The organism is Achromobacter sp. 1L-A-4-B-C2, assembly GCF_057291955.1.
The window spans coordinates 960,608-1,017,019 of the sequence record NZ_JBXAWP010000002.1 but is presented as its reverse complement, the minus strand read 5'-3'; the positions used below and the strand labels follow the sequence as shown (position 1 = coordinate 1,017,019).

Genomic DNA, 56,412 nt, shown 5'->3' with positions numbered 1-56,412 from the left:
CTTGTCCAGCACCACCGGTTTGAAGGTAATGGCATTGCCTCGGAACCAATCGGCCAGGTTCAGCTCGGTTGTCGTGCCGGGCAGAACGCAGATCGTCGCGCCATCCAGCGCTTTCGCGCTCTTGATGCCGATCGCGGTCTTGGCCATCAGCCCCTGGCTGTCGTAGTAATTGACCCCGGCGCCAATTAGCCCCAACGACGTGTCTCGCGTCATGGTCTGCGTCGTGTTGCGGGTCAGCACATCAACCTCGCCCGACTGCAACGCGGTAAAGCGGGCTTGTGTGGTCAACGGAACGATCTTGGATTTTCCTGGGTCGGCAAACATTGCCGCTGCAATCGCGCGGCAGGTGTCCACATCGATGCCTTGCCACACGCCGCGGCTGTCGGTGTAGGCGAAGCCGGGCAGATCCGTCGTGACGCCACATTGGACAAAGCCGCGCTTCTTGATGTTCTCGAACGTGGCGCCGGCGTGGGCGGCTTGCGTGCACAGCGCGGCAAGGCTCAAGGCGCTAAGGATCGGCAGGATTCTCAAGGCAGGGCTCCCGGAGGGGGTAGGCGAGACGTCTGATCGGCGCTCCGCAGGACGCTTATAATGTGTCGTTCATGACTCAAAGTGTCCATGAGGGTATACGCTAGCGGTTCCTCCGCTGCCGAATCCGGGGCTATTCCCGGGCGCGGGAACAGCCGCTTTGCTCCTATGAAAAGCGATAGCGGCCGCGCGTCCCGGTAATTGTCGGGCGCATTCTGGTACGGAAGAATTCGCGCAAACTGGCCCAGTTCAAACGCCTACGCGTCAGGCGTTGACGTCCACTACGACGCGCCCCTGCACCTTGCCTGCCATCAGGTCGTGCGCGGTGGCGACGGCTTCGCGCAGGGGGATGTCGCGGCTGATGCGGTCGATGATGTCGGCGGGCAAGTCCGTGGCAAGCCGGCTCCATGCCTGAATGCGTTCGGCGCGCGGGCGCGTCACGCTATTGACCCCTAACAGGCTGACGCCGCGAAGAATGAACGGTGCGACCGACGCCGGAAAGTCCAGGCCTTGCGCCATGCCGCAGGCAGCCACGGCGCCGTCTGCCTTTACGCTGGCGCACAAGTTGGCCAGTGTGTGGCTGCCGACGGAATCGACCCCTGCGGCCCAACGCTCTTTTTGCAGCGGCTTGCCGGGCGCGGAAAGGGTCGACCGGTCGATGATGTCCGCCGCGCCCAAAGCGGTCAGGTAATCGCGTTCATTGGGTCGGCCGGTAGCGGCCACGACGCGGTATCCCAGCTTGTGCAGGATGGCAATGGCGTAGCCGCCGACACCGCCATTGGCGCCGGTCACGAGGATGTCGCCGGCGTCCGGCCGGATGCCGGCCTTTTCCAGCGCGATGACGCACAGCATCGCCGTATAACCGGCGGTGCCGATGGCCATTGCCTGCCGGCTCGATATGCTGTCGGGCGCCGGTATCAGCCACTGCGCATCCACCCGCGCGAACTGGGCCAGGCCGCCCCAGTGCTGCTCTCCCACGCCCCAACCATTCAGGATGACGCGTTGTCCGGGTTTGAAATCCGCGTGGTCGCTGTGTTCAACCACCCCGGCCAAGTCGATGCCCGGCACCATCGGGAAGCTGCGTACGATCGGGCCCTGTCCCGTGATGGCCAGCGCGTCCTTGTAGTTCAAGGTGCTGTAGTCCACTTTGACCAGCACGTCCGCCTGCGGCAGGCGGCTTTGTTCCATCTGTTGAATCGACGCGCGGTAACCGCTGTCGTCTTTCTCGATCAAGATGCCATTAAACATGGAAGCTCCGTAAGAGGGGCCGGGCCGGTCGGCCGGCGTAAGCGGGATCAGCCTGGCAGACCCGCAAGAAAACCATCAAGAAAGATGTCCATGGGCGCGGCGCTGCGCATCATCTTGGCGCGCAGAACCGCGCCTTCCCAGCCAATCCAGAAGAACCGGGCAAGCGACTCGCAATCCGCTTGCGCGCCGAGGGCGCCTTGCTCTTGGGCGGCTATCAGGCAGGCCGCCACGCGCGCTTCCCACTCCTGAAGAATCCCGTTCATGGCCTGGCGGTACGGCTCCGGCAGCGCGCCCACTTCCTGGCCGAAGTTTCCAATCAGGCAGCCGCGAGCGTAGTCATGCCGCGCCATCCCTTGCTTGGCGTCGTCAACGAAATTACGCAGGCGTTGCAAGGGCGGGGTGGATGCGTCAAGCAGCCAGCGGTCAAGCTTCCTGCCGAAGTAGTCGTCGTAAGCCTGCATCACTTGAAGGCCGAAGTCTTCCTTGTTCTTGAAGTAGTGATAGAAGGAGCCTTTCGGGACGGTGGCGCGCTTGAGGATGGCGTCCAGTCCCGTGGAGGTGAATCCCCGTTCGGTCAACAACTGCATGCCGACCCGGATTAGCAGGTCGCGGGTTTCGACCAGCGCCAAGGACGCCTGGGCACGCGTTCTGCGGCCGGTTCGTGCAGGGGGTGTCGTGTTCATTGGCGCAGTATAGACCGATCGTTTCTTATTTCAAGTGCGCCGTTTGCCGCGCTATGACTCCTTGCTTGGGGGCCTGAAAATTTGCATAAATCCCTGTTTTATCGGGGAATATAGGAATTTTTTCGTTATCGTTACCACGGTCTGTGGCGGCCTTTGGACCAAATATTTTCGACGCCCCGGTAGTTTCCCTGATGACACAAAGTGTACATACGTCGATACTTTCCCCACGGTCGGTGCGTTGACGCCAAGGCCAACAAAAGGGGAAGTTCATGAAATTTGGATTGTCACGACTGTTGGCGGCGAGCTTTTGTGTGGTGGCGATGGGCTCCAGTTCCCATGTGTTGGCCGACGCGTATCCCGGCAAGCCCATTCGCCTGCTTGTCGGTTTTCCGCCCGGCGGGCCGACGGACATCATCGCGCGGTTGATCGGCAAGGGCCTGTCGGAACAACTGGGCCAGCCCGTCGTGGTCGAGAATCGCGGCGGGGCCGGTGGGGTGATCGCTGCACGGGCAGTGGCCGCGGCCGCGCCTGATGGCTACACCTTGCTGGTCAGCGTGGAATCGTCGCAGACGCGTGGGGTAGCGTTGAACAAGACGTTGCCGTACGACGCCGCCAAGGACTTCACTTACATCGGAAAAATAGCCAAACAGCGCAACCTGGTCGTCATCGATCCCAAGCTGCCGATACCCGATGTCAAGGGCTTGATCGCCTACGCCAGGAAACACCCCGGCGAGCTGAATTACAGCGGAACCTACGGCGCAACGTCGCACATTGGCGGCGCCTTGTTCGATATGGACAACGGCGTAAAGATGACCTTCGTGAGCTATCCCGGGGGCGCGCAGCCAATCACTGACCTGATTGCGGGCGTCGTGCAGGTGGGTTTCTTCACCGAAGCCACGATTGCCGCGCACGTGAAGTCGGGAAGGCTGAAGGCGTTGGCCATCGCGGCGCCCGAGCGGTCGCCGGATTTCCCGGACGTGCCCACGTTGGCCGAGGCGGGCGCCCGCCCCATGGAACTGTCGCCCTGGTTCGGCCTGACCGGCCCGGCCGGCATGGACGCGGGCGTGGTTCAGCGCTTGAGCCAGGCCGTGTCGACGCTGGTGCGCAGCCCGACCTTTCAGGCGCAACTGGCAACGATCGGCGCGGTGCCGATCCCGGGCTCAACACCGCAGGCATTCCAGAAAGACGTGAACCAGGAAATCGCGTACTGGAAGACCTTCGTGGTCGACGCCAACATTCCCGTCAACTGAGCACCCTGAACGAGCACGATGATGACTGCCTCTTCCTCGACCGGCGCCAGTCTGGCCGGAAAATTGGGGTTCTTTGCCCCATTGGACGCATTGCTCAATGACGCCGAACAACGTGCCATTCAACAAGCCCGGGCCTTTTGCCACCAGCACGTAGCCGCAGCCGCCCATGCCGCCTTTACATTGGGCGAGCCGTATCCGATCACGATCCTGCATGACTGGGCCGCGCAACGCTTTCTGGCCTTGCAGGCGCCCGAATCGGCGGGGGGGCTCGGCGCGTCATTTCTGTGCAAGATCCGCTTGGCCCAAGAGGTCGCGCGACACAGCTTTGCCACGGCCTTTTCGCTGAACAACCTTCAGGGCTCCGTCACGCGGGTCGCGCGCGGGGGCAGCGCCAGGCAACAGCAGGCTTACCTTGCCGGGCTGGCAAGCGGGCAGTTGCTGGGCGCGCCGGCCTTGTCCGAACCCCAGGCGGGCAGCGATCTTTCCGCCTTGTCGATGCGCGCCGAGCGCTCTGGCCAGCGTTGGCTGCTGTCGGGCACCAAGCGTTGGGTGACCAATGGGCAGATCGTGAACCTGCCGCTGGTGATGGCCAAAGCAGTGCCGCCTGGGCAGGACGAGGGGCCGATCGCAAGCTTCCTCGTGGACCTTGGCGCGCCCGCGCCGACGTGGTCGCGCCGGGAAATCAGCACGGTGGGCGGAGCGTCGTTTCGGCTTGCGGAGATCGAACTGCGGGAACACCCCGTGCCCGACTGGGCCATGCTGGGCGCGCCTGGCGATGCGTTCAAGGCGTCGATGGCCACGATCAACGCCGCGCGTGTTCATGTGGCGGCGATGTGCACCGCAACGCTGTACTCGGCGCTGGCCGAAACCGTTGCCTATTGCGCCGACCGAACCACCTTCGGCCAGCCGCTGATCGGCCACCAGGGCTTGCGCTGGGAATTGGCCGAGGTCGCCACGCGTCTGGAAGCGGCCAACGCGCTAATGGTGCAGGCGGCCCGCCATCTCAACGACGGCAACGACGCCGTGACGGTGGCGGCCCAGGCCAAGAAGTTTGCCGTGGATACCGCCATCTGGGGAGTGGACCAGTGCCTGCGCTGCGTGGGCGCGATCGGCACCACGCCCGCGTTGCGCTTGTCGATGCATCAGGCGGAACTGCGCTTTGCCGCCTACACGGACGGCACTGGCCAGCTGTTGCTGGACCGGGTCGGAAAGAACCTGGCCAAAGATTATTGCGTGACGACGGAAGGGGAATAGACGTGAGAAACATCGTTGTGGACGGGGCCGGCGCGGCCCTATCTGGATTGCAGGACGGACACACCGTGATGGTGGGCGGCTTTGGCGGGGCGGGCCTGCCCCGGCGCCTGATCGAAGCCGTCTTGGCCGCTGGCGTGCGCGACCTGACGGTGATTTCAAACAATGCCGGCTCCGGCGCGGGCGACCTGTCGGCGTGGTTCGAGGCGAAGATCGTTCGCAAGATCATCTGCTCTTACCCCAGAAGCGCCGCGGCGTTTGCTGAGCAGTATCGAGCAGGCACGGTTGAACTGGAGTTGGTGCCGCAAGGCACGCTGGTTGAGCGGATTCGCGCGGCCGGGGCCGGGCTGGGCGGATTCCTGAGCCCCGTCGGCGTGGGTACGCTGTTCGAGCATGGCAAGCAACAGCTGGAAGTCGGCGGCAAGACCTACTTGCTGGAGCTGCCGCTGAAAGCGGATTTTGCGCTGCTGCGAGGCCGCGCCGCCGACACCATGGGCAATGTGGTCTACAACAAGACGGGCCGCAATCACCAGGCGGTCATGGCCACCGCTGCCGACACCGTCGTGGTGGAGGTGGCTGAAATTTTGGCTCCCGGCAACCTGGACCCCGAAGCCATCATCACGCCCTGCATCTTTGTAGACAGGGTTTTTCTAGCGGAGCGCGCATGAACCCCTTGACCCGAGACAGCATGGCCAGAATGGTCGCGCACAGCCTGCCGCGCAATGCCTTTGTGAATCTGGGCATCGGCGCGCCGACCCTGATTGCCGATCATCTGCCCGACGAACTGGGTGTGATTCTGCATAGCGAGAACGGCATGCTCAACCTGGGCCCCAAACCGGCCCCGGGTGAGGAAGACTTCGACCTGATCAATGCGGGAAAAAGCCCCGTCACGATCAAGACCGGCGGAGCCTTCTTTGACTCCAGCATGGCATTCGCGATGATGCGGGGCGGGCACATCGACGTGGCGGTGCTGGGCGCCTTTCAGGTGTCCGCATCTGGCGACCTGGCCAATTGGAATACCGGGAATGTTGACGGCGCGCCGCCCGCGATCGGCGGCGCCGTTGACCTGGCCGTGGGCGCCAAGCAGATCTGGGTCATGATGGATCACGTGACCAAGGACAACGTGCCCCGCCTGGTAAGGCGTTGCACCTTGCCATTGACGGCGGTGGGCGTGGTCAAGCGCGTATTCACCAACTATTGCGTCATGGCCGTGGAGCCAGATGGCCTGCGCGTCGAGGCGGTACGGCAAGGGCTGACGCCGGAGGCACTGCAAGCCATGACTGAGGCGCCGCTTCAGTTTGGCTGCCGCCTTGGGGTTATCCGCGAAGACGGCACTATGGAGCCGGCGGGCGCGTGATGCAACACAGCGCCCTTTGAGGAAGCCGGCGGCCGTTCGCCTGGAACGAATGAGCGCTTGAACGCATGAACGCAGGCGGGCGCGATCGGCCGCACGAATCTGCATACAATCCCCAGGATATCAACCCGGCCGCCCACCGCGCGGTGCCGATACCCATCCTGAAGGATTTCTACGTGGCGCTAAAACTGAAGCTTCTTCGCGTGCAGGCAGGCCTGACCTTGGAGCAGTTGGCACAGTCCTGTGGGCTGACGCGTAGCTACATATCCAAAGTCGAGCGGGGAATTTCCACGCCGTCGATCGAAACCGCGTTCAAGCTCGCCCATGCATTGGGCGTGAACGTGGATCGCTTGTTCGGCAAGTCGGAACAGCGCGACGAATTTTCCATCGTGCGCGCCAAGGATGCCGGACCCGACGAAGCCAGCGAATACCTGTCGCTGGTGGCCGGTGCCAATGGCAACCGGCTGATGCGTGCCTTTGTCATCCGGCCTGGCCAGTTCAACGGCGGGCGGGCCAAAAAGCGGATTCTGAGCCATCACGACGGCGAGGAGATCCTGTACGTGCTGGCGGGCAAGCTGGAACTGACGGTGGGCGACAGAAAGGAAATCCTGGATGTGGGCGATTGCGTCCAGTTCAATTCATCAATGCCGCACAAGCTGGTTTCCGTAGGAAAAAAAGAAGGGGTGGGGCTGATCGTGGTGACCAGCCGCGACCCCATGCTGCTTTAGCGGCACCCCTTCTGTATCAATGCATCTGCCCGTAGCGGCCGGCGTTGAAGTCCTGGATGGCTTCGACGATCTGTGCTTGCGTGTTCATCACGAAGGGGCCATAGCCCACCACGGGTTCATCGATGGGCTCGCCGCTCAAGACCAGGAACACCGCGTCGTTGTTGGCTTCAACGGTGATGTCTTCGCCGTCTTGTGAAAACAACGCCAGCTGCGCGTCGCGCGCCACGGATTCGCCGTTGATGAGCAGCGTGCCGCGCAGCACCACCAGCATGCTGTTGCGGCCAGCGGCGACCGGGAAGGTCGCGGACTTGCCCGCCTTCAGGCGCACGTCCCACACGTCCATCGGCGTGAAGGTGCGGGCCGGGCCGGCGTGGCCGTCGAAGTTGCCCGCGATGACGCGGACGCTGCCCGCCTCGTCCGGCAATGCCGCCACCGGAATGTCCGCGTTCAAGATGCCTTGATAGCCCGCCGCCGCGCCCTTGTCCTTGGCCGGCAGGTTGACCCACAGCTGCACCATTTCCAGCTCGCCGCCGGTGCGCGTGAACGCCGGGGAATGGAATTCCTCATGCAGGATGCCCGAGGCGGCCGTCATCCATTGCACGTCGCCCGGGCCGATGACGCCGCCGTTGCCGGTGGAGTCCCGATGCTCGACCTCGCCGCTGTAGACGATGGTGACGGTTTCAAAACCGCGATGGGGATGCTGGCCCACGCCGCGCGGGTGGTCGGCCGGTTCGAACTTCGCCGGGCCGGCGTAATCCAGCAGCAAGAAGGGGCTGACATTCTTGCCCTTGTCGTTGTACGAGAACATCGAGCGCACGGGGAACCCGTCGCCGACCCAGTGGGGGCGGGGGGCGGCGTGCAGGCCGAGGATCTTTTTCATGGCGTCTATTCCTATTGCGCGGCCCCTTCGGAGCCGTTCGTCATGGGGATAAAGGTTAGGGCGGAACAGGGCTTTCAGTAGTTCGGATTTTGATAAGGACTGTTCCATGAATCGGACGACCCCCGGCCTTGTCTTGCGCGGATCCTGAAGAACGGCGGCTCATTCTTAGGGCTATCAGCCAGAAGAACGAGGCGCCATTTTTTAAGAATAATCCGATTTTTAGGACGGGCTTGTCTCCCTATCGTGAAGCCCTTGCCGCCGGACGCACGACGTTGCCCGGCCCGGCTTTTCTTCTTGCCACCCGATATCCGACACCCAATACCTGACGCCCAGATCCATGACGACCCCTTTGCTTTCCCGCCTCCGTTCCCACGCCGCGCACCTGTCCGTGGCCGCCGTCGCCCTGGCCGTGGGGTTGCTGACCGGCAAGATCTGGATGCTGTGGCAGGCGCTGTCCTGACCCGGCATTGCGCCCGCCGGCGGTATCCCGCCTTGAGCCCGCCGGCGGTATCCCGCTTTCATCCGACCGGCGTATCGCCGCTTCGGCCAGCTGGCGTATCCTGCCGCCATGAAACCTGACGAGACTCTCGCGCCCGACGGCCCCACCGACCATGTCCGGGGCTTTGCGCCGGTTGCCGCGCCCGATGCGCGGGTGTTGGTGCTGGGGTCCATGCCGGGGGTGGCTTCGTTACGCCAGGCGCGCTATTACGGCCACCCACGCAACGCGTTCTGGCCCATTGCGGCCCAGGTGCTGGGCTTTGATGCGGCGCTGGAATACCCGCAGCGGCTGCAAGCGCTGCGCGCCGCGGGCGTCGCGCTGTGGGACGTGCTGGATGCCTGCGAGCGGCCGGGCAGCCTGGATGCCGACATCCGCCACGACACCCTCGTGCCCAATGATTTCGCGGCCTTTTTCGACGCCCACCCGGCCGTCGCGCGCGTGTGTTTCAACGGGGCCAAGGCCGGGGCGCTGTATCGGCGGTACGTGCTGCCGACGTTGCCGCCGCAGGCACGCGCGCTGGACTACGTGGACCTGCCATCGACCAGCCCGGCCCATGCCGCCGCGTCCTTCGACATGAAGCTGGCAGCCTGGCGCGCCGCGCTGACTTTGTAATCCCGGCCATCGCCAACGGGGAAAGGGCGCACGGATCTCTGTCCCCGATTTGATTCAGATCAACGGTCTATATAACTTCCGGTGATAAGGTAATAACAACAAGAAGTTACCTGTCCGGAGTTATCCGCAATGCCCCCATCCCCCGTCTCTTCCGACCCCCCTTTGCGGGATAAACGCGGCTTCCTCAAAGGGCTGCTCGGCCTTGGCGCCGCCGCCACCGTCATCCCCATCCACGCCGAAGCCACAGGCCTGAACGGCCAGCCGCCGCGCCGCCCCGGCATGGCGGGCAAGCGCTACGGCATGGTCGTCGACATGCGCAAGTGCATTGGCTGCCAGTCCTGCACGGTCAGCTGTTCACTGGAAAACCTGCCGCCCATCGGCCAGTTCCGCACCACCGTCCTGCAATACGAAGTGACTCCCGACGATGGCGGCCCCTGCGCCATGGTGATGCTGCCGCGCCTGTGCAACCACTGCGACAACCCGCCCTGTGTGCCGGTCTGCCCGGTGCAGGCCACGTTTCAGCGCGAAGACGGCATCGTGCTGGTCGACAACGAACGCTGCGTGGGCTGCGCCTATTGCGTGCAAGCCTGTCCGTACGACGCCCGCTTCATCAACCACGACACGCAAACGGCCGACAAATGCACGTTCTGCGAACACCGGCTCGAAGCCGGGCTGCTGCCGGCCTGCGTGGAAAGCTGCGTGGGCGGCGCGCGCGTCATCGGCGACATGAACGACCCGGACAGCGCCATCTCGAAGCTGCTGGTGGAGCACAAGGCCGACATCAAGGTGCTGAAACCTGAAATGAAGACCGACCCCCACGTCTACTACATCGGCTTGCCCGATGCGTTCGTCCACCAGGTCGACGGCCAGGCCGGCGTGCGCCTGGCTGGCGGGCATTGAGCCATCAAAGGGGACTTTCATGCAGATCTCGGAATTGCTCACGCCGGTTTACGACGCCGCCTGGCTGCCTTGGGCCGTGCAGTATTTCTTTCTTATCGGCATCGCGGCCACCACGGCGTTGACCGCCGCCTTTTCGGCGTTCGGCCCGGCGGGGTCGCCGTTGCGCCGTTTGTTGCCAGCCGCCGTGGCCGTGCTGCTGGTCAGCGCCATCGCCGCGCCAGTTTCTCTGCTGGCCGACTTGCATCAGCCCGGCCGATTCTGGCACTTCTATGCGCACCTGACGCCCTGGTCGTGGATGTGGCTGGGCGCCTTGTTGCTGCCTGTATTCGTCGGCCTGTCGGTGCTGTTTTGCGCGGCGTGGTGGTGGGGGCGCATCGGTTGGCTGCGCGTGTTGGCGGTCGGGCTGGCGCTGTCTGCCGCGTCCATCCTGGTCTACACCGGCGCCGAAGTCATGGTGCTGCGGTCGCGGCCCCTGTGGCACACGGCGTTCCTGCCCGTGAACTTCGCGTTGACGGCCTGGCTGGGCGCGTTGGGCGCCATGTTCCTGGTGGGCCGCTGGTTGCCCGGCGGCATGAAGGCCTTGCCGGTGGAGACGTTGCGCGGGCTGAGCTTGTCCGCCGTGATTTTGATGGCGGTGGGCGCGGGCGCCTGGGCGGGCTTGGGCCTGTTGGGCGCCGACCCGTCGTTTGACGCGGCGTTACGGCTGTTCGCCGACTTTCCCATCTGGCGCATCAGCCTGGCGGGCGCGGTTATCACGGGCCTTTGCATGATTGCGTTGTTGCAACGGCCGGCCCAAGCGCTTGCCGCACCGCTGCCCTCGGCCACGTTGGCGCTGATGATGCTGGGCGCCGCCTGGATCTTCCGCTGGGTGGTCTTCATGAGCGTGCAGGGCGTGCCCAAGTATGGCGCGGGCCTGTATCTGTATGACATGCCGTGGGGCAGCGATGGGCTGCTGGGCATGGTGGGGGTGCTGGGGCTGTGCGTGGCGCTGATCACGGCGGTGACCTGGGCCCTGGAAAGCTACCCGGCGCGCAAGCGCGGCTTGGCGGGCTGACCGCAATGGAACACGAAGCAATGAACAAGCAACACGAAGACGACAAGCCCGGCGTGGATACGCCGGATGACGCCGCCCGGCGCAAGCTGATGGTGCGCGGCGGCATGGTCGCCGGTGGCATGGCGGCCTTTGCGGCCGGCTACGGCGAAACGGTGGCGCGGGCCGTCAAGGGCCTGGCCCAGGGCACGGCCGGCGTGCCGACCGCGCACGCGGTGCGCGGCAACTCGTTGACGCCCGAATTTCGCATCGACCCGCTGACCGGCGTCTTGAGCGCCCAGCCGGGCCAGACAGTCAGCCCGTCCAGCTGCCTGGGCTGCTGGACACAGTGCGGCGTGCGCCTGCGCGTGGACACCGCGCAAAACCGCATTCTGCGTGTGGCCGGCAACCCATACCACCCCTTGGCCACGACGCGGCCGGCGGCCATGGAAGCGCCCGTGCGCGAGGTCTACGCGCAGCTGGGCGGCGACAACGGGCTGGAAGGGCGCGCCACATCCTGCGCGCGCGGCTCGGCCATGCTTGAACAGATGCACAGCCCGTACCGCGTGCTGCAACCGCTAAAGCGCGTGGGTGCGCGCGGGGAAGGAAAGTGGCAAAGCATTTCGTTCGAGCAGCTGGTGCAGGAAGTGTGCGAAGGCGGCGACCTGTTCCGCGAAGGCCACGTTGACGGGCTGCGCGCCATCTATGACCGCGACACGCTGCTGGACCCGGAAAACCCCGAGTACGGCGCGCGCGTCAACCAATTCCTGTTCACGGATGCGTCCAACGAAGGCCGCACGCCGCTGATCCAGCGCTTTGCCGCGCAGTCTTTCGGCACCGTCAATTTCAGTAATCACGGGTCGTATTGCGGACAGAGCTTTCGGGTGGGCGCGGGCGCCGCATTGGGCGACCTGAAGGGCATGCCGCATGGCAAGCCGGATTGGGACAACGCGCGTTTCGGCCTCTTCATCGGGGCGGCGCCCGCGCAGGCCGGCAATCCGTTCCAGCGCCAGGCCCGGCAGTTGGCCGAGGCGCGCGTGCGTCCGCAGGCCGACAGCTTTACCTACGTGGTCGTGTCGCCGGTATTGCCGGCCTCGTCCAGCCTGTCGGCCGGTTCCGGCAACGAATGGGTGCCCGTGAATCCCGCCAGCGACCTGGCGTTGGCCATGGGCCTGATCCGCTGGATTCTGGACAACGAACGCTTTGACGCCAAGGCGCTGGCGCAGCCCGGGCCGCAGGCCATGAAGGCGGCGGGCGAGGCCGCCTGGACCAACGCCACGCATCTGGTCGTGGCCGAACCCGGCCACCCGCGCCTGGGCACTTTTTTGCGTGGCGCGGACATGGGCTGGCCGCGCCCCACGGACGCCGGCGACAAGTGGGAAGACGTGTACGTGGTGCGTCGTGATGATGGCACGCTGGCCCCGCACACGGACGCATCGCCCGCGACGCTGTTCGTGGACGAACGCCTCGCTGCACCGGGCCTGGCGGGCGCGCCGGATGCGCTGCGCGTCTGTTCGTCGCTGACCCTGCTGCGCGAGGAATCGCATCGCAAATCGCTGGATGAATACGCCGACCTGTGCGGCGTGCCGGCGGAAAAGATCGCCCAGCTGGCGCAGCGCTTCACCAGCTACGGCAAGCGCGCCGTGGCCGACGCGCATGGCGGCACGATGAGCGGCGCCGGCTTCTACACCGCCTACGCCATCGCGATGCTCAACACGCTGGTGGGCAACCTGAACGTGGACGGTGGCCTGGTGCTGGATGCCGGCCCGTTCCCGCCTTACGGCCCGGGCCCGCGCTACAACATCGCCGGCTTTGCCAACCGCGCCACGCCCAAGGGCGTTGCCTTGTCGCGCAACCGTTTTCCCTACGAGAAATCCAGCGAATTCTCGCGCAAGAAGGCGGCGGGCCAGCCCGCCTATCCCGCATCGGCGCCGTGGTATCCGGCCACCGGCGGGCTAAGTTCCGAAATGCTGGCCTCCGCGCTGGCGGGGTACCCGTATCGCGCCAAGGTGTGGTTCAACCACATGAGCAACCCGGTCTACGGCATCGCGGGCTTCAAGTCCCTGCTGGCCGACAAGATGAAGGACCCCCGCATTCTGCCGCTGTCGGTGTCGATCAACCCGTTCATCAACGAGACCAACGCGCTGGCCGACTACATCGTGCCCGACACCGTTACCTATGAAAGCTGGGGCGTGTCGGCGCCGTGGGCCGACGTGGTCGCCAAGGCGTCCACCGTGCGCTGGCCGGCCGTGCAGCCGTTGGTGGCGCGCACCGCCACCAATGAACCGGTCTGCCTGGAAACGTTCCTGATCGCCTGCGCCAAACGCCTGGGCATGCCGGGCTTTGGCGCCAACGCCATCACGGACAAGGACGGTGGCAAGCACGCGCTGGACACGCCCGAGGACTTCTTTTTGCGCGGCATGGCCAATATCGCGTTCGCGGGCGGACGCGCCGTGCCCGAGGCCACCGACGAAGACATGGCCTTGACCGGCGTGGAACGCTATCGCGACCTGCTGCAACACAAGCTGAAACCGGGCGAGTGGCGGCAGGTGGCGATGCTGATGAGCCGGGGCGGGCGTTTCGACAAGATGGACGACGCCTGGGTGCAAAGCGGTTCGGGCCGGCAGACGCGCGCGGCGTACGCCAAGCCGCTGCACGTATGGAGCGAGGACCTTGCCGGGTTCCGCCACGCCATGACCGGCGAGCGTTATAGCGGCTGTCCCACGTGGTATCCGCCGCGCCTGGCGGATGGGCGCGACGTGCGCGCCGAGTATCCCGCGCAGGATTGGCCGTTCTTGCTGACTTCGTTCAAGTCGAATCTGATGAGCTCGATGTCGATCGGGGTGAACCGGCTTCGGCAGGTGCATCCGCATAACCCGGTGTCGATCAACCGCCAGGACGGCGAACGGCTGGGCATCCGCAACGGCGACGCGGTGCGCATCGTGACGCCAGGCGGCGCGGTGAGCGGGCTGGCGCTGCTGCGAGACGGCATCCAGCCGGGCGCCGTCGGCATCGAACACGGATACGGCCACACCGAACTGGGCGCGCGCGCGCACGTCATCGACGGCAAGGCCATGGCGCACGACGCGTCGCTGGCGGCGGGGGTCAACCTGAATGACCTGGGCTTTGGCGACGCCACGCGTGGCGTGCACGCCAACGTGTGGATCGACTGGGTCTCCGGCGCCGCCGTGCGCCAGGGCTTGCCGGCGCGGATCGAGCGGGTCTGAGGCGCGCGTCAGCGCACCACGGTGTCTGCCACCAGCTCCAGGTCGCTGGCCCGGATGTCCACGTCGGGCAGCACGCCCGACAGGTCGCCGGGTTGGGCCGCCGCCTTGCCCGAGCGGCTGATGCGGATCTCGACGCGGACGCGGCTGGCCTTGGACAGCGTTGCGTCCGGCGACATGGCGCTGCCGTCATCCAGCACAAAGGCGCGCGGCAGGTCAGAGACGCGCCACTGCGTGATGGCCAGCGGCATGCGCGAGCCCGTGACGGGGCGCGCCAGGATGAAGACGGTATCGCCGGGCTGCACCTGATCGCGAAGGGCGTCGGCGATGCGCGCCGTGCCGGATAGACGGGCGGGGGCAGCCGTGGCGTTGCCATTAGCGCTTGCGTTGTTGGCCGACGGTGCGCCGGCCTGAAGGCCGCTGGCCGGCATGACGGGTTCGCCGCCTGGGGCGCCACGGGTCGGCATGCTCGGTTCGTTGTCTTTGGCGTCAGTTGCCGGCATGACCGGTGCTCCGTCTTTGACGCCAGTCGTCGGCAAGACCGATGCGCCGGCCGCCATGGCGCGTGCCTGCGCGATGTTCGACTGGATCTGGCGCGCGGCGTCGGAGTCCGCCGGCAGCAACGCTTGCAGCCGCTGCCAATGGCCCAGCGCCTCGGCGGCGTCGCCCCGACGCAACGCCATCATGCCGGCCAGCGCCAGCGCCTTGGGCTGGTCCGGGTCATTGGCCAGCGCCTCGGCCACCGCCGCGATGGCGTTGGCGTCGGGCTTGCCCTGGTTGGCGGACAACAACGCGTCGGCCAGGTCCGCCAAGACGACGGGTTGGCCCGGCACCAGGCGCAACACCTGCCGATACGCGGCCACGGCGTCCGTATAGCGCCCCAGCGTTTCGTAGGACCGCGCCAGCATGTACCAGCCGTCGGCATCGTCCGGGGCGGCGCGCAGCCGCCGGGCCAAGGCGTTGATGGCCACGGCCATGTCGTTGGCGCTGTCACTGTCGTTGTCATTGGCTGCCGGATTATTCGGCGCCGCACCGATTGCCGGGTCGCTCGCAGCACCGTTCTGCAAACCAATCGACGGGTCGATCCCCGCACCGTTCTGTACACCGTTCGCCGCGTTGCCGCGCGCCATGTTGGCATGCGCGGGCGCTGCGCGCGTGGCCGTCATGTCCGCCACCGCGCGCGGATTGCCCAGCTTGCCGTATAGCAACACGGCAGCCACGGGCACCAGCACGCTCAACAGGCAGGCGGCGGCCAAGGCGGCGCGCTGGCCGCCCGCCGGTCCCACGCGGGGCTGCCTGGCCGCCAGGTCTTGCAGCAGTTCTCGCTGCAATTCTTCTTCCGCGCGCAGCTTGGCCTGGGGTGTCAGGCTGCCGCTACGCACGTCGCGCTGCAATTGCTCGCGCTGCGCCAGATAGAAAGCGCGCAGGCTTTCGTCAGCGGCGGGCGCGGTGGACGGCGCGCGGCGCAGCAGAGGTGGGATGAGGCATAGCAAGGTCGCCAGCAACAGCAGCACGACGACGATCCAGAGCGTGGTCATGGGCCGGTGTCCAGAAAGTTCGCGGCGCGTGCGCGCTCGTCGGCCGTCAGCGGCGCGCGCGCCACGGCGCGCCGCTTCAGGGTGCGCAGCAACACCCAGAAGCCCAACGCCAGCAGGGCGAATGGCCCCAGCCACAGCAACCACGTTATGGGTTTGAAGGGCGGGTCGTAGCGCACGAAGTCGCCATAGCGGTCTTCAAAGAAACGCATGATTTGCGCGTCGCTGCGGCCGTCGGCCAATTGCGCGTGGATCAGCTTGCGCATGTCATGCGCCAGCGGCGCGTTGGAGTCAGCCAGGCTCTGGTTCTGGCAGACCAGGCAGCGCAACCCGTGCGCCAGCTTGTCGGCGCGTTGCTGGTCGGCGGGCGATAGCGCGGGCAGGGCGGCAGGGGCGGGCGGCGAAGCGGCCTGCACAGCTGATGCGCCGAATGACAACGCGAATGACATCACGAGCGACATCAAGACTGGCATCACGAGTGACATCACGAGTGGCATCACGAACGACACTAAGAACGGCGGCAAGAACGGCGGCAAGAACGCCAAGACGGCCGTCGATGTTCGCGCCGGTTCCGACGGCAGCGTTGGCCTTAGCTCCGTCAATCCTGCTATCCCGGGTTTATGCCGCCGTCTCATTTCAGCGCCTCGATGATCGGCAATATCCGCGACCGAAAGATGTCGGGTGTGATCAAGCCCAGATGCTTGTGGCGGATGCGGCCCGCGCCGTCGATCACGAAGGTCTCCGGCACGCCGTACACGCCATATTCAATGCCCACGCGCCCGTCCGTGTCGCTGGCCGACGCGACGTACGGGTTGCCGTTGCGTGCCAGCCAGGCGGCGGCGTCGTCCGGCTGATCTTTGTAGTTCAGCCCGTACAGCGGAATGGCATATTGCCGGGCGGCCTCGCGCAGCACGGGCACTTCTTCCTGGCACGGCGCGCACCAGGATGCCCACACGTTCAGCAGCCACACCTGCCCGCGCAGCGCTTGCACGTCCAGCCGTTCGCCGGGCGATTGCAGCACGGGCAGGTTGATGGCGGGGGCGGGCTTGTCGATCATCGCCGATGGCACGGCGCGCGGGTCTCGCGACAGCCCCATCGCCAGGAACACGGCCATTGCCATGAAGACAGCCAGCGGCAGCGCGTAGCGCATCAATAGCCCTCCCGGGCTTGACGCCGGGCCGGTGCCACGGCGGGCGGGTTCTGGCGTGCGACGGCTTCCTGCTGCCGGCGATAGCGCTTGTCGCCCGCCGCCAGCAAGCCGCCCAGCGCCATCAACAGGCACCCGGCCCAGATCCACGTCATGAAGGGCTTGACCTGGATGCGCACCGTCCAGGCCGTGTTGCCGCCGGCATCGTCCACCGGTTCGCCCAGCGCCACGAACAGGTCGCGCGTGGGGCCGGTGTCGATGTCGGCCTGGCTTAGCGCCATGTCCTGCACGGTGTACAGGCGTTTTTCGGGATACAGCGTCACCACGGGTTTGCCATCGCGCGTGACGATGAATTCGGCGCGCTGGGCGGTGTAGTTGGGGCCGGTGGCGGGCGCGATGCCGGCAAACTTGAATGCGTAGCCGCCCGCTTCCTGGGTGGCGCCGACGTCCATGCGGATCTCGTGTTTGACTTCATAGCCGTTGGCCAACGTGACGCCCGCGATGAAGACGCCGATGCCCGCGTGCGCCAGCAGCATGCCGTACCAGGATCGCGGCTGCCGAGCCAGGCGGCGCAGCCATTGTCCGTGGGCGCCGTCGTTCAAGCGTTGCCACGCGTGCGCGCCGCAGGAGGCTACTGACCAGGCGGCCAGCCACAGCCCAAGCATGACCAGCGGCGAGCCCAGCCGCGCCGGCCCGGGCATGGCCAGCGGCAGAACCACGGCGGTTGCGACGCTGACGGCGAAGGCCGCTCGCAGGCGGCGCGCCAGGTCGGGCACTTCGGCCTGTTTCCAGCGCGCGACCGGGCCCACGCCCATCAAGAAGATCGCCGGCGTCATCAGCGGCACGAACACCGCTTCGAAGTAGGGCGGGCCGATGGATATCTTGCCCCAGTCCAATACGTCCAGCACCACGGGGTACAGCGTGCCCAACAGCACCGCGCCCGCCGCCACCGTCAGCACCACATTGTTGGACAGCAACAGGGATTCGCGCGAGAGCAACGAAAACCCGCCGCCCAGGCCCACCGACGGCGCGCGCCACGCGTACAGCGCCAGCGAGCCGCCGACGATCACCGTCATGAAGGCCAGGATGTACAGGCCGCGTCCCGGGTCCACGGCAAACGCATGCACGGATGTCAGCACGCCCGACCGGACCAGGAACGTGCCCAGGATGCTGAGTGAAAACGTGCAGATGGCCAGCAGCACCGTCCAGCTGCGAAATGCGCCCCGGCGCTCGGTGACGATCAGCGAATGGATCAGCGCAGTGCCAGCCAGCCAGGGCATGAACGACGCGTTTTCGACGGGGTCCCAGAACCACCAGCCCCCCCAGCCCAGCACGTAGTAGGCCCATGCGCTGCCCAGCAGGATGCCCACGGTCAGGAACGTCCACGCGGCCAAGGTCCATGGCCGCACCCAGCGCGCCCATAGCGCGTCCAGCTCACCGGACAATAGCGCCGCGATGGCAAAGGCGAAGGCCACGGAAAAACCCACGTAGCCCATGTACAGCATCGGCGGGTGCACGATCATGCCGGGGTCTTGCAGCAGCGGGTTCAGGTCGCGGCCGGCCATGGCGGGCGGCATTAACCGTTCGAACGGGTTGGACAGGAACAGCATGAACAGCAGAAAGCCCACGCTGATCCAGCCCATGACCGCCAGCACGCGGCCGGTAAAGGGCAGGGGCAGGCGGTGGCTGAAGACGGCAACCGCCAGCGTCCAGGCAGACAACAGATACAGCCACAGCAGGAGCGAGCCCTCGTGCCCGCCCCACACGGCGGCAAAGCGATAGGCCGCGGGCAGGTCGGCATGCGAATTGCCCGCCACATACAACACCGAAAAATCGTTATCGACGAACGACCACGCCAGGCTGCCGAAGGCCAGCGTTGTCAGGCAGAACTGGCCCACGGCGGCGGGGCGTGCCACGCGCAACCCCGCCTGCCAGCCGGTGGCCGCGCCGATCAGTGGCAGCGTCGCCTGCGCCAACGCCACCAGCAGGGCAAGGATCAGGCTGAACAGGCCGATCTCGGGAATCATCGGGCCTCCGGGCGCAAGGGGCCGGCAGCGGCAAGGTTGTTGGCCGCGCTGCCCGGCGTGCCGCCGGCCTTGCCATCGGCGCCATCGACGCCACTGGGGGCGTTGCGCGCGCGCTTGAGCGCGTCGGCGGCTTCCGGCGGCATGTAGTTTTCGTCGTGCTTGGCCAGTACCTGCGTGGCGCGGAACACGCCGTCGGCATCCAGCTTGCCGGCAACCACCACGCCTTTGCCTTCGCGGAACAAGTCGGGTAGCAGGCCCTGGTAGGTGACGGGCACGGTGTGTGCGGTGTCGGTCACGATGAAGCGTAAGGTGACGCCGTCCGGTTCCCGCCGCACCGAGCCTTGTTCGACTAAACCCCCCACGCGAAAGCTGCCGCTGCGTGGCGCCTCGTTGGCCACGACCTGGCTGGGGCTGAAGAAGAACACCAGGTTCGATTGCAGCGCGTTCAACACTAGCGCCGTGGCCATCGCCAACAACGCCAGGCCGCCCGCGATGGCCCATGCGCGGCGCTTACGCGGGGTCATGGACGGGCTTCATGGACGGCCTCATGGACGGGCGCATGTGCGGGACTCATGGACCGGGGCTTCGACGGACTCATGGGCGCCCCGACGAAGCGGGTGGGTCGGACAAACCGCGCGATGGGGGCGGGCTGAACTGTTGGCGCGGCGTGCGCATGCCGGACCGCTTGCGCGCGCGGCGCCATAGCGAAAATACCTCCAGCGCCATCAACGCCGCCGTCACGCCGTAGGCGCCCAGCAGATAAGGGCCATGGCCTTGCAGCGAGAACAACGCGTCCCAGCTCATGGCGCCTCCGGTCGGCTGGGGCGCACGGCGCCCGGTTCGCGTTGCGCGATCAGGCCACGCACGCGTGCCAGCGCCACCGCCGCGCTGTACAGCCAGAACGCCGCCACCATCAGCAGCATGGCGGCCACCATGATGCGCGCCATGCTGGGCGCGGTGGTCAGGCTGATAGATGCGCCCTGATGCAAGGTGCTCCACCATTGCACCGAAAAATAGATGATCGGCACGTTGACCACGCCGGCCAGCAGCAGGATGGCGCCGCCGCGGTCGGCCCGGCGCACATCGTCGGTGGCCGCTTGCAGCGCGATGAAGCCCAGGTACAGAAATAGCAGAATCAGCTCGGAGGTCAGCCGCGCGTCCCAGACCCACCACGCGCCCCAGGTGGGCTTGCCCCAGAGCGCGCCGGTCCACAAGGTCAGGAACGTGAACAGCGCGCCGGTGGGCGCCAGCGCGCGCATCATCATGAAGGACAGGCGCGTGTTGTAGACCAGGCCCAGCGTGGCATATGCCGCCATCACCAGGTACAGGAACATCGACATCCAGGCGGCCGCCACGTGTATGAACAGAATGCGGTAGACCTCGCCCTGTTGGCTGTCCGGCGGCGCGATGACCAGCCCCACGACCAAGCCCGCCGCGCCGAACAATGCGGCGGCCAGCGCCAGCCAGGGAATCAGCCGACCGGCCAGTGGGTAAAACAGCGCGGCAGAGGCATAGCGCATCCAGCCATAGCCGGCGCTTGCGTCCGCCCTTGCAATGGAACCGGAATCGAAGACAGGTGGCTTCTGCATGGGGTCCCTCATTCCAACGCCACGCGCAGCGCGGCGGACGCGCTCCAGGGGCAAAGCAGAATCGCCAGGCACAGGCATGCGCCCAGCAGCGATAGCTGCGGCCCCGCGCCCAACCCGGCATGCGTGGCAGACACCGCGCCCGCGCCGAATATCAGCACCGGCACATACAGCGGCAACACCAGCAGGGGCAACAGCGCAGCGCCGCGCAGGCCCAGCGTCAGCGCCGCGCCCAGGCCGCCCACCAACGCCAGCGTGGGCGTGCCCAGCAGCAGGGACAACACCAGCACGCCGATGGCTTGCGGCGGCAGATCGAATTGCAATGCCAGGATGGGGCTGGCCAGTATCAACGGCACGCAGCCGCTAAACCAGTGCGCCGCCAGCTTCACGCCCACCAGCAGCGGCAACGGATGCGGCGAGACCAGCAGCTGCTCCAGCGCGCCGGTGTCGTGGTCTTGCGAAAACGGGCGATGCAGGCTTAGCAGGATGCCTAGCAGCGCGCACACCCACAGCACCCCCGGCCCGATGGCGCGCAGCAGCGCCGGGTCGGGGCCGACCGCCAGCGGAAACAGCGACCCGGCGACCACGAAAAACAACGTCGCGCCCAGCGTGTCGGCGGGTCGCCGCCAGGCCAGCCGGATGTCACGCAACACCAACTGAGACAGCGTAGCCAGCATCCGCGTAGTCATCCATGTTCAGGGTTTGCAAGCGATTGGAAGCGGTGGCGGGCTGCCGATGGCAGGCCACCACCGCCGCGCCGCCATCGTCCAGGTGCGCATTCAGTTCGGTCCACAGTTGTTCGAGGCTGGCCGCGTCCAGCCCCGCATCGGGCTCGTCCAGCAGCCACAACGGCTTGCCGCCCAGCATGACGCCGGCCAGCGCCACCCGGCGCGCCTGGCCTTGCGACAAACGGGCCGCCAGTGTGTGCAGGCAGGCGTTCAGGCGCCAGGCCGTCAGACCTGCCGCGATGGCGTCATCGCTTTGCGGCACGCCCGCCACATGCAGGCAGTAGCGCAGATTTTCCAGTGCGGTCAGGTCGCCGCACAGCGCGTTGGCGTGGCCCAGATACGCCACGCGCGCGTGGTACGACGACGGGTCGCGGAACACATCCCGCCCCAGCGCCTGCAACGAGCCGGCCATGGGCCGCAGCAAACCGGCCAGCATGCGCAGCACGCTGCTCTTGCCGCTGCCGTTGGCGCCGTGCAGATGCAGTAACTGCCCGGCATGCACATCAAAGTGCAACGGGCCCACGCCTTGCCCCGGCACACCGCCGCGCGGGCAGCATAGGCCGTTGGCGGCCAGCAGGGGCGCGGGCGCGTCAGCGGGCCGCATTGGCGGGCTCCACCTTGGCTGGCCCGGCCTTGGCGATTTCCTTCGTTGCGCCGGCCGCCGGCGCTGCGTTCGATGTTTGTGCCGGCGGGATATGCGGCAACGTGTGCGCGATGCCCTTGTGGCAGTCGATACAGGTCTTGGACTTGTCCGCCAGATACGTGGAATGCATATTCTGCGCACGTACGCTCTGGCGCGTGAAGTCCATGTATTCGTAGTTGTGGCAGTTGCGGCATTCCAGCGAATCGTTCGCCTTGAAGCGTGCCCATTCGTGCTGCGCCAGTTCCAGCCGCTTGTCCACGAATTTTTCGCGCGTGTCGATGGTGCCGAAGATCTTGCCCCACACTTCCTTGGACGCCTGCATCTTGCGCGCGATCTTGTCCGTCCAGTTGTGCGGCACGTGGCAATCGGAACACAGCGCGCGCACGCCGGAGCGGTTGGTGAAGTGGATGGTGCCCTTCAATTCCGCGTAGACGTTGTCGCGCATTTCATGGCAGCCGGTGCAGAATTTTTCGGTGTTGGTCAGCTCCATCGCGGTGTTGAAGGCGCCCCAGAACAGGATGCCGCCGATGAAACCGCCTATCGTCAGAAAGCCCAGGCTGAAATGCACGCTGGGGCGGCGGATGATGTTCCAGTAGCGCTTCAGAAGCTTGACCATGGCGGCATCCTGTCCGTTACTTCTTGCCTGTGGCGGGGGCGGTCAGGCGCTTGAGGATCACGTCGATGTCCTCATAGGTGTTGGACACCAGCGGCTTGGCCTCGGCCTGCGGCACGTGGCATTGCACACAGAAATACCGGCGTGGCGACACCTCGGCCAGCACGTTGCTGTCGCGGTCCATGTAATGCGTGACGCTGAGCGGCGGCGCCTGGGTTTCCTCGGTGTTCACGCGAGCATGGCAGGACAGGCAGCGGTTGTAGTTTTTGTCGATCTGATAGCCATCGATCTTGTGCGGAATGGTGGGCGGCTGCATCGAATACGTCCGCATCCGCTTGATGTCCTTGTTCTCGATGGGGCTGATCAAGGGCGGGTCGGTCTCGTCGGCAATGGGCGTGGGGCCCCGCATGGGGTCTTCGACCTCCAGCGGCGGGGCAGCGCGGGCGGCGCAAGTCAACAGCACACCCGCAACTAGGGCGATGGCGATGGCGGCGGCGCGGTGGTTCATGGCTGTCTCCCCGTGGCCGTCAAACCTTGACGATCCGGACCGCGCACTTCTTGAAGTCGGTCTGGAACGAGATCGGGTCGGTGGCGTCCAGCGTCACCTTGTTGATCAGCTGGCCGGCGTCGAACCAGGGCACGAACACCAGGCCGCGCGGCGGCTTGTTGCGTCCGCGCGTTTCCAGCCGGGTGCGCATCTTGCCGCGGCGCGATTCGATTTCGACTTCCACGCCCCGCCGTAATCCCATGGCCTGCGCGTCGTCCGGGTGCATGAAACAGACCGCGTTTGGAAAGGCACGGTACAGCTCGGGCACGCGCCGCGTCATGGACCCCGAATGCCAGTGTTCCAGGATGCGGCCGGTAGACAGCCAGAACGGGTATTCCTTGTCCGGCGATTCAGGCGGCGGCTCGTAAGGCAGGGCATAGATGATGGCGCGGCCGTCCGGGTGGCCGTAGAACTCAAAGCCCGAGCCCGCCTTCACGTAGGGGTCGCTACCTTCGCGGTAGCGCCACAGCGTCTCTTTGCCGTTGACCACCGGCCAGCGCAAACCGCGCACCTCGTGGTAGGTGTCGAAGGGTGCCAGGTCGTGGCCATGGCCCCGGCCGAACTCGGCATATTCCTCGAACAAGCCCTTTTGCGCATAGAAGCCGAATGCCCGGGCTTCCTGGTTTTCATATTCCGCATTCAATTCGCTATTGGGAAATTTGTTGACTTTGCCGTTGGCGTACAGCACGTCAAACAGCGTCTTGCCGCGATACTCGGGCTTCTTGGCCAGCAGGTCAGCCGGCCAGACTTCTTCCACCTTGAAGCGCTTGGAAAACTCCATCAGCTGCCACAGGTCGGAACGCGCATCGCCGGGCGCGTTCACCAGTTGATGCCAGAACTGCGTGCGCCGTTCGGCGTTGCCGTAGGCGCCTTCTTTTTCCACCCACATGGCGGTGGGCAGGATCAGGTCGGCCGAAATGGTCGTGACCGTGGGGTAGGCGTCCGACACCACGATGAAGTTGGCCGGGTTGCGGTAGCCGGGCAGCCCTTCGTTCATCAGGTTGGCGGCGGCCTGCATGTTGTTGTTCACCATCACCCAGTAGGCGTTGATGGTGCCGTCCTTCAGCATGCGGTTCTGCAACACCGCGTGCGCGCCGACCTTGTCGGGGATGGTGCCGTCCGGCAACTGCCAGATTTCTTCCGCGTGGGCGCGATGCTTGGGGTTGGTCACCACCAGGTCGGCCGGCAGCCGATGCGAAAACGTGCCCACTTCGCGCGCCGTGCCACAGGCCGACGGCTGGCCCGTCAGCGAGAACGGGCTGTTGCCGGGCGTCGAGATCTTGCCCGTCAACAGGTGGATGTTGTAGGCCATGTTGTTGGCCCAGACGCCGCGCGTGTGCTGGTTGAAACCCATCGTCCAGAACGAGGTCACGCGGATTTTCGGGTCGGCGTACAGTTCGGCCAGATCCTGCAATTGCTTTTGCGGGACGCCGGTCAGCTTGGACGTATATTCCAAGTCGTATTTCGAGACGAACTTGGCGAATTCATCGAAGGTGATGGGCTTGGATCCCCCCGCCTTGTCCGCGTTCTTGGCCGCCTTTTGCAAGGGATGGTCGGGGCGCAGGCCATAGCCGATGTCGGTATTGCCTTCGTGAAATACGGTGTGCTTGTCGACGAAATCGCGGTTCACCCGCTTGGTCTGGATGATGTAGTTGGCGATGTAATTCAGGATGGCCAGGTCGGTCTGCGGCGTGAAGGTCAGCGTCAGGTCGGCCAGTTCGTACGAGCGATGCTCGAAGGTGGACAGCACCACCACGCGCGTCTTGGGCGCGGACAGCCGGCGGTCGGTCACGCGGGTCCACAAGATGGGGTGCATCTCGGCCATGTTCGAGCCCCACAGCACGAAGGCGTCGGCGTTCTCGATGTCGTCATAACAGCCCATGGGTTCGTCGGCGCCGAAGGTGCGCATGAAACCCACCGCCGCCGACGCCATGCAATGGCGCGCGTTCGGGTCCAGGTTGTTGGACCGAAACCCCGCCTTCATGAGCTTGAGTGCCGCGTAGCCTTCCCAGATGGTCCATTGGCCCGAGCCGAACATGCCAACCGCAGTCGGTCCCTTGTCTTTCAGGACGCGCTTGAACTGTTCGGCCATCACGTCAAAGGCCTGGTCCCAGGACACGGGGGCAAACTCGCCGTCCTTGGCGTACTTGCCGTCTTTCATGCGCAACAGCGGCGTGGTCAGCCGGTCGTTGCCGTACATGATCTTCGACAGAAAATAGCCCTTGACGCAATTCAGCCCCTTGTTCACGTCGGCATTGAAATCGCCGTGCGTGGCCACGACCTGGTTGTCCTTGACCGCGACGTTCACGCCGCAGCCGGTCCCGCAGAACCTACAGGGCGCCTTCGACCATTTCAGCTTGGCCGCTTCGGATTCGGTCACGATGTTTTGCGTCATGCCGACGATGGGAATGCCCGCCACGGTGGCCGCGGCTGCGGCGGCGGATTGCTTGATGAAATCTCTACGAGCCATGGACATCGCCAATCTCCTCGTTCATCGCGGCCAGCGTGTCGGCATGCTGGTAGACCAGCGCCGAAGCCAGTACGCCATCCAGGCGCTGGATCTCGGAGATCCGCGCCATCATGTCGTCGGTGGTGGGCGCTTCCAGCGTGACGACCAGCTTGCCGGTGTCGGACGCGCCGTGGATGTCCGAGCCCGCTATCGCCAGGATGGCGGCGCGCACGTCGGGCAAGCGGTGGGGCAGGGCATGCACAACCAGACTGGCGATGTGCAGCTCGGGCGGCGCCGGGGGCGGCGCATTGGGGGGGAACGCGGACATGGAGGGGTTTCCGTCGCGTGGCATCAGCTGCCCGGGGGGCCGGCGATCAGCTGATAGAACCAGACGATGAACCCGTAGCCCGCCACGATGATGACCGTAAGGACGGGGGCCATGACAGCCGTCAGGAACAGAAAACTTCGCAGCTCCTGAGGCTTGGTGTAGCCATCAGACTCGTTTTGCACACACCACCTCACTTGAAAAGTCGGGGTATTGCATTGAACGTGCGGATGTCGAAGTTTTTAGCAGTGCTTTTACATTGCGTCAATGTTGCATGACGGCGAAACACTTTTGCGGCGCTGCAATAAGCAAGCCCGGCGCGGCGCTATCGCGGCGGGGGCAGGCGAGAACGCGGCAATGGCGCGGCGACGCACGCGCGATTGCCGGGCGATAAAAAAAGCGTGCCGGACGCGCTGGCCGGATTGATCCGGCGAGGCATCAGGCACGCGATCCGCCATCCACAATCCGGCAGCGGCGGGGATACGTCTACGGGTTCAGGCAATCGCCCCGTAGATGCGGCGCGCGTCGGCGGCGGTGGCGATCGGGCGGCCCAGCGCGCGTGCGCCGTCCGCTGCCTGACGCACCAGCGCGGCGTTGTCCGGCGCGATGCCGCCGTCGCGCAGCTTCAAATTATTTTCAAAGCCCACGCGCATGTGGCCGCCAAACGCGGCCGCCGTCGTGACGCAGGCGTTTTCCTCGGGGCCAAACGCGCACACCGCCCAGGGCAAGGACTGATCGTACGCGCCCAGGAATGGCAGCAGGTCATACGCCGACGACGTCTGCCCGGCGCTGTAGCGGCCCAGCACAAACAGCACCGACCACGCGCCGGGCGGCACCAACCCGCGCGCGCGCAACGACAACCAGCGCCGCACGTCGCCTTCGTCGTACAGGATGATCTGCGTCATGATGCGGCGCTCGGCCAGCCACGCCAGAAACGCCGCAAGCTCGGCTTCGGGAATGTCCGGCACGGCGATTTCGCGCAGCCCGATCGATACGGCTTCGGGTTGCAGTTCGCGCACCAACGCAATCTGCTCGGCCGCCTTGTACACGCCGGCGGCTTCACTGGTGACCTGCACCAGCAACTCGCGACCCACCGCGCGTTCCACGGCGGTCAGGGCGTCGCGATAGGCGGTGGCGTCCAGCAGATGGCTGCCGTCCGGCTTGCGCACGTGCATGTGCATCATGCCGGCGCCCGCGTCCAGGCAGGCGCGTGCTTCGCGCGCCAGGTCGTCGGCGGTCAGCGGCACGGCCGGATGGTCGGCGGCTTTCTTGTAGGCGCCGTTGGGCGCCACGGTGATGATGACGGGGGAATCGGCCAGCGCGGCGCGCGGCAGGGCAGAGGCGTTCAAGGCTGGATCTCCGGCAGTTCCGGGTTGATAAGGTCTAGGCCGGCGCGCAGCAAGCGATCGTAGCGGGCACGCTCGGCGGCAATGGATTCGGGCGTCCAGGCGTAGAAACCCTCGCCCGCCTTCATGCCGTGGCGGCCATCGGCGGCGCGTTCGGTCAGGCAGCGCGCGGGGTGGTCGGCGTTGCAGAACGTGGGGTACATCGTGGCGCCGGCGGCTGCGTGTACGTCGATGCCGGCGTGATCGCGCTGCATGACGGGGCCGGCCGCCAGGAAGCGAAAGCCGAAACCGAAGCGCACGGCGGCGTCCACGTCTTCCGGCGACGCGATGCCGCGGTCGATCAGGTCAAACGCCTCGCGCGACAGCGCGTGCTGCAAGCGGTTGGCCAGAAAACCGGGCAGGTCTTGCTTGACCTTGACCGGCACGCTGCCGCAACGGCGCATGAACGCAATCAACGAATCGGCGCAGGCGTTATCGCTGGCCTCGCCCAGCACCACTTCCACCAGCGGCACCAGGTGCGCGGGCATGAAGAAATGCAGGCCCAACATGCGGCCACGCGTGTCCAGGCCTTGGCTGATGGCGCTGATCGGAAAGCTGGAGCTGTTGCTGGCCAGGATGGCGTCCGGGCGCGCGCGCCGCGCCAGGTCGGCAAACAGCGCCTGCTTGATGTCCAGCCGTTCGGGTATGCACTCGATCACCAGGTCCACGGTGGACCAGTCCACGTCATCCAGGCTGGCAGCCGTGGCCAGCAGCGGGGCGTTGGCCTCGCGCCCGATCGTTTTCAGGTTTTCGGCCACGCGCGCGGGCAGGCCCGCCGCGCGTTCGGCGTTCGATTCGATCACGGTGGTGCGGCAGGCGGCGCGCGTCAGCACCACCGCCACGTCCGCGCCCATCGTGCCGCCACCCACCACCACTGCATGCGCCGCGCCCGGGTTGGGCAGCGCAGTTGCGTCCGTCTGCATGGTTTGCTCCTGTTATTGCATCGTCGTTGGGGGCGAGTGTAGAGAAGCCGGTTTGATAGATGAATCAGATTTTTTGGATAGAATGATCGATAAACCAGATCAATACAAACCGAGGTTTTGGGGACATGCAGATCAATCTTTCGATGCGCGACATCGATACCACGCTAGTGCTGGGCCGCACGCTGAACTTCCGGCAGGCGGCGGCGCAACTGCATCTGTCGCAGTCGGCGCTGTCCACGCAGATACAACGCATTGAAGAAGCGCTGGGCGTAAGGCTGTTCGACCGCACGACGCGCACGGTGCGCCTGACAGCGGCGGGCGAGGTCTTCATGCAGCAGGCCGCCACCTTGCAGGTTGCGTTCCGCGACGCCATTGCCGCCGTCAGCGGCGTCACCAGCGCCGAGCAGGGCCAAGTGTCGGTCGCCGCCTTGCCGTCGCTGGCCGCGCGTCTGCTGCCGCGCGTGCTGATGGCGTATCGACAGGAACACCCCAACGTCGCCCTGAAGGTGCGCGACACCTTGTCCGGCCCCGCGTTCGACCTTGTGCGCGCAGGCGAGGTGGACTTCGCGCTGACCGCCGCCGACCCCCAGCACGCCGACCTGCACTACGTGCCGCTGATGTCCGACAGCTTTTTGCTGCTGATTCCCGAGTCGCACGCCTTGGCAAGGTCAAGTGGCCCGCTGCGCTGGGCCGACACCGCCACCGCCGCGCACGTATCGATGGTGCAGCCCAGCAGCGTGCGGCAATACACGGAATGGGCCTTCCTGCAAAACCGCATCCGCTTCACGCCCGCGTTCGAAGCCGAACACCTGACGACCATCGTGGCGATGGTGGAATGCGGTTTCGGCGTGGCGGCCCTGCCCGAGATCGCCGCCGGCGCGGTATCGCAGACGGGGATCGTGCAACGCCCGCTGATCGGGCCGGTTGCGGAAAGGTCGATTGGCCTGGTCACGTCACGCAACCGCAGTTTGTCGCCAGCGGCGGCGGCGTTGGTGGGGACGTTGAAGGAATATTTGGCGGCGCGGTAACGCATGGTCTATCCCGCCGGCCGCTCCAGCCCCAGATGCCCCCGCAGCGTAGTGTGTTCGTATTCCGTACGAAACAAGCCGCGCTGCTGCAACACGGGCACCACCTGGTCCACGAAGTCATCGATGCCGCCCGGCAACGACGGCGGCATCAGGTTGAAGCCGTCGGCGCCTTCGTTACGGAACCAGTGTTCCATCCGGTCTGCGATTTGCTCGGGCGTGCCCACCATCGTGCAATGGCCGCCACCCGCCGCCAGGCGGCCCAGCAGTTGTCGCACGGTGGGTTGTTCGGTTTCAATGATGCGCAAAATGGTGGCGTAGCGGCCCTTGGGGCCCTTGAATTCATGCAGCGGCACCAGCGCCGGCACGGGGGCGTCCAGCTCCCAGGTGCTGCAATCTTGCAGCACGAAGGTGCCCAACTGCCGTAGCGATGCGTCGCTGGGCAGCAACACGTCCAGCTCGCGCTGTTTGGCGCGGGCTTCGGCTTCGGTTGACCCCACGTACGTAACCAGCCCCGGCATGATGGGCACGAAGGCGGTGCGCCCTGCGTCGCGTACGCGTTGCTTGATGTCGCGGTAATACGATTGCGCGGCCGGCAGGTCATAGGCCACGGCGTAGATCGCCTCGGCTCGCCGGGCGGCCAGGTCGCGGCCTTGGTCGGATGCGCCGGCCTGGAACAGAACGGGGTGGCCCTGGGGCGGGCGTGGCACGGTCAGCGGGCCGTCCACCAGGAAGTGGTCGCCGTGATGGTGGATCGGGCGCACGCGCTCGGGCACGCCATAGACGCCGTTGCGGTCGATGGCCAGGGCATCGTCCTTCCACGAATCGAACAAGCGCAACGCTACGTCCACGAATTCTTCGGCGCGCGCGTAGCGCCAGTCGTGCCCCGGCATGGCTTCAAAGCCGTGGTTGCGAGCTTCGGCGTCGAACATCGACGTGACGACGTTCCAGCCCATGCGTCCGCCCGATATGTGGTCCAGCGACGCCACCATGCGCGCCGCGTGGAACGGCGTGAAAAAGGTGCTGGACACGGTGCTGATCAAGCCGATGTGCGTGGTGGCGCGCGCGATGGCGGCCATGGTCGTCAGCGGCTCCAGGTACCAGCGCGGGCCGTCGCCGATGTTGTCGGTGGACTGGCCGTCGGCAAAGAAAATGGCGTCCAGCTTGCCGCGTTCCGCCGTGCGCGCCAGCGATTCGTAATAGCGGATATCGCCCAGGCGTTCAGCAGCCGAGTCCGGATGCCGCCAGGCGGCGCGGTGGTGGCCGCAGCCGAAGATGAACAGGTTCAGGTGCAACATGGCGATCAGTTCTTCACGAGGCCGCCGTCCACGACCAGGTTCTGGCCGGTGACGCTGCGCGACCAGGGGCTGGCAAAGAACAGCACGGCATCGGCGAACTGTTCCGGCGTGGTGACGGCGCGCAGCGGCGTGCTGGCGGCGATCAGGTCGAACACGGCTTCTGGCGTGGCGGCCGACGCGTCAGTGGTGCGCAAGAGGCCGCCGGACACCATGTTGACCGTGATGCCGTCGGGCCCCAGGTCCTGCGACAGCGTGCGCGTGAACGACAGCAGCGCGGCCTTGGCGGCGGTGTAGTCGTGATACGGCACCACCGGGTTCTGGACCAGGTTGGTGCCGATGTTGATGATGCGGCCCACCCCAGCCTGGCGCATGCCGGGCAGGGCGGCTTGCGTCGTGTTCAGCGCGCCGCGCACGCTGCCTTCGATCTGCTGATTCAAGTGGTCCCAGGTCAGCGTGTCGGCATGGGGGCGCGCGTCGCCGTTGAAGGCAAAGGCGGGCAGGGCGTTGTTGACCACCGTGGTGACGGGCATGCCGAAGTGGCTTTGCGCCTGGGCGATCATGGCGGCGACGGCGGTTGCGTCGCGCACGTCGGCCTGAACCGCCAGCGTCCGTTGCGGCGCGGTGGCGGCCAGCGCCTGCGCGGCCTGGGCGCTGTTCAGGTAATTGATCACCACCTTTGCGCCTTCCCGCAAAAAGGCCCGCGTGATGTGCGCACCCAATCCGCGGGCGCCTCCCGTCACGATTACCAGTTGTTCATTCAAGGCGGGGGCGGGGTGGGCAATGGGCATGGTGGGCTCGTCGGTTCACCGGCACGCGTGCAATCAGGTGCCGCAAGCGGGCGAACTTAGCATAAATCGATGCGTTGACATTGGCTTGCCGCGACCCTAATCTTGCGGCAATTCCTGGGGGAGCCTGTTTGGCTGAGATTCCGCGTTGTCGCGGTAACCCTTTGAACCTGATCCGGGTAATGCCGGCGAAGGGAAGGACATCGCGCCATTCGCGCGCCCTCCCTAGTGCTTTGATCCATCAGCGGCCCGCCTTGCGGACGGGGCCGCAACGCGCGTCCGGCCGTTTGCCGGGCCAGGGAGGACCGCTTTCCATGCTGACCCAAACCACCGCCTTGATGTGGCTGCTGCTCTTTTCGGGTGGCTTTGCCGCCGCCAGCGTGCTATATACGCGACGCAAGCGCGGCACGCTGGAAGACTACATCGTGGCGCGCAACAGCCAGGGCGCTTTTGGCACCATCCTGACGCTGATGGCGTCCACGCTGGGCGCCTGGATTCTGTTTTCGCCGGCGCAGGCCGCCACCTGGGGCGGCTTGGCGGCGGTTATCGGCTACGCGCTGGGGTCCATGTCGCCGCGCCTGGTCATGATCCCGTTGGGGCGGCGCATGCGGGAACTGATCCCGCACGGTCACACGCTGACGGAATTCCTGATGGCACGGTACGGACGGCCCATGTACGGGCTGGCGCTGTTCATCATGCTGTTCTACCTGTTCATCGCGCTGTCGGCCGAGGTCACGGCCATTGCCAAGCTGGTCACCATGCTGGCGCCGGTGCCGCTGTGGGCCACCGCCGCCATCGTGATGGGCACGACGCTGCTCTACACCACGTATGGCGGCTTGCGATCATCGATCTTCACCGATCAGGTGCAGATGATGGTCATCGTGCCGCTGCTGGTGATTCTTTGCGTGGTGGGCTGGCAGGCGGCGGGCGGGGCGTTGCCGACGATCGAGGCTTTACGTGCCAAGGCGCCACAGCTGCTGGATCTGACCGATCCCGTGGGTGTGAAGGCCGGCCTGACCTTCTTCGTGGCGATTTTGCTGACCGGCATCTTCCACCAGGGCAATTGGCAGCGCATCTATGCCGCCAAAGACACGCGGTCGATGCGCAATGGCTTTTTGCTGGGGGGTATCCTGGCCGCGCCGTTCATCTTCCTGATGGGTTTGTTCGGCCTGGCGTTTGTCGGGCTGGCGCCGCAGGGCGATAGTTCCATCGCGCTGTTCAGCGTCATCATGCCGCACGCGCCCGCCTGGTTCGTGATCGCGCTGATCCCGTTGGGCCTGTCGTTGGTCATGAGCACGGCCGACACCGCCATCAGCGCCGTGTCCAGCATCGTGGCGGTGGATATGCGCCGCCTGATGCCGCGCGCCACCGGCATGGACATGAAGCGTCTGGCGCGCTGGGCGGTGTTGCTGCTGGCGATTCCGGTGATGATCGTGGCCTCGCAGGGCTATAGCGTGCTGTACCTGTTCCTGCTGGCCGACCTGCTGTGCTCGGCCGCCGCGTTTCCGGTGTTCTATGGTCTGTTCAGCCGCAAGCACGATGGCGTCACCGCAACGACCGCGACGGTCGCGGGCCTGGCGGCCGGGCTGTTCTTCTTTCCGGCGCCGGGCGACAAGCCTACGTTTCTGCTCGAATCGTTTTTGCTGGCCGCCTTTGTCCCGGTGCTGGTCACCGTGTTGATGCGCGGGATGCGTCGCGGCGTCAAGGAGTTTGATCTGTCGACACTGAGCGCGGCGGTGCGCCGTTTGGACAAGGACCCGGCCTGATGGTGGCTTGAAATATGGCCTGAATTTCGGCCTGAATTTCGGCCTGAATTTCGGCCTGAATTTCGGCCCGATCCCGCGCCGCCAGCCAAAACAAAAAAGCCTTGGAACACGTTGCGGTGTCCAAGGCTTTCTTGTCTGGAATATTGGTGGAGCGGAGGAGGATCGAACTCCCGACCTTCGCATTGCGAACGCGACGCTCTCCCAGCTGAGCTACCGCCCCAATGAAGCAAGAGCAAAACTATACCTGAACAATAAAGCGCCGCGCAATACGGCGCGGCGCAATTATTTTCAGACGAATTCCAGGGTGGCCACCACCGGCGCGTGGTCCGACGGCTGCTCGTTGCGGCGCGGCTCTTTGTCGATGACGCAGGCCACGCAGCGCTTGACCAGCGGGGCCGACAACAACACGTGGTCGATCCGCAGGCCGGCATTGCGACGGAAGGCGAATTGCCGGTAATCCCACCACGAAAACGACTTTTCGGGCTGCTCGAACAGGCGGAACGAATCGGTCAGGCCCAGCTCCATCAGGCTGCGCAAAGCCGCGCGTTCCGGTTCAGACACCAGCACCTGGCCTTCCCATTTCTCGGGGTTGTGCACGTCTTCATCGGCCGGGGCGACGTTGTAGTCACCCAGCACCGCCAAGCGCGGATACTGCTTGATTTCCTCGGCCAGCCAGTTGCGCATGGCGTCAAACCAGGCCAGCTTGTACAAATACTTGTCCGAATCCACCGCCTGACCATTGGGGCAGTACGCACAAACAACGCGCACGTCGCCTTCGGGGCTGGGAAACGTCAGCGCCAGCACGCGCTGCTGCGGATCGTCGTAGCCAGGAATATTGCGCACCATCGACGTACCCGGCACGCGCGACACAATCGCCACGCCGTTATACGTTTTCTGCCCCGCCCAAACCGCGTGGTAACCGGCTTCCTTGAACGCCGCCTCCGGAAACTTGTCGTCGGTCAGCTTCAGTTCCTGGATGCACAGCACATCGACAGGATTGGCAGCCAGCCAATCCAGCACCTGCTGCAGGCGTACATTCAGGGAGTTCACGTTCCAGGTAGCTAATTTCATGATTTTTGTAGACCGTTTGGGGATGCGGTTCTGGTTGTCGTTGGGTTTCTGAAGGGCGGCGTCGGCTGTCCAACCGTGCGCGGGCATAGTTGGCGAGCGTGCGCCCATGCCGGGCGCGCGCCAGAGATAAGGCCAGATGATACCGTGGCGGCTTGGCCGTTCGCTGTGCAGTGGACCAACAGGGGGGGCGTCGCTGCTTCCGGGCGTGCCGGAGTAGGAACTTGTCCTACATTTTGCCGATATGCATGTCAAAACACGCTTTACTGCCTAGACTGTTGCAATACTTCTTCTGGGAGCCGCCCATGAAAACCTCGCCTGCGCAGGACGACCAAGCCCACCTTATTGACATGCCGGACGAATTGTTTGGAACCAGGTCGCCCCGACCGATTTCACGTGGTCTTGAACAGGCTGCGCCCAAATGGGCGGGGCCGCGCCCGTGCGCGCCTTCCGCCAAATCCGGCAGATCGTCCATAGAGCTCGGCGCAACTTCGGATCCCGCTAGGAAGCCGACGTTAAAAGCCCTTTTATTGAGCGACTTCGCGCGTACCGAACAGTTGACGCCTGCAAGGAACCAGAAGCGCCTGGCGCTTCCTGCTTTCGCTTCTGCTACGCGCCGATGAAATTATGTACTTGCTGGACACCAACGTTGTTTCCGAACTGCGTCGTCCCCGGCCGCATGCCGGCGTCGTCGCCCGGCTGCAATCGGTGGATGACAGCAGGTTGCACCTGTCCGCGGTAACGGTCGGCGAGATTCAGATCGGAATCGAGAGGACGCGGGCTCAGGATCAAGCCAAAGCGGAAGACCTCTCACGCTGGTTGGACGCCTTGCAGGACGTCTATAACGTCCTGCCCATGCATGGCAGGGCCTTTCGGCTGTGGGCCAGGTTAATTCACCGCCGCTCTGACACGCTGAATGAAGATGCCATGATCGCCGCGACCGCGAAACTCGCCAGGATGATCGTGGTGACCCGAAACGTTGGCGACTTCGTTCATTTCGACGTTCCCATCCTGAACCCATTCCAGCCGTCTTCGCCTTGATCAATGCTCAGACCCGCTATTGAGCATCCGGCTCTTGGCCTTTTCGATATGGGAGCGCATGACGTTGCGGGCGCCGTCGGCGTCTTGGGCCTGGATCAGGCGGTACAGGTGGCGGTGTTCGTCGATGGCGGCGCGGGTGCGTTTCCAGGGTTCGCTGTGGACCAGGTGGCGCATGACGTTGACGGCATGGCTGACGTCGTATTCCAGTGACTTGAGCACTTGCACGAAGCGCTGGTTGTTGGTGGCGGCGGCGATGGCTTGGTGAAAGCCGTAGTCGTAGTGATGCGCGATGGCGCCGGAAGCGTCGGCTTCTTCGTAGCCCGTCAGCATGCGGTCCATGTCGTGCAAGTCGTCGCTGCTGCGGCGCAGGGCGGCCAGGTAGGCGCATTCGGGCTCGATCACCATGCGTAGTTCCAGGCCTTCCAGGATGTGGCCGACGCGGCGCGCCGGGTCAACGGCGGGCATGCCGCCCATCAGGTCGGGCTTGGCGCGCACGTAGGTGCCGGAGCCTCGGATGGAGTCCACCAACCGGTCTTCGCGCAGACGGTCCAGCGCTTGTCGGACCACCGGGCGCGACACCTCGAACAGCGCGGCCAATTCCAATTCGGTGGGCAGCTTGTTGCCCGGCGCGATCTTGCCGGTGGCGATGGCGTAGAACAGGCTTTCGTAGACGCGTTCGGCAAAGCGCTCGGCGCGGACATAGCCCAGGCCAGAGGCCACGTCCGCCAACACGTCCAATTCGGGGCGGGGGCGGGAAGCGGATTCCAGTAGTGCGTCCAGCTGCGGGTCACGCTCGTTGCTCATTGGCGCGTTCCTGAAAGTGAATAGCGTGAAGAAAGCGGAAGTTTGTCAGTCGCCATGACAACATCGCGGTATCCGGGAAAAATTCCAGGGTGGGCACAGATCAGTAACCGTCTGATAGATAAGGGATTACCCGAATCCTTAGTCAAAAATTCCGAGCCTTGGATAGAAAGCTGTCAATTCAATTGACAAGTTATGCCGGCCTCCCGTAATTTGCCACAAACGACATCGCCCGCGCCGCTGACGCGCGGACGGCGACACGGGGTTTCCCGTTGCGCCCAGCCATCGGCAAAAACCGGCAAACCCGGAATGACCGCCGGGCTGCATCCGAGACAACACGACCACCGCCAATATGGGCTGCCGCACACCTACCGCTACCTTGCACTTTTTATCGTGCCGGGAACGTTGCGCGCGCGTCGGCGCCTTTTCCGCAACTGGCCGTTCGGCCGCTACTTTACTCCGCACACCGTGACTCAGAAGAACTTTATCGCCAATCAATGGGTGGCCTCTGCCACCGGTGAAACCATTGCCGTCGTGAACCCGTCCGATGGCAAGCCCTTCGAGGCGATTGCCCGATCCGGCGAGGCGGACGTAGACCGCGCCGTGCAGGCCGCGCGCCAGGCGTTTGAAGGCGAGTGGGGCCAGATGGCGCCCGCCGTGCGCAGCCGCCTGCTGATGAAGATTGCGTTTGCCCTGCTGGACCGCCAGGAAGAGCTGGCTCAACTGGAATCCGCCGATACCGGCAAGCCCATCAAGCAGGCGCGCGCCGACGCCGCCGCCGTGGCGCGTTATTTCGAGTTCTATGCCGGCGCCGTCGACAAGCTGCATGGCGAGACCATTCCCTACACCCCGGGCTTCACCGTGCTGACCGTGCGCGAAGCGCATGGCGTGACGGGCCACATCGTGCCCTGGAACTACCCGCTACAGATCTTTGGCCGCAGCGTTGGCGCGGCGCTGGCCGCCGGCAACGCCTGCGTGGTCAAGCCCGCCGAGGACGCGTGCCTGTCGCTGCTGAAGCTGGCCGAGATTGCCGCTGAAGTCGGCCTGCCCGCGGGCGCGCTGAACATCGTCACCGGCTACGGCCATGAAGCGGGCGCGGCGCTGTCGGCGCATCCCGGCATCGACCATATCTCGTTCACGGGTTCGCCGCAGACCGGCAAGATGGTGGCCCATGCCGCCGCCGACAACCACGTGCCGGTGACGCTGGAACTGGGCGGCAAGTCGCCCCAGATCGTGTTCGATGACGCCGACCTGGACGCCGCCATGCCGGTGCTGCTGGCCGCCATCATCCAGAACGCCGGCCAGACGTGCTCGGCGGGCAGCCGCGTATTGATTCAGCGTGGCGTGTACGAAACGGTGCTCAAGCGCCTGTCGGACGCCTTCGCCGCAACCGTTACCGGCCCGGCCGCAAAGGACCTGGACGTGGGTCCGCTGATCAGCGGCCGCCAGCACGATCGCGTGCGCGGTTTCCTGGCCGAAGCGCAAGCGGAAGGCTTGAAGGTTGCCGCGCGCGGCCAGCTCCAGGACGGTGCGCCCGAGTCGGGCTACTACCAGCCGCCCGTGCTGTTCCGCGACGTGCCGCCCAACAGCCGCCTGGCGCAGGAAGAAGTGTTTGGCCCGGTACTGGCCGCCATGGTGTTCGACACCGAGCAGGAAGCGCTGGAAATCGCCAATGGCACGCTGTACGGCCTGGTGGCGGGCGTGTGGACGCGCGACGGGGCCCGCCAGATGCGTCTGGCCCGCCAACTGCGCGCCGGCCAGGTCTTCATTAATAACTATGGCGCCGGCGGCGGCGTGGAACTGCCGTTTGGCGGCTCGCGCCAGTCGGGCTATGGCCGCGAAAAGGGCTTTGAAGCGCTGTACGGTTTCACCACGCTCAAGACCATCGCCATCCGTCATTGATGGCTGGCGGGTGACGCCAGGTACCCGCATGCGGTGCGGCGGTCCGGAGCAAAATATCGGTTAACGTTGATGTTTTGCTTCTGGGGCCCGCCGCCCCGTATTCAGGATCAGTATGTTCACCGGTATTGTTCAAGGCACCGCGACGATCGCAAAGATCGCGGACCGCGAAGGCCTGCGCACCTTCACGCTGGATTTCCCCCCTGGTTTCTGTGTAGACCTGGCCATCGGCGCCAGCGTATCGACGGACGGCGTCTGCCTGACCGTTACTGAACTGCTGTCCGACAACCAGGCCACGTTCGACGTGATGCTGCAAAGCCTGGCCATCACCACGCTGGGCAGCTACGCCGAAGGCGACCGCGCCAACGTCGAGCGCGCTGCCAAGGACGGGGCCGAGATCGGCGGGCATCCGCTGTCGGGTCACGTCGATTTCACGTCTGAAGTCATCATGGTGAAGTCGTCCGACACCAATCGCCTGATGCGTTTCAGCATTCCCGAAGCCTTCCGCAAATACGTGTTCGCCAAGGGCTATATCGCCATCAACGGCGCCAGCCTGACTGTGTCGGACGTGAACCGCGCCGAAGGCTGGTTTGATGTGTGGCTGATTCCCGAAACGCGCCGCATGACCGTGTTCGAAGACAAGCAGGTGGGCGACTTCGTCAACATTGAAATCGAGCGCAGCACGCAGGTCATGGTCGATACCGTGCGCGAAACGGTGCAGGAAAGCCTGGGCAAGCTGCAACCGCTGCTGGAAGCCATCCTGAAGGAAAAGGGGCTGACACTGGAAGACTTTGTCAGCCCGCGGGGCAAGCTGAAATAACGCGCCCGGGGCGCGTACCCCGGACGGTTATCCCCAGCGTTATTGCCCGAACGGCCGTCCCTCGGGGCGTACGCGCATACCCGGTTGCAAGCGCGTCCAAGGCAGGTCGGCCGGGTCGGCCTGCATCGGGCCGGGCGCCTTGGCCACCAGCACTTCGTGCGCAATCGGCTGGAAGTCGGCGCGAAAGTGCACCGAGCTTTTCACGACCAATATCCCCATTTCCTCAGGCTGCACACCGCCCACGCGGAACAGGTTGCGGTCCAGCATCTGCGCCTTGCTGGCGCTGACCACCACGCGCACGCCGCCGATACGCAAGCCCGCCACGGCGCCCAGGTCCACGTCCATGCCGTGCATCATCGGGCCATCAAAACGAAGCTTGCCGGGCGACAGCGTTTCCACGACGAAGTCCCCCGTAAACGGGGAATCGCCCGCAACGCCGGACTGCCCGCCCAGGCTTAACGTGACGGTCTGGCCGATGCCGGCGGCGGTGGCGGCGCGCACGGCGTCCGGGTCGTACAGCAGGCCCAGCGCGGCATTCTGCGCGTCCGCCTCGACCAGCGCGCGCAGCATGCCGGTGGTATTGGCGTCGCCACCCGCGCCGGGGTTGTCCTGCGTATCCGCGATCACGATGGGGCGAGACGCGCCCGCGGCCAGCTCCTGGGCGCGCCGCACGGCATCGGCCGGTTCCAGGAAGTCGGGCGACCATTGCGGTTCCAGCTCAAGCACCTGCCGGTATAGCGTTTCAGTGACGTGTTCCACGGCCGCCGCGTCGGTGCCGTACGCCCACACCACGGGGCCGCATTCCGGAAAGTCCGCTGCCGGAAAACCCGGCGCGAACGATATCGATGTGACGCCCGCCGTTTGCTCCAGGTGCGCCAGCGCGTCGTACACGCCTTTGGACGGTTGCAGCATGGTGCACATGCCGTTGATCGGGATCAGGAAGGGCAGGCGGCGCACGTGCATCGTCCAGTGGTCGCCCGCCGCAATGCGCGCCAGCAAGAGGCGGGCCGCGTGTTCGCCCGTGTCGGCCATGTCCACGTGCGGATAGGTGCGAAAGGCGACCAGCGCATCGGCCTGTTGCAGCATCTGCGCGGTGACGTTGGCGTGCAGGTCCAGGCTGGCGACCACGGGCACGGCGGGGCCGACAATCTGGCGCAGGCGCGCCAGCAGTTCGCCTTCGCCGTCGTCCAGGTGTTCGGTCACCATCGCGCCGTGCAGGTCCAGGTAGACGGCGTCGTAGGGGCGGGCGCGCGCGGCGTCCAGGATTTCGCCGGCGATGCGTTCGAAGGCGTCACGCGTCACGTGCGCGGATGGGCTGGCGCCGGCCCAGATCACCGGATGCACGGTGTGCCCGGCCGCCTGGATGGCGTTGATGAAGCCGCCGGCGGGAATGTTGACCGAACGCAGCGCCAGCATGTCCTGGCCGCGCACCATCGCGGGAAAGCCTTCGCCGCGGACAAAGTTGTCATACCCGGCCTTGGATGGCGCAAAGGTATTGGTCTCGTGCTGGAATCCAGCCACCAGGATGTGCATGTTTTTCCTCTTGGATTTTTGAATGTGTGTCGTGGTCTTGCGGCGTAGCCGTTGCCGACGGGACGATTATTGGAGACGTACCAGGGTTTGGCAATAGCGCAAAACCGGGCCGCGCCGCCTGCGGGGCTTGGCCGCCGGGCCAGACCGGCGTGCAAGGTGTTTTTAGAAAGTCTTGATATTCAAAGTCAGTAATGACAATGCTTTCCAGGCAAAAATGGCTGGAAAGCCGCATGAACGTTCAAGAAATTTCTGAAATTCCCATAAGACGGTCGTTTCGAGGCGAATCGGAATACAATGGCGACACTTTCGGAGGTTCTTATGTCGGTCATATCCGATATCAAAATTCGCCCCCTAGAGCGCGGCGATCTGCACTTCGTGCACAAGATCAACAACAACGACGTCATCATGCGGTACTGGTTCGAAGAGCCCTACGAGGCCTATGACGAACTGGTCGCACTCTATGACCGCCACCTGCACGATCAAAACGAACGGCGCTTCATCATCGAGCACGATACCGGGCAGCCCGCCGGCCTGGTCGAACTGGTTGAAATCGACTACATCCACCGCCGTGCCGAATTCCAGATCATCATTGCGCCCAGCTACCAGGGCCGGGGTTACGCCAAGGCGGCCACTCGCATCGCCGTGGGCTATGCGTTTCGCGTGCTGAACATGCACAAGGTTTATCTGGTGGTCGACAAGGACAATACCGCCGCCGTGCACGTCTACGAACGCTGCGGCTTCCAGATCGAAGGGCTGATGAAAGAAGAGTTCTTTTCCAACGGCGCCTATCGCGACGCCTACCGCATGGCGCTGCTGCAACACGAACACCTGCGCGACGTCGGCCCCGGTGCACCCGATGCACCGGTGCTGCGCGACTGGCCACAGGAAGAGCAGACGGGCTAAGCAAGCCCGTCCCGCCAACGCGTCACTGCATCACTACATCACTACATCACTGCCGCGCCCGCATCACTGCGCCGCGCGCAGCAGACGCAGGCCGTTGGCCACCACCAGCAGGCTGGCGCCCACATCGGCGAACACGGCCATCCACAGCGTGGCGTTGCCCGTCATGGCCAGCGCCAGGAACACCACCTTGATACCCAGCGCCAGCACGATGTTCTGGATCAGCACGCGGTGGGTGGCGCGTGACAGGCGCAAAAATGTTCCGATCTTGCGCAGGTCGTCGTCCATCAGGGCGACGTCCGCCGTTTCAATTGCCGTTCCCGTGCCGGCCGCGCCCATCGCAAAACCGATGTCGGCGCGGGCAAGTGCGGGGGCATCGTTGATGCCGTCGCCCACCATGCCCACCTTGCCGGCGCTTGCCTCGTTGGCCGCCAGCTTGCTTTCGATGGCGGTCAGCTTGTCTTCCGGCAACTGATCTCCCCGCGCTTCGTCTATGCCCACCTGCTGCGCGATGGCTTGCGCGGTGGGCGTGTTGTCGCCGGTCAGCATCAGCGTGCGCACGCCCAGCGCGTGCAGGTCCGCGATGGCCTCTGCGCTGCTGGGTTTGACCGTGTCGGCCACGGCGGCCAACGCCAGCACGCGCTGCCCGTCGGTCAATGCGATGGCGCTTTTGCCCTGGCGTTCCAATTCGTCCATGCGAGCTTCCAGCTTGGGGCTGGACACGCCCGCGTCGCGCATCAGGCGGCGGTTGCCCAATTGGAAGGTCACGCCATCGATCCGCGCGCTGACGCCACGGCCGGGCAGGGCGGTGAAGGCGTCCACGTCCAGCAGCGTCTTGCCGGCCTCGCGTGCCGCGTTCGCCACGGCCAGCGACACGGGGTGGTCCGAGCGCGCCGCCAGGCTGGCCGCGATCAACGTGGCGGGTTGGCGGGTGGCGTCGGACACGTCCCAGTCTTGCAGGTCGGTCTGCACCGGTTTGCCGTGGGTCAGCGTGCCGGTCTTGTCCAGCGCCAGCCACTTCAGGTTGCGGCCTTCTTCCAGATACACGCCGCCCTTGATCAGGATGCCCCGGCGCGAGGCCGCCGTCAGGCCGCTGACGATGCTGACCGGCGTCGAAATCACCAAGGCGCAGGGGCAGGCAATGATCAGCAGCGCCAATGCGCGGTAGACCGCGTCAAACCAGGGTTGGCCCCACAGCAGCGGGGGCACGGTTGCCACCAGCAGCGCCACCGCCACCACCGCGGGCGTGTAGATGCGCGAGAAGCGGTCGATGAAGCGTTGCGTGGGGGCGCGAGCGCCTTGCGCCTGCTCGACGGCATGGATGATGCGGGCCAGCGTGGTGTTGCCGGCTGCGGCGGTGACGCGGTATTCGAACGAGCCCGCGGCGTTCACGGTGGCTGCGTAGACGGGGTCGTCCTGCGCCTTTTCCACTGGCAGGCTTTCGCCGGTGATCGGCGATTGGTCCACGGTGGAACGGCCGCTGACGATGATGCCGTCGGCCGCAATGCGTTCGCCGGGGCGTACGCGCACCACATCGCCCACGCTCAGTTGCGCTGCCGGCACCTCAAGCCAGCCGCCATCGGCCTGACGCACGGTGGCGGTTTCGGGCGCCAGGTCCAGCAGGCCGCGCACGGCGTTGCGGGCGCGGTCCAGCGAACGGGCTTCGATCAGCTCGGCCACGTTGAACAGGAACATCACCATGGCGGCTTCGGGCCACTGGCCGATCAGCACCGCGCCGGTCACGGCGATGCTCATCAGCGCGTTGATGTTCAGGTTGCCGTTGCGCACGGCAATCCAGCCCTTGCGGTAAGTGGTGACGCCGCAAGCCAGAATGGCTGCCACGGCCAGCGCTGCCGTGACGCCCCAGTGCCAGCCCGCGAAATGCGAAAACTCGGACAGCGCGGCCAGCACGCCGGCCCCGCCGATCAGCCACCAGTTCACGCGGCTGGCGGCGGCGGGCGTGCGCGCGGCGCCGTCCGCCAGGGGTTCCGGCGTCATGTCCAGCGACTTGATGGCCGCGATGACGCGGTCCAGCGCGCCCTCGGCGTGCACCACCGTCAGCACCCGTTGCATCAGGTTGAAGTCCAGCGCGTGCACGACGTCCAGGCCGTCGAGCTTTTTGCGGATCAGGGTTTCTTCGGTGGGGCAGTCCATCTGCCCGATGCGCAACCGCGCCAGCGCCTGGCCGGGGCCGGCCGTAAGCGTCGCCGCGCCGCTGGCCGACGCCGTAAATGCCTGCCCGCCATGGTCATGGCCGCAGCAGGCGGTGGGGGCGGGGGCGTGATTGTGCTCATGGCCGTGGCTGTGATCGTGATCGTGCCCGTGCTTGTCCGAGCCATGGCTATGGCGCTGGCTGTGATCGTGCCCGCCCGTGCCATGGCTATGGTCATGGCCGCCCTGACCGCGGTCGTGGGCGGCGTGGTCATGCGCGGCGTGGTCGTGCTCGTGGTCCCCGTGGGCGTGGTCATGCCCGCTGCAGCAGGCGTCGGCCTGCCCGGCAGCGCGGTGATCGTGCGATTTGGTCGGAGGAAAAGCCATCTTCTGCGCCTTGTTGAAACGGATGACGCCATTGCACACCTTGGAGTTACTATAGGGTCAAGCCCAAAATTTCACTCGGAATGCGTTCCAGGAGGCGTGATGCGAATCGGCGAATTGGCGACGGCGGCCGGCACTACGGTCGAAACCGTGCGTTATTACGAAAAAGAAGGCCTGCTGCCCGCGCCCGACCGCGGGCTTAACAATTACCGCAGTTACGGCCAGGCCCATTTGGAACGTCTGCGCCTGATCCGCAATTGCCGGGCGCTGGACATGACGCAGGACGAAATCCGCGCGATCCTGTCCCTGGCCGACAACCACCAGAAGGGTTGTGGCCCTATTAATGAGCTGTTCGACGAACACATCTCGCATGTGGATGAACGCATCGCCGAGCTTCTGCAACTGAAAGCCCAACTGACCGAATTGCGCCAGCGTTGCCTGTCGGCGCGCCCGGATACGGACGATTGCGGCATCCTGCACGGCTTGTCCGAAATGCAGGTGGAAGAGCGCCAGGAACGGCATACGCATCTCGGGTGAATCCCCGGCGTGACCGCCACCCATTCACGCCGATGCCCTTGCCGCCGGTCAGGGGATACCCCTATCGGCCCGACGGCATCGCTTAATATGAGAATCTGTCTTTTTTACAAAAGCGCCCGACTCAATGACTGCCACCACCCCCACCGCCACCCCGCTGCACGCGCTGACCTCGCGCCGTTCCTTCAAGTTCCTGCGCGCGCCGGCTCCCAAGCCGGACGAGCTGGAACAGATCCTGCAAGCCGCCATGTCGGCGCCCGATCACGGTGCCTTGCGCCCGTGGCGCTTTGTCGTGATTCAAGGTGAGGCCATCGGCAAGCTGGCGGACGTGGCGCTGGATGCCGTCAAGCGCAGCGGCGACCCGCGCATGACGCCCGAGAAAGAAAAGTCGGTGCGCGAATGGATGGCCAGCGTGCCGCTGTTTATCGGCGTGGCGCAGAAAATCGCCCACGGCAACACCAAGATCCCCGAACACGAACAGCTGCTGGCCACCGGCTGCGCGGTCATGAACATCCTGAACGCCACGCACATGCTGGGCTACGCCGCGTTCTGGAGCACCGGTGTGGGCACCTACGTTGAAGACGTGCAGAACGCCTTGGGCCTGGATTCGCTGGACTACCGCTTCCTGGGTTACTTGGCCATCGGCACGCCGGGTTGCGCCGTGCCGCCGGCCAACCGCCCGGACTTCCGCGAGTTCGTCTCGGAGTGGACCGGACCCGTCTAAGGGCGGGTTGTTTGCCCGGGCGCCCTACGGGGCGCTTGCGCGCCAGGCAATAAATAACAATAATTCTTATTGTTATTTATTGCCTGGCGTTTTTCCATGTCCTCCACCGCGCGGCCCTCGGAGCATTCTCCTACCGAGTTGTATCAAGCGCATCACTCCTGGCTGCAAGAGTGGCTTCGGCGCAGGCTGGGATGCCGCCATGATGCCGCCGATCTGGCGCACGATACTTTCGTGCGAGTGTTGGCCGGCCGGCATACCGACACCATCCGCGAGCCTCGCGCCTTCCTGACCACGCTGGCCCAGCGCACGCTATTCAGTTTTTGGCGTCGCCGCGAACTGGAACGCGCGTATCTGGATAGCCTGAGCGCCATGCCGCAAGCCAGCGCACCCAGCGAAGAATCCCGCGCCCAGGTGATCGACGCGTTGATGCACATCGACCGCGCATTGCAACGCCTGCCGCCCAAGGCGCGCCAGGCCTTCCTCTACAGCCAGCTTGATGAACTGAGCTATAGCGAGATCGCAGCGCGCATCGGCACGTCGGTGATGACGGTGCGCCGCTATATGAAGCAGGCCATCACGCTGTGCGTGACGGTGCGTCTGTCTGCATGACGTCCCCCATGCAGCAGTTGCCCGCCGATCTGCAATCGGCGGTGGACTGGATGGTGCTGCTGTCCTCCGGTAGCGTGCCGCGCGCCGACCGGGCGCGTTTCGAACAATGGAAGACGTCCGATCTGCGGCACGAGGCGGCCTGGGAAACTGTCAACGCCGCCGTCAAAGACCCCTTTGCCACGCTGGCCGACGTTGAGCAGCGGCAAGCTGCCGGCGCGGCCTTGCTTACCGCGCCGGCCCGGCGCCGGGCGTTGCGTAATGCGTTGGCCGTGGCGCTGGCCGCGGGCGGTATGGCGGCGCTGGTTGATCGCCAGATTCCCCTGCGCACGCTGACCGCCGACTTACGCACGGGCACCCGCGAACGCCGTACCTATACCTTGCCGGACGGCAGTGAGCTGACGTTGAACGCGCGGTCGGCCGTGGACGTGGATTTCAGCGCGGGCGTGCGTCTGGTGCGCTTGGCGGCGGGCGCGGTCTATGCGCGGGTGGCGCCAGATGCGGCGCGCCCCTTCATCGTTGCCACCCGCGATGGCGAAGTGCAGGCGCTGGGCACCGTCTTCAGCGTGGCGCGCGAGGCCGAGGCATGCGTCGCCAGCGTGGTCGAACACAGCGTCGAGGTGCGCGCGGCGGGCCAGCGCAGGATCCTGCAAGCGGGGCAGGGCCTGCGCTTTGATTCGCGTGGCCTGGGCTCCCCGGACCCCGCCCTGCGGGACGCCGCCGCGTGGCACGCAGGCATGCTGGTCGTTCATGACCGGTCCTTGGGCGAAGTGGTCGATGCGCTGCGGCCGTACCGACGCGGCATCATCCGGATAACGCCGGCGGCCGCGCGGCTGCGGGTACTGGGCGCGTTTCCGCTGGACGACACCGACCGCTCGCTGGAATCGTTGCGGCAGACCTTGCCCATCAGTGTCAGTTCGCTGGGCGGCTGGTTCGTCAGTATCGACGTGGTGCCTCGCGCGTCCTGAAAATAAATGAACACTTTTGCCCCCGTCGTGGGACATCCCTCCTGAAACACCACACTGTTGCAGGAGAATCCATGTTTCATCGTCCCCCGCTGCGGCCGCTGGCCGCCGCGCTGTTCATTGCCCTGACCCTTCCCACGGCGTATGCCCAGACAACGCCGGCCGCCGCGTCGGCCCGGGCCGTCCTGCATTTTGATTTGCCGGCGGCCGCGCTGGGCGACACGCTGACCCGCATCGCGCGCCACAGCGGCCGCGCGGTGTCCGTCGCCCCTGCCTTGGTAGCCGGCCGCAATGCGCCGGCTATCGTGGGCGATTACACGGCGGAAGACGCCGTGCGGCGTGTGCTAGCCGGCAGCGGGTTGGAGTTGGCCGTAACGGCCAACGGCACCCTGAGTGCCCGCCGCGTAGTCGAAGGCACCACGGTGCTTGAGCCCGTGCGGGTCACCGGGTCGCTGGAATCTCCCACCGGTCACGTTGACGGCTACGTGGCGCAGCGCGCCATGTCCGGCACCAAGACGGACACGGCGCTGATCGAAACACCGCAATCGGTGTCGGTCGTTACCAGCGACCAGATCCGCATCATCAAGGCGGCTTCGGTGGCGGACGCCTTGGGCTACACGCCGGGCGTGTCGGCGCAATCGCCCGCGTTCAGCCGCATGGTGGACGACCTGATGCTGCGCGGCTTCAACGTGGCCGCCGGCAATTCGGGGCAGCTGCGCGACGGCCTGAAGCTGCAATCCAGCGTCTACGATGGCGGTCAAGAGCCCTATGGGCTTGAACGTGTTGAAGTGCTGCGCGGCGCATCGTCCGTGCTGTATGGGCAGTTGAGCCCGGGTGGCGTGGTCAACACGGTCAGCAAGCGGCCAACGGCCGACACGCTGCGCGAACTGAACGTAGAGGCCGGCAGCTACGGCCGCCGCCAGGTGTCGGGCGACTTCGCCGGCGAGCTGTCTGAAGACGGTGCATGGACCTACCGCTTGACCGGCCTTGCCCGCAATGCCGACAACTGGGTGGACCATGTGCCGGACGATCGCACGTATCTGGCGCCCGCGCTGACATGGCAGCCTTCGGCGGCCACCTCGCTGACCCTGCTGGCCAGCTATCAGCGCATCCGCACGCGCTTTGCCGCGCCGATGCCCGCGGCCAATACCTTGAATGGCCAGGTGCCGCGCGACCTGTTCATCGGCGAACCGGATTTCGACCGCTACGACACCGACACCTACACGGTCGGCTATCTGTTCGAACACGCCTTCAACGATCGCGTAAAACTGCGTCAAAGCGCCCGCTACTTCACGGCGGACGGCAAGTGGGACTACCTGAGTTTTGGCGCCTTGCAGGCCAACGGCCAGACGTTGCGGCGCGGCGTCGTCAGCCGCGACGAACATTCTTACGGCGTTGCGACCGATACGTCGCTGGAACTGAAGCTGGACGGAGGAGCCCTCCAACACACGGTCCTGGCTGGCCTGGACTACTACCGCAGCGGCTACGATTCGCACCGTCATGCGGGAACCGTGGCCCCGTTGGCGAACATATACAACCCCGTCTACGGCGCGGTTCCCATCATCAACACCGCTGCCGATTACGGGATCAATACGCGCGGCGATTCGCTGGGCCTGTACTTGCAAGACCAGATCAAGATCCAGGACAAATGGGTGCTGGTGCTGGGCGGCCGCCAGGATTGGGCCAATACCGACCAAAAGAGCTACACCACCGGCGCCACCACGCGCTTGCGAGATACCGCCACGACGGGTCGCGTCGGCTTGGTCTACGTGGCAGACAACGGCTTGGCGCCATACGCAAGCGCCAGCCAGTCGTTCGCGCCCACCGTGGGTGTGGACCGCGCGGGCAACGCCTTCAAGCCCACCAAAGGCACGCAATTCGAACTGGGCCTGCGCTATGAACCGCCGGGCGGCAACATGCTTTACAGCGCCGCCGTCTACGACCTGACGCAGACGAATGCGCTGACCAGCGATCCGACCGACGCCACGTATTCCGTGCAAAGCGGGCGGGCCCGATCACGCGGCCTGGAACTGGAGGCCAAGGCGCGCCTGGGCGCCATGAACCTCACCGCCAGCTACGCTTACACCGATGCGCGCACCACGCGCAGCACCGTGCCATCGCTGGTGGATCAGCGTATCGCGCTGGTGCCGCTGCACAGCGCTTCGGTCTGGGCCGATTACAACCTGAGCGCCATCGGCGTGACCGGTCTGACCGTCGGCGCGGGCGTGCGCTACGCCAGTTCGACGAACCTGCCCGGCTATCCCGCCAACGTGCCGGGGCAATTCCTGGTCGACGCGATGACGGCTTACGACTTCGGCGCCCTGGATCCGTCCATGTCAGGGTTGTCGTTGACGGTGAACGCGCGCAACCTTTTCAACCTCGGGTACCTGGCGTGCGCCGGCACGACAGGGTGCCGTTATGGTGAGCCGCGCACGCTGTATGCCACCCTGAGCTATCGCTGGTAAACCGTGGAAAACCCCTAGCGCAACGCGGGCCGGCATGCCGCTCAGGCCCGCTCAACGACCCTGTCCCCTGTGCTAATCTCGTCGACGGCCACGCATATTTATCCCTATGCGCGTGCCGACGATGGCTGCGCTTGGGGTCACACGCCCTTGGCAATGCCTTGGTAGGAAGAAAACGCGTGACACGATCAAGCGTGGAGACAATATATGAGCCAGTATGGGCCGTTGAAGTTGCACGTCCCCGAGCCTACAGGGCGTCCGGGTTGCAAGACCGACTTTTCCTATCTGCATCTATCGCCGCCCGGCGAGGTGCCCAAACCCCCCATTGATGTTGCCCCGGTCGATACCGGCGCGCTGGCGTACAGCCTGGTGCGAGTGATCGGCGACGACGGCCGCGCGGTCGGGCCATGGGCGCCCGAGATCAGCAACGATCTGATGCGCGCCGGCATGCGGGCCATGCTGAAGACGCGTATCTTCGACGGGCGCATGCTGACGGCCCAGCGCAAGAAGAAAATTTCGTTCTACATGCAAAGCCTGGGCGAGGAAGCCATCGGCTCCGCTCACGCGCTGGCCCTGGAACAGGGCGACATGTGTTTTCCCACCTATCGTCAGCAAAGCATCCTGCTGTCGCGCGATGTGTCGCTGGTGACGATGATGTGCCAGCTGATGTCCAACGAGCGCGACCCGCTCAAGGGTCGCCAGCTGCCGGTCATGTATTCCGACCGACCCAACGGCTTTTTCACGATTTCCGGCAACCTGGCCACGCAGTTCATCCAGGCGGTGGGCTGGGCGATGGCGTCGGCCATCAAGGGCGACACCCGCATCGCCTCGGCCTGGATCGGCGACGGCGCCACCGCCGAAGCCGACTTCCACACCGCGCTGACCTTCGCGCACGTGTATCGCGCGCCGGTCATCCTGAACGTGGTGAACAACCAGTGGGCCATTTCGACGTTCCAGGCGATTGCCGGCGGCGAAGGCGCCACCTTCGCCGGGCGCGGCGTGGGCTGCGGCATTGCGTCGCTGCGCGTGGATGGCAACGATTTCCTGGCGGTGTATTCCGCCTCGCGCTGGGCCGCCGAACGCGCCCGCCGCAACTTGGGCCCAACCCTGATCGAATGGGTGACCTACCGCGCCGGCCCGCACTCGACTTCCGACGACCCTTCCAAATACCGGCCTGGCGATGACTGGGCGCACTTTCCGCTGGGCGACCCGATCGAACGCTTCAAGAAGCACCTGATCGGGCTTGGCATCTGGTCCGACGCAGAACACGACGCCGTGCGCGCCGAGCTCGACGCCGAGATCGTTGCGGCCCAAAAGGAAGCGGAAAGCTACGGCACCCTGGTGGACGGTCACGTCCCCAGCGCCGCCAGCATCTTTGAAGACGTCTACAAGGACATGCCGGAGCATCTGCGCCGGCAGCGCCAGCAGCTCGGAGTCTGACCATGGCAATCGATAACAACGCTGGTCCGGCCTCGGCGCCGATGACCATGATCCAGGCTTTGCGCTCGGCCATGGATGTGATGCTGGAGCGTGACAACAACGTGGTGGTGTTCGGACAAGACGTCGGCTATTTCGGTGGCGTGTTCCGGTGCACCGAAGGCCTGCAAACCAAGTACGGCAGCTCGCGCGTGTTCGACACGCCCATTTCCGAAGGCGGCATCGTGGGCGTGGCCGTCGGCATGGGCGCCTACGGCTTGCGGCCCGTTTGCGAAATCCAGTTCGCGGATTATTTCTACCCCGCCTCGGACCAGATCGTGTCCGAGGCCGCGCGCCTGCGCTATCGCTCGGTGGGCGAATTCATCGCCCCGATGACGATCCGCATGCCCTGCGGCGGCGGCATCTACGGCGGCCAGACCCACAGCCAAAGCCCCGAAGCCATGTTCACGCAGGTCTGCGGGCTGCGCACGGTAATGCCGTCCAACCCCTATGACGCCAAGGGCTTGCTGATCGCGTCCATTGAGAACGATGACCCGGTGATCTTCCTGGAACCCAAGCGGCTGTACAACGGCCCCTTCGACGGCCACCATGATCGCCCCGTGACGCCGTGGACCGGCCGCCCGGGCAGCGTGGTGCCCACCGGTTACTACACCGTGCCGCTGGACACCGCCGCCATCGTGCGCCCCGGCAACGCGCTGACGGTGCTGACCTACGGCACCACGGTCTATGTGTCTCTGACCGCCGCCGAAGAAACCGGCATCGACGCCGAGGTCATCGACCTGCGCAGCCTGTGGCCGCTGGATCTGGAGACCATCGTCAATTCCGTGAAGAAGACCGGCCGCTGCGTCGTGGTGCACGAAGCCACGCGCACCTGCGGGTATGGCGCGGAACTGATTGCGCTGGTCCAAGAGCATTGCTTCCATCACCTGGAGGCGCCCGTCGAGCGCGTGACCGGTTGGGATACTCCCTATCCGCATGCGCAGGAATGGGCGTACTTCCCCGGCCCGCGCCGGGTTGGCGAAGCGTTCAAACGCGCGATGGAGGTGTGACATGGGCATTCATATCATCAAGATGCCCGACATCGGCGAAGGCATTGCCGAGGTCGAACTGGTGGGCTGGCACGTCAAGGTGGGCGACACGGTTGCCGAAGACCAGCCGCTGGCCGATGTGATGACCGACAAGGCCACGGTGGAAATCCCGTCGCCGGTCGTCGGCACAGTGCTCGCGCTGGGTGGCGACGTGGGCCAGGTGATGGCCGTGGGCGGAGAATTGATTCGCCTGGAAGTGGAAGGCGAGGGCAATGTGCGACCGGGCTCGGGCGCGCCGGGGCAGGGTGCATCGGGGCAGGGCGCATCGGCAGCGGCCAAGCCGGCAGGCGGCGACGCGTCGGCGTCCACGTCCACGTCCACGCAAGCTGAAGCTGGCGGGAATGCCGGGGGGGCTGCTGGCGCGAAAGCGGGCGGCATCGCGGGCCAGATCGCCGCGTCCATGGCGCCGGCGTCTGCCTCGGCTGCTGCACCGGCCCAGCCCAAAGGCAATCAACAAGCCAGTGCGCAATCTTCTCGACAAGCGGGGCATCAACCCGGGCAACACGCCGCGCGGTCCGCATCCGCGGCGTCCACCGCGCCCGCCGTGCCGCGCCAGCCGGGAGATAAACCCTTGGCCTCGCCCGCCGTGCGCAAGCGCGCCTGGGACTTGGGTATCGAACTGCGCTTTGTTGCCGGCAGCGGCCCGGCCGGCCGCGTCATGCACGAAGACCTGGACGCCTATCTGCAATCGCAAGGCACAGGCAACGCGGTGCGCGGCGGGTCGGCGTACGTGGAACGCCATGACCAGGACGTGGTGCCCGTCATCGGATTGCGCCGCAAGATCGCGCAGAAGATGGCCGAGTCCAAGCGCCGCATTCCGCACTTCAGCTACGTCGAGGAAATCGACGTGACCGAACTGGAAGACCTGCGCGTGCAGCTCAACCAAAAATGGGGCGCGTCGCGCGGCAAGCTGACCTTGCTGCCGTTGTTGGCGCGCGCCATGGTCGTGGCGTTGCGTGATTTTCCGCAGATCAATGCGCGCTATGACGACGAAGGTGGCGTGGTGACGCGTTACGGCGCCGTGCATATCGGCATCGCGACGCAAAGCGATGGCGGCCTGATGGTGCCCGTGATGCGACACGCCGAAGCGCGCGACCTGTGGTCCATGGCCGCCGAGATCGGACGCCTGGCGCAAGCGGTGCGCAGCGGCACGGCCGGGCGCGACGAGCTGACCGGGTCCACCATCACCATCACCAGCCTGGGGCCCTTGGGCGGCATCGTCACGACGCCGGTCATCAACCACCCCGAGGTCGGCATCGTCGGCGTGAACCGGATCGTTGAACGGCCCGCCTTCCGCAACGGCGCCGTGGTGGCGCGCAAGCTGATGAACCTGTCGTCGTCGTTCGACCACCGCGTGGTGGACGGCATGGACGCGGCGCGCTTCATCCAGGCGGTGCGCGCGCTGCTGGAACAACCCGCGCTGCTTTTCGTGGAGTAAGCATGAGCCAGATCACAAAGACAACGACCTTGCTGGTGATCGGCGGCGGCCCCGGCGGGTACGTGGCCGCCATCCGCGCCGGCCAGCTGGGCGTGCCGACCATCCTGGTCGAAGGCGCGCAGCTGGGCGGCACCTGCCTGAACATCGGCTGCATCCCGTCCAAGGCGCTGATCCACGCGGCCGAGGAATTCGACAAGGCACGTCACTACGCAGGCGAGTCTGCCCTGGGTATCTCGGTATCCCAGCCCGCCATCGACATTACGCGCACGATGTCCTGGAAGGACGGCATCGTGGGCAAGCTGACGGGCGGCGTGGGCGCGCTGCTGAAGAAAAACGGCGTGCAGGTGGTGCAGGGCTGGGCCAGCCTGCTGGACGGCAAGACGGCCGAAGTGGCCACCGCCGACGGCGGCACCTTGCGCATCCAGTGCGAACACCTGCTGCTGGCGGCCGGGTCCGAACCCACGCCGCTGGTGTCGATGCCGTTTGGCGGCATGGTGGTGTCGTCCACCGAGGCCTTGTCGCCCGCGTCCATCCCCAAGCAGTTGGTGGTGGTGGGCGGCGGCTATATCGGCCTGGAACTGGGCACCGTGTACCGCAAACTGGGCGCGCAAGTTGCCGTGGTGGAAGCGCAGGACCGCATCCTGCCCACCTACGACGCCGAACTGACCAAGCCCGTCGCCGCCGCGCTGACCAAGATGGGTGTGTCGCTGCATCTGAGCCGCAAGGTGCTGGGCCTGAACGGCGCGGGCGATGCGGTGCGCATCCAGGATGCGTCAGGCGCCGAAACCCTGTTGCCGGCCGACCGCGTGCTGATCGCCGTGGGCCGCCGGCCGCGCACGCAGGGTTGGGGCCTGGAAAGCCTGCAACTGGACCGCAAGGGCAATGCGCTGCGTATCGACGACCAATGCCGTACGTCGATGCGCGACGTCTGGGCCATTGGCGATATCGCCGGTGAACCGATGCTGGCGCACCGCGCGATGGCGCAGGGCGAGATGGTGGCGGAGCTGGTGGCGGGCAAGCGTCGCCACTTTCAGCCGGCCGCCATTCCCGCCGTGTGCTTCACCGACCCGGAAGTCGTGGTGGCGGGCTTGTCTCCCGACGATGCCCAGGCCGCGGGGCTGGACTGCCTGGCCGCGTCCTTCCCGTTTGCCGCCAATGGCCGCGCCATGACGCTGGAGTCCACCGACGGCTTTGTCCGCGTGGTGGCACGGCGCGACAACCATCTGATTGTGGGCTGGCAAGCGGTGGGGCGCGGCGTGTCGGAATTGTCGACGGCGTTCGGCCAGTCGCTGGAAATGGGCGCCACGCTGGAAGACGTGGCGGGCACCATCCACGCGCATCCGACGCTGGGCGAAGCCGTTCAGGAAGCCGCGTTGAAAGCGCTGGGCCACGCGCTGCACATCTGACGTGGCCTGGTGCGCGGATAGATGCACGGCCGGTAGGGGCAAACGCCGCTGCCGGCCGTAGTCGTCCTTAACGGCCGTTGCCGGGCGTCATTTTTTTACCGGCAGCTGCCCGCCGTAATCAATTCAACGGCCGCCGTCGATATACGGCCGGGCTTGCAGCACGATGATGTTGTCGCCTTGCACGGCCCATTCGATATCCTGGTCCACGTTGCCCAAGCGCAGCTTGATCTGGTTGCCCACCGCCGCCAGCCGCGCGACCAGCGCATCGTTCAACACCTGCCTTGACCCTTCGATGGGCACCTCGCGCACGCCGCCTGCCGCGTCCGCGACCAGCTGCGTGTCCTCGGCCGACCGGCTCAGCACCTGCACCGCCTTGGACCACGTCGAATACATCAGCTGTTCAGCCTGGCGCTTGCCTTCCACCACCTTGATGCCCAGGCCGCGCTTGGCCGAGATGTACGTCACGTAGCGGCGCGAGGAATCGAAGGGGTCGCGCGTGATCATCACGCCGGAACTGTCCGAGGCCGCCGCCGACTGCACCAGCACCGCCATCACCACGCCGCCCTGGCCGATGCCGGCCGCGCGCCGCGCTTCGTACGCCTCGAAGTTGTAGACCGACGCCCATACCGTCTGCACCGCTTTCGCCAAGGCATCCGGCTGCGTCACGTTCGGCACCGTGGTGTACAGGCCCGCGCCGCTGAACCCCGGCAAATCCTCGGAATTGGACGAACTACGCACGAAGACGCCGCGCCCCTTCAACTGCGTTCTCCAGCGTTCCCGCCAGGCGTCGGCAAGCGCGGCGTCGGGCGGGGCATTGACGATGTCCTGGCGCAATGCGGCCAGTTCGACGCGGCGCACATTGGCGTCGCCGATAAAGTCGGGCCGCTGTTCCAGCGCCGCGATGCGGTCGGGCACGCCCAGTCGATCCATGAACCCGGCGTACTGCGCGAAGGGTATGCAAAAGCCGTCCAGCACGCTGGCCAGCGGCGGCAGGGCGGCTTTCAGCGCGCCCAGGTTTGCGGCCTTGACGCCGCAATGCCGGCTGTCGCGCGTGGCCATGCCGGTCAGCGGCTTGATGGCGCGCACCGACAGGTCGGGCTTGGGCAGCGCCACGGCGGCGCGCGGCGGCGGGGGCAACGAGCCCGCGTCCGGACGCGCAATGCGCTCGACGTGATAGCCGTTGCTGTTCACCGTCAATTGCACCCATCGGCCATCATGCTCGCGCAGCACGGCCACGGCGTCGCGCACATACGCATTGGGAATGCGCCACCCCTTGGCCAGCAGATTCACGTGCGACAACAATGTGGACGGACGTTGCGTGACCAGCCCGGCGACAGGCGGCAGCGCAACCGGCACTTCGTCCAGCACCACGATGTCGGTCGGCGCCAGGTCGGGGGTATCCTCCACCGACTTCACAATACGCAGACGCCCCTGTGCGCGGCCGATATTGAGCGGCAGAAAGGTCTGCTCGCGCAGCAGCACCTCTTGCGTCACGAAAGCCAGTCCGGCCGATTGCGCCGTCTGCTCATGCATCGTTGAATTCGCCTTGAAGCGCACCGGCTCGTAAAAGGTGCTGTGCAACTTGTCCTGGGTCAGGCGCAGCAGCGCGGGCGTGACCCGGTCGCCTTCCCAAAATTCATAGGTGTAGCCCGGCAGGTCCCGCTGCCAGCTCAGCGTGCCGAACAGCAGGCGCCGGTCGGGGTCCTTGTACTGCGCAATCAACGTGGCCTTGTCCATGCCGGGCAGCAGCTGGCGTTCACGCGCAAAGTTCTCGTGCAAGGTGTAGCGCGGCGTGTCCAGGTAGTAGATGCGGTCGCCGCGCTGCCGATCAATTACGAACAACACATGGGGAATCTCCAGCGGCGTCCCGGCGTTGTAGACGCGCGCCAACTGCCGGAATTCGGCCTCTGTGCGGATCTGGCCCAGAAACCCTGGCCCGCCACGCTTGGCGCTTTCCGCCAGCCTGGCTTCGCGTTCATCCGGGCGCAACGGGCGCTGGTTTTCGTAGGGCGACGGCTTGCGCGCCGTCTGCGCCTGGGCAGCCAGCCCCCAGCCGGCGGCCAGCAGCCCGGCCAAGGCAAGCACAAGCAGTTTCGGCCGGCGCGGCGGGCCAGGACGACGTAAGGCGGCAGTGGGGCGCATCAAGGAGCAGGGCGCATCAAAAAAGGAGGCGGATCGCAAGAGGT

52 protein-coding genes, 1 tRNA gene and 1 riboswitch (1 of these 54 running past the window's edge) are annotated in these 56,412 nt (G+C 65.6%); of the genes, 25 read left to right on the top strand and 28 right to left on the bottom strand.

The window, feature by feature from the left end:
- From AC0Z35_RS12020 to acuR, 3 genes are all read right to left on the bottom strand, one after another.
- Window positions 1-522: the 5' portion of an amino acid ABC transporter substrate-binding protein gene (locus AC0Z35_RS12020; RefSeq protein ID WP_370512741.1), read on the bottom strand. 486 nt of this gene lie to the left of the window's left edge; the window shows 522 of its 1,008 coding nt (coding positions 1-522); its start codon is at window positions 520-522; its stop codon lies beyond the left edge, outside the window.
- A 270-nt stretch (window positions 523-792) separates the two neighbouring features.
- A complete protein-coding gene (gene acuI, locus AC0Z35_RS12015) occupies window positions 793-1,716 on the bottom strand; it encodes an acrylyl-CoA reductase (NADPH) (RefSeq protein WP_370512742.1) in 924 nt (307 codons plus the stop codon).
- Window positions 1,717-1,823: 107 nt separating this feature from the next.
- Entirely contained in the window at window positions 1,824-2,459 is a 636-nt protein-coding gene (acuR, locus tag AC0Z35_RS12010; RefSeq protein WP_082134455.1) for an acrylate utilization transcriptional regulator AcuR, read from the bottom strand.
- A gap of 269 nt (window positions 2,460-2,728) precedes the next feature.
- On the opposite strand from acuR, the gene AC0Z35_RS12005 reads away from it, so the two are divergent.
- From AC0Z35_RS12005 to AC0Z35_RS11985, 5 genes are all read left to right on the top strand, one after another.
- The gene (locus AC0Z35_RS12005) at window positions 2,729-3,709 is read left to right on the top strand and encodes a Bug family tripartite tricarboxylate transporter substrate binding protein (RefSeq protein WP_219992186.1); all 981 of its coding nucleotides are present in this window, start codon (window positions 2,729-2,731) and stop codon (window positions 3,707-3,709) included.
- 21 nt (window positions 3,710-3,730) lie between these two features.
- The gene (locus AC0Z35_RS12000; protein WP_485132033.1) at window positions 3,731-4,963 is read left to right on the top strand and encodes an acyl-CoA dehydrogenase family protein; all 1,233 of its coding nucleotides are present in this window, start codon (window positions 3,731-3,733) and stop codon (window positions 4,961-4,963) included.
- Window positions 4,964-4,965: 2 nt separating this feature from the next.
- Window positions 4,966-5,628, top strand: coding sequence for a CoA transferase subunit A (locus AC0Z35_RS11995; RefSeq protein WP_219992188.1), 663 nt, complete (start codon window positions 4,966-4,968; stop codon window positions 5,626-5,628).
- Entirely contained in the window at window positions 5,625-6,317 is a 693-nt protein-coding gene (locus AC0Z35_RS11990) for a 3-oxoacid CoA-transferase subunit B (protein ID WP_046804565.1), read from the top strand. Before AC0Z35_RS11995 ends, AC0Z35_RS11990 begins: the two co-directional genes overlap by 4 nt.
- A 173-nt stretch (window positions 6,318-6,490) precedes the next feature.
- Window positions 6,491-7,042, top strand: coding sequence for a helix-turn-helix domain-containing protein (locus AC0Z35_RS11985; RefSeq protein ID WP_046804642.1), 552 nt, complete (start codon window positions 6,491-6,493; stop codon window positions 7,040-7,042).
- Between the two features lie 16 nt (window positions 7,043-7,058).
- On the opposite strand, the gene AC0Z35_RS11980 is transcribed toward AC0Z35_RS11985, so the two are convergent.
- Window positions 7,059-7,922: a pirin family protein gene (locus AC0Z35_RS11980; protein WP_046804566.1), complete on the bottom strand. Its 864-nt coding sequence runs from the start codon at window positions 7,920-7,922 to the stop codon at window positions 7,059-7,061.
- 337 nt (window positions 7,923-8,259) lie between these two features.
- Between AC0Z35_RS11980 and AC0Z35_RS11975 the strand changes: the two genes are divergently transcribed.
- The 5 genes from AC0Z35_RS11975 (at window position 8,260) to AC0Z35_RS11955 (ending at window position 14,190) form a co-directional block, all read left to right on the top strand.
- Window positions 8,260-8,382 (top strand): hypothetical protein, encoded by a 123-nt coding sequence (locus tag AC0Z35_RS11975; protein WP_262984235.1) that lies wholly within the window; start codon window positions 8,260-8,262, stop codon window positions 8,380-8,382.
- 108 nt (window positions 8,383-8,490) lie between these two features.
- Window positions 8,491-9,033 carry a DNA-deoxyinosine glycosylase gene (locus AC0Z35_RS11970; RefSeq protein ID WP_120154817.1) on the top strand — a complete coding sequence of 181 codons (543 nt, stop codon included), beginning with the start codon at window positions 8,491-8,493 and terminating at the stop codon, window positions 9,031-9,033.
- Window positions 9,034-9,162: 129 nt separating this feature from the next.
- Window positions 9,163-9,933, top strand: coding sequence for a sulfate reduction electron transfer complex DsrMKJOP subunit DsrO (gene dsrO / locus AC0Z35_RS11965; protein ID WP_485132032.1), 771 nt, complete (start codon window positions 9,163-9,165; stop codon window positions 9,931-9,933).
- A 19-nt stretch (window positions 9,934-9,952) separates the two neighbouring features.
- A complete protein-coding gene (nrfD, locus tag AC0Z35_RS11960) occupies window positions 9,953-10,987 on the top strand; it encodes an NrfD/PsrC family molybdoenzyme membrane anchor subunit (protein ID WP_485132031.1) in 1,035 nt (344 codons plus the stop codon).
- Between the two features lie 20 nt (window positions 10,988-11,007).
- Window positions 11,008-14,190 carry a molybdopterin dinucleotide binding domain-containing protein gene (locus tag AC0Z35_RS11955; protein ID WP_485132030.1) on the top strand — a complete coding sequence of 1,061 codons (3,183 nt, stop codon included), beginning with the start codon at window positions 11,008-11,010 and terminating at the stop codon, window positions 14,188-14,190.
- An 8-nt stretch (window positions 14,191-14,198) separates the two neighbouring features.
- Here AC0Z35_RS11955 and ccmI read toward each other — a convergent pair whose 3' ends face one another.
- The 16 genes from ccmI to AC0Z35_RS11875 all read right to left on the bottom strand — a co-directional run bounded on the left by ccmI (window position 14,199) and on the right by AC0Z35_RS11875 (window position 28,095).
- Entirely contained in the window at window positions 14,199-15,725 is a 1,527-nt protein-coding gene (gene ccmI / locus AC0Z35_RS11950; protein WP_485132029.1) for a c-type cytochrome biogenesis protein CcmI, read from the bottom strand.
- Entirely contained in the window at window positions 15,722-16,171 is a 450-nt protein-coding gene (locus tag AC0Z35_RS11945) for a cytochrome c-type biogenesis protein (RefSeq protein WP_370512743.1), read from the bottom strand. The genes ccmI and AC0Z35_RS11945 overlap by 4 nt, the downstream gene beginning before the upstream one ends.
- Before the next feature lie 182 nt (window positions 16,172-16,353).
- Window positions 16,354-16,875 (bottom strand): DsbE family thiol:disulfide interchange protein, encoded by a 522-nt coding sequence (locus AC0Z35_RS11940; RefSeq protein ID WP_082134458.1) that lies wholly within the window; start codon window positions 16,873-16,875, stop codon window positions 16,354-16,356.
- Entirely contained in the window at window positions 16,872-18,896 is a 2,025-nt protein-coding gene (locus AC0Z35_RS11935; RefSeq protein WP_104145346.1) for a heme lyase CcmF/NrfE family subunit, read from the bottom strand. The genes AC0Z35_RS11940 and AC0Z35_RS11935 overlap by 4 nt, the downstream gene beginning before the upstream one ends.
- On the bottom strand, window positions 18,893-19,420 hold the full coding sequence (gene ccmE, locus AC0Z35_RS11930) for a cytochrome c maturation protein CcmE (RefSeq protein WP_314357080.1): 528 nt from the start codon (window positions 19,418-19,420) through the stop codon (window positions 18,893-18,895). Before ccmE ends, AC0Z35_RS11935 begins: the two co-directional genes overlap by 4 nt.
- Window positions 19,421-19,490: 70 nt before the next feature.
- Complete coding sequence (gene ccmD, locus AC0Z35_RS11925) at window positions 19,491-19,700, bottom strand: heme exporter protein CcmD (protein ID WP_120154830.1); 210 nt, start codon at window positions 19,698-19,700, stop codon at window positions 19,491-19,493.
- On the bottom strand, window positions 19,697-20,485 hold the full coding sequence (gene ccmC, locus AC0Z35_RS11920; RefSeq protein ID WP_413815386.1) for a heme ABC transporter permease CcmC: 789 nt from the start codon (window positions 20,483-20,485) through the stop codon (window positions 19,697-19,699). The genes ccmD and ccmC overlap by 4 nt, the downstream gene beginning before the upstream one ends.
- Before the next feature lie 8 nt (window positions 20,486-20,493).
- Window positions 20,494-21,159 (bottom strand): heme exporter protein CcmB, encoded by a 666-nt coding sequence (gene ccmB, locus AC0Z35_RS11915; RefSeq protein ID WP_046804576.1) that lies wholly within the window; start codon window positions 21,157-21,159, stop codon window positions 20,494-20,496.
- A complete protein-coding gene (gene ccmA / locus AC0Z35_RS11910; RefSeq protein WP_485132028.1) occupies window positions 21,125-21,814 on the bottom strand; it encodes a heme ABC exporter ATP-binding protein CcmA in 690 nt (229 codons plus the stop codon). The genes ccmB and ccmA overlap by 35 nt, the downstream gene beginning before the upstream one ends.
- Entirely contained in the window at window positions 21,801-22,469 is a 669-nt protein-coding gene (locus tag AC0Z35_RS11905) for a cytochrome c3 family protein (RefSeq protein WP_104145342.1), read from the bottom strand. The genes ccmA and AC0Z35_RS11905 overlap by 14 nt, the downstream gene beginning before the upstream one ends.
- A 16-nt stretch (window positions 22,470-22,485) precedes the next feature.
- On the bottom strand, window positions 22,486-22,974 hold the full coding sequence (locus AC0Z35_RS11900) for a nitrate reductase cytochrome c-type subunit (RefSeq protein ID WP_143215357.1): 489 nt from the start codon (window positions 22,972-22,974) through the stop codon (window positions 22,486-22,488).
- 19 nt (window positions 22,975-22,993) lie between these two features.
- Window positions 22,994-25,489, bottom strand: a complete 2,496-nt coding sequence (gene napA / locus AC0Z35_RS11895; RefSeq protein WP_485132027.1) for a periplasmic nitrate reductase subunit alpha — start codon at window positions 25,487-25,489, stop codon at window positions 22,994-22,996.
- Window positions 25,473-25,790, bottom strand: a complete 318-nt coding sequence (locus tag AC0Z35_RS11890) for a chaperone NapD (protein ID WP_046804581.1) — start codon at window positions 25,788-25,790, stop codon at window positions 25,473-25,475. Before AC0Z35_RS11890 ends, napA begins: the two co-directional genes overlap by 17 nt.
- A 23-nt stretch (window positions 25,791-25,813) precedes the next feature.
- Window positions 25,814-25,972: a periplasmic nitrate reductase, NapE protein gene (gene napE, locus AC0Z35_RS11885; RefSeq protein WP_035212934.1), complete on the bottom strand. Its 159-nt coding sequence runs from the start codon at window positions 25,970-25,972 to the stop codon at window positions 25,814-25,816.
- A 309-nt stretch (window positions 25,973-26,281) separates the two neighbouring features.
- On the bottom strand, window positions 26,282-27,136 hold the full coding sequence (locus AC0Z35_RS11880; RefSeq protein ID WP_319304549.1) for a beta-keto acid cleavage family enzyme: 855 nt from the start codon (window positions 27,134-27,136) through the stop codon (window positions 26,282-26,284).
- Window positions 27,133-28,095 carry a 3-hydroxyacyl-CoA dehydrogenase family protein gene (locus AC0Z35_RS11875; protein WP_485132026.1) on the bottom strand — a complete coding sequence of 321 codons (963 nt, stop codon included), beginning with the start codon at window positions 28,093-28,095 and terminating at the stop codon, window positions 27,133-27,135. The genes AC0Z35_RS11880 and AC0Z35_RS11875 overlap by 4 nt, the downstream gene beginning before the upstream one ends.
- Before the next feature lie 125 nt (window positions 28,096-28,220).
- On the opposite strand from AC0Z35_RS11875, the gene AC0Z35_RS11870 reads away from it, so the two are divergent.
- Window positions 28,221-29,123, top strand: a complete 903-nt coding sequence (locus tag AC0Z35_RS11870; protein ID WP_219992200.1) for a LysR family transcriptional regulator — start codon at window positions 28,221-28,223, stop codon at window positions 29,121-29,123.
- Between the two features lie 8 nt (window positions 29,124-29,131).
- Here the strand turns inward: AC0Z35_RS11870 and AC0Z35_RS11865 are convergent, their stop codons facing one another.
- Together AC0Z35_RS11865 and AC0Z35_RS11860 are read right to left on the bottom strand one after the other, a co-directional pair.
- Entirely contained in the window at window positions 29,132-30,418 is a 1,287-nt protein-coding gene (locus AC0Z35_RS11865; RefSeq protein WP_485132025.1) for an LLM class flavin-dependent oxidoreductase, read from the bottom strand.
- A gap of 5 nt (window positions 30,419-30,423) precedes the next feature.
- Window positions 30,424-31,206 (bottom strand): 3-oxoacyl-ACP reductase, encoded by a 783-nt coding sequence (locus tag AC0Z35_RS11860; RefSeq protein ID WP_046804586.1) that lies wholly within the window; start codon window positions 31,204-31,206, stop codon window positions 30,424-30,426.
- Window positions 31,207-31,312: 106 nt separating this feature from the next.
- A riboswitch (TPP riboswitch) is annotated at window positions 31,313-31,417 on the top strand.
- 100 nt (window positions 31,418-31,517) lie between these two features.
- Between AC0Z35_RS11860 and AC0Z35_RS11855 the strand changes: the two genes are divergently transcribed.
- Entirely contained in the window at window positions 31,518-32,969 is a 1,452-nt protein-coding gene (locus AC0Z35_RS11855) for a sodium:solute symporter family protein (protein WP_219992201.1), read from the top strand.
- Between the two features lie 144 nt (window positions 32,970-33,113).
- Here AC0Z35_RS11855 and AC0Z35_RS11850 read toward each other — a convergent pair.
- Window positions 33,114-33,189: transfer RNA gene (locus AC0Z35_RS11850), tRNA-Ala, on the bottom strand.
- Between the two features lie 68 nt (window positions 33,190-33,257).
- A complete protein-coding gene (gene xth / locus AC0Z35_RS11845; protein WP_104144911.1) occupies window positions 33,258-34,040 on the bottom strand; it encodes an exodeoxyribonuclease III in 783 nt (260 codons plus the stop codon).
- Between the two features lie 624 nt (window positions 34,041-34,664).
- Between xth and AC0Z35_RS11840 the strand changes: the two genes are divergently transcribed.
- Window positions 34,665-35,078 carry a PIN domain-containing protein gene (locus AC0Z35_RS11840; protein ID WP_485132024.1) on the top strand — a complete coding sequence of 138 codons (414 nt, stop codon included), beginning with the start codon at window positions 34,665-34,667 and terminating at the stop codon, window positions 35,076-35,078.
- Here AC0Z35_RS11840 and AC0Z35_RS11835 read toward each other — a convergent pair whose 3' ends face one another.
- Window positions 35,079-35,882 (bottom strand): FadR/GntR family transcriptional regulator, encoded by an 804-nt coding sequence (locus tag AC0Z35_RS11835; protein WP_485132023.1) that lies wholly within the window; start codon window positions 35,880-35,882, stop codon window positions 35,079-35,081.
- Window positions 35,883-36,347: 465 nt separating this feature from the next.
- On the opposite strand from AC0Z35_RS11835, the gene AC0Z35_RS11830 reads away from it, so the two are divergent.
- Both AC0Z35_RS11830 and AC0Z35_RS11825 read left to right on the top strand, forming a co-directional pair.
- Window positions 36,348-37,781: an aldehyde dehydrogenase family protein gene (locus AC0Z35_RS11830; RefSeq protein ID WP_046804645.1), complete on the top strand. Its 1,434-nt coding sequence runs from the start codon at window positions 36,348-36,350 to the stop codon at window positions 37,779-37,781.
- A gap of 112 nt (window positions 37,782-37,893) precedes the next feature.
- Complete coding sequence (locus AC0Z35_RS11825; protein WP_485132022.1) at window positions 37,894-38,598, top strand: riboflavin synthase subunit alpha; 705 nt, start codon at window positions 37,894-37,896, stop codon at window positions 38,596-38,598.
- 39 nt (window positions 38,599-38,637) lie between these two features.
- Here AC0Z35_RS11825 and AC0Z35_RS11820 read toward each other — a convergent pair whose 3' ends face one another.
- Window positions 38,638-40,131 (bottom strand): M81 family metallopeptidase, encoded by a 1,494-nt coding sequence (locus AC0Z35_RS11820; RefSeq protein WP_104144914.1) that lies wholly within the window; start codon window positions 40,129-40,131, stop codon window positions 38,638-38,640.
- Window positions 40,132-40,449: 318 nt separating this feature from the next.
- Here AC0Z35_RS11820 and speG point away from each other — a divergent pair, with 318 nt between their 5' ends.
- Window positions 40,450-41,034 (top strand): spermidine N1-acetyltransferase, encoded by a 585-nt coding sequence (gene speG / locus AC0Z35_RS11815; RefSeq protein WP_006218930.1) that lies wholly within the window; start codon window positions 40,450-40,452, stop codon window positions 41,032-41,034.
- A gap of 63 nt (window positions 41,035-41,097) precedes the next feature.
- Here speG and AC0Z35_RS11810 read toward each other — a convergent pair whose 3' ends face one another.
- A complete protein-coding gene (locus AC0Z35_RS11810) occupies window positions 41,098-43,569 on the bottom strand; it encodes a heavy metal translocating P-type ATPase (RefSeq protein WP_485132021.1) in 2,472 nt (823 codons plus the stop codon).
- A 99-nt stretch (window positions 43,570-43,668) separates the two neighbouring features.
- Here AC0Z35_RS11810 and cadR point away from each other — a divergent pair, with 99 nt between their 5' ends.
- The 9 genes from cadR (at window position 43,669) to lpdA (ending at window position 54,226) form a co-directional block, all read left to right on the top strand.
- Entirely contained in the window at window positions 43,669-44,103 is a 435-nt protein-coding gene (gene cadR, locus AC0Z35_RS11805) for a Cd(II)/Pb(II)-responsive transcriptional regulator (protein ID WP_046804592.1), read from the top strand.
- 124 nt (window positions 44,104-44,227) lie between these two features.
- Entirely contained in the window at window positions 44,228-44,824 is a 597-nt protein-coding gene (locus AC0Z35_RS11800) for a nitroreductase family protein (RefSeq protein WP_104144915.1), read from the top strand.
- Between the two features lie 96 nt (window positions 44,825-44,920).
- On the top strand, window positions 44,921-45,433 hold the full coding sequence (locus tag AC0Z35_RS11795) for a sigma-70 family RNA polymerase sigma factor (RefSeq protein WP_104144916.1): 513 nt from the start codon (window positions 44,921-44,923) through the stop codon (window positions 45,431-45,433).
- Window positions 45,430-46,398: a FecR family protein gene (locus AC0Z35_RS11790; protein WP_485132020.1), complete on the top strand. Its 969-nt coding sequence runs from the start codon at window positions 45,430-45,432 to the stop codon at window positions 46,396-46,398. Before AC0Z35_RS11795 ends, AC0Z35_RS11790 begins: the two co-directional genes overlap by 4 nt.
- 71 nt (window positions 46,399-46,469) lie before the next feature.
- A complete protein-coding gene (locus tag AC0Z35_RS11785) occupies window positions 46,470-48,860 on the top strand; it encodes a TonB-dependent siderophore receptor (protein WP_485132019.1) in 2,391 nt (796 codons plus the stop codon).
- A gap of 204 nt (window positions 48,861-49,064) precedes the next feature.
- Entirely contained in the window at window positions 49,065-50,297 is a 1,233-nt protein-coding gene (locus tag AC0Z35_RS11780) for a thiamine pyrophosphate-dependent enzyme (RefSeq protein ID WP_485132018.1), read from the top strand.
- A 2-nt stretch (window positions 50,298-50,299) separates the two neighbouring features.
- Window positions 50,300-51,343 carry an alpha-ketoacid dehydrogenase subunit beta gene (locus AC0Z35_RS11775; RefSeq protein WP_046804595.1) on the top strand — a complete coding sequence of 348 codons (1,044 nt, stop codon included), beginning with the start codon at window positions 50,300-50,302 and terminating at the stop codon, window positions 51,341-51,343.
- A 1-nt stretch (window position 51,344) separates the two neighbouring features.
- Entirely contained in the window at window positions 51,345-52,820 is a 1,476-nt protein-coding gene (locus AC0Z35_RS11770) for a dihydrolipoamide acetyltransferase family protein (protein WP_485132017.1), read from the top strand.
- 2 nt (window positions 52,821-52,822) lie between these two features.
- Window positions 52,823-54,226, top strand: a complete 1,404-nt coding sequence (gene lpdA, locus AC0Z35_RS11765) for a dihydrolipoyl dehydrogenase (protein WP_485132016.1) — start codon at window positions 52,823-52,825, stop codon at window positions 54,224-54,226.
- Between the two features lie 123 nt (window positions 54,227-54,349).
- Here lpdA and AC0Z35_RS11760 read toward each other — a convergent pair whose 3' ends face one another.
- Complete coding sequence (locus AC0Z35_RS11760; RefSeq protein ID WP_485132140.1) at window positions 54,350-56,368, bottom strand: PEP/pyruvate-binding domain-containing protein; 2,019 nt, start codon at window positions 56,366-56,368, stop codon at window positions 54,350-54,352.
- Window positions 56,369-56,412: the final 44 nt, after the last annotated feature.

Excerpts from the sequence above, each read along its gene's own strand:
- AC0Z35_RS11860 (WP_046804586.1), bottom strand. The coding sequence starts at position 31,206 with ATGCCCATTGCCCACCCCGCCCCCGCCTTGAATGAACAACTGGTAATC.
- acuR (WP_082134455.1), bottom strand. The coding sequence starts at position 2,459 with ATGAACACGACACCCCCTGCACGAACCGGCCGCAGAACGCGTGCCCAG.
- cadR (WP_046804592.1), top strand. The coding sequence starts at position 43,669 with ATGCGAATCGGCGAATTGGCGACGGCGGCCGGCACTACGGTCGAAACC.
- AC0Z35_RS11795 (WP_104144916.1), top strand. The coding sequence starts at position 44,921 with ATGTCCTCCACCGCGCGGCCCTCGGAGCATTCTCCTACCGAGTTGTAT.
- AC0Z35_RS11810 (WP_485132021.1), bottom strand. The coding sequence starts at position 43,569 with ATGGCTTTTCCTCCGACCAAATCGCACGATCACCGCGCTGCCGGGCAG.
- AC0Z35_RS12000 (WP_485132033.1), top strand. The coding sequence starts at position 3,731 with ATGACTGCCTCTTCCTCGACCGGCGCCAGTCTGGCCGGAAAATTGGGG.
- AC0Z35_RS11775 (WP_046804595.1), top strand. The coding sequence starts at position 50,300 with ATGGCAATCGATAACAACGCTGGTCCGGCCTCGGCGCCGATGACCATG.
- AC0Z35_RS11790 (WP_485132020.1), top strand. The coding sequence starts at position 45,430 with ATGACGTCCCCCATGCAGCAGTTGCCCGCCGATCTGCAATCGGCGGTG.
- dsrO (WP_485132032.1), top strand. The coding sequence starts at position 9,163 with ATGCCCCCATCCCCCGTCTCTTCCGACCCCCCTTTGCGGGATAAACGC.
- AC0Z35_RS11770 (WP_485132017.1), top strand. The coding sequence starts at position 51,345 with ATGGGCATTCATATCATCAAGATGCCCGACATCGGCGAAGGCATTGCC.
- AC0Z35_RS12005 (WP_219992186.1), top strand. The coding sequence starts at position 2,729 with ATGAAATTTGGATTGTCACGACTGTTGGCGGCGAGCTTTTGTGTGGTG.
- AC0Z35_RS11970 (WP_120154817.1), top strand. The coding sequence starts at position 8,491 with ATGAAACCTGACGAGACTCTCGCGCCCGACGGCCCCACCGACCATGTC.
- ccmD (WP_120154830.1), bottom strand. The coding sequence starts at position 19,700 with ATGAGCTGGGACGCGTTGTTCTCGCTGCAAGGCCATGGCCCTTATCTG.
- AC0Z35_RS11835 (WP_485132023.1), bottom strand. The coding sequence starts at position 35,882 with ATGAGCAACGAGCGTGACCCGCAGCTGGACGCACTACTGGAATCCGCT.
- nrfD (WP_485132031.1), top strand. The coding sequence starts at position 9,953 with ATGCAGATCTCGGAATTGCTCACGCCGGTTTACGACGCCGCCTGGCTG.
- AC0Z35_RS11890 (WP_046804581.1), bottom strand. The coding sequence starts at position 25,790 with ATGTCCGCGTTCCCCCCCAATGCGCCGCCCCCGGCGCCGCCCGAGCTG.
- AC0Z35_RS11900 (WP_143215357.1), bottom strand. The coding sequence starts at position 22,974 with ATGAACCACCGCGCCGCCGCCATCGCCATCGCCCTAGTTGCGGGTGTG.
- ccmA (WP_485132028.1), bottom strand. The coding sequence starts at position 21,814 with ATGCGGCCCGCTGACGCGCCCGCGCCCCTGCTGGCCGCCAACGGCCTA.
- AC0Z35_RS11865 (WP_485132025.1), bottom strand. The coding sequence starts at position 30,418 with ATGTTGCACCTGAACCTGTTCATCTTCGGCTGCGGCCACCACCGCGCC.
- AC0Z35_RS11800 (WP_104144915.1), top strand. The coding sequence starts at position 44,228 with ATGACTGCCACCACCCCCACCGCCACCCCGCTGCACGCGCTGACCTCG.
- ccmI (WP_485132029.1), bottom strand. The coding sequence starts at position 15,725 with ATGACCACGCTCTGGATCGTCGTCGTGCTGCTGTTGCTGGCGACCTTG.
- AC0Z35_RS11840 (WP_485132024.1), top strand. The coding sequence starts at position 34,665 with ATGTACTTGCTGGACACCAACGTTGTTTCCGAACTGCGTCGTCCCCGG.
- AC0Z35_RS11785 (WP_485132019.1), top strand. The coding sequence starts at position 46,470 with ATGTTTCATCGTCCCCCGCTGCGGCCGCTGGCCGCCGCGCTGTTCATT.
- AC0Z35_RS11975 (WP_262984235.1), top strand. The coding sequence starts at position 8,260 with ATGACGACCCCTTTGCTTTCCCGCCTCCGTTCCCACGCCGCGCACCTG.
- AC0Z35_RS11935 (WP_104145346.1), bottom strand. The coding sequence starts at position 18,896 with ATGATTCCCGAGATCGGCCTGTTCAGCCTGATCCTTGCCCTGCTGGTG.
- AC0Z35_RS11825 (WP_485132022.1), top strand. The coding sequence starts at position 37,894 with ATGTTCACCGGTATTGTTCAAGGCACCGCGACGATCGCAAAGATCGCG.
- AC0Z35_RS11980 (WP_046804566.1), bottom strand. The coding sequence starts at position 7,922 with ATGAAAAAGATCCTCGGCCTGCACGCCGCCCCCCGCCCCCACTGGGTC.
- AC0Z35_RS11955 (WP_485132030.1), top strand. The coding sequence starts at position 11,008 with ATGAACAAGCAACACGAAGACGACAAGCCCGGCGTGGATACGCCGGAT.
- AC0Z35_RS11855 (WP_219992201.1), top strand. The coding sequence starts at position 31,518 with ATGCTGACCCAAACCACCGCCTTGATGTGGCTGCTGCTCTTTTCGGGT.
- AC0Z35_RS11820 (WP_104144914.1), bottom strand. The coding sequence starts at position 40,131 with ATGCACATCCTGGTGGCTGGATTCCAGCACGAGACCAATACCTTTGCG.
- ccmB (WP_046804576.1), bottom strand. The coding sequence starts at position 21,159 with ATGCTGGCTACGCTGTCTCAGTTGGTGTTGCGTGACATCCGGCTGGCC.
- AC0Z35_RS11905 (WP_104145342.1), bottom strand. The coding sequence starts at position 22,469 with ATGGTCAAGCTTCTGAAGCGCTACTGGAACATCATCCGCCGCCCCAGC.
- AC0Z35_RS11875 (WP_485132026.1), bottom strand. The coding sequence starts at position 28,095 with ATGCAGACGGACGCAACTGCGCTGCCCAACCCGGGCGCGGCGCATGCA.
- AC0Z35_RS11760 (WP_485132140.1), bottom strand. The coding sequence starts at position 56,368 with ATGCGCCCCACTGCCGCCTTACGTCGTCCTGGCCCGCCGCGCCGGCCG.
- AC0Z35_RS11780 (WP_485132018.1), top strand. The coding sequence starts at position 49,065 with ATGAGCCAGTATGGGCCGTTGAAGTTGCACGTCCCCGAGCCTACAGGG.
- ccmE (WP_314357080.1), bottom strand. The coding sequence starts at position 19,420 with ATGACCCCGCGTAAGCGCCGCGCATGGGCCATCGCGGGCGGCCTGGCG.
- lpdA (WP_485132016.1), top strand. The coding sequence starts at position 52,823 with ATGAGCCAGATCACAAAGACAACGACCTTGCTGGTGATCGGCGGCGGC.
- AC0Z35_RS11945 (WP_370512743.1), bottom strand. The coding sequence starts at position 16,171 with ATGTCATTCGCGTTGTCATTCGGCGCATCAGCTGTGCAGGCCGCTTCG.
- AC0Z35_RS11990 (WP_046804565.1), top strand. The coding sequence starts at position 5,625 with ATGAACCCCTTGACCCGAGACAGCATGGCCAGAATGGTCGCGCACAGC.
- ccmC (WP_413815386.1), bottom strand. The coding sequence starts at position 20,485 with ATGCAGAAGCCACCTGTCTTCGATTCCGGTTCCATTGCAAGGGCGGAC.
- AC0Z35_RS11870 (WP_219992200.1), top strand. The coding sequence starts at position 28,221 with ATGCAGATCAATCTTTCGATGCGCGACATCGATACCACGCTAGTGCTG.
- acuI (WP_370512742.1), bottom strand. The coding sequence starts at position 1,716 with ATGGAACAAAGCCGCCTGCCGCAGGCGGACGTGCTGGTCAAAGTGGAC.
- speG (WP_006218930.1), top strand. The coding sequence starts at position 40,450 with ATGTCGGTCATATCCGATATCAAAATTCGCCCCCTAGAGCGCGGCGAT.
- napA (WP_485132027.1), bottom strand. The coding sequence starts at position 25,489 with ATGTCCATGGCTCGTAGAGATTTCATCAAGCAATCCGCCGCCGCAGCC.
- xth (WP_104144911.1), bottom strand. The coding sequence starts at position 34,040 with ATGAAATTAGCTACCTGGAACGTGAACTCCCTGAATGTACGCCTGCAG.